The sequence below is a fragment of the Lignipirellula cremea genome (assembly GCF_056501455.1).
Map to the genome: position 1 here is coordinate 6266528 of NZ_CM151415.1, position 40633 is coordinate 6307160.

At 64.0% G+C, this 40633-nt stretch carries 57 protein-coding genes and 1 tRNA gene (1 of these 58 only partly in view); 16 read left to right on the top strand and 42 right to left on the bottom strand.

Going from position 1 to position 40633, the window contains the following annotated elements; translation table 11 throughout:
* The 32 genes from SH602x_RS24685 to SH602x_RS24840 all read right to left on the bottom strand — a co-directional run.
* Positions 1-755 carry the 5' end (the start) of a collagen-like domain-containing protein gene (locus SH602x_RS24685; protein WP_479474796.1) on the bottom strand. 1333 nt of this gene lie to the left of the window's left edge, so only the first 755 of its 2088 coding nucleotides appear in the window; it begins with the start codon at positions 753-755; its stop codon lies off the left edge, out of view.
* Between the two features lie 31 nt (positions 756-786).
* A complete protein-coding gene (locus SH602x_RS24690; protein WP_479474797.1) occupies positions 787-1221 on the bottom strand; it encodes a hypothetical protein in 435 nt (144 codons plus the stop codon).
* 60 nt (positions 1222-1281) lie between these two features.
* Positions 1282-1659, bottom strand: coding sequence for an Acb2/Tad1 domain-containing protein (locus tag SH602x_RS24695; protein ID WP_479474798.1), 378 nt, complete (start codon positions 1657-1659; stop codon positions 1282-1284).
* A 170-nt stretch (positions 1660-1829) separates the two neighbouring features.
* Positions 1830-2786, bottom strand: coding sequence for a zinc metalloprotease (locus tag SH602x_RS24700; RefSeq protein ID WP_479474799.1), 957 nt, complete (start codon positions 2784-2786; stop codon positions 1830-1832).
* A gap of 101 nt (positions 2787-2887) precedes the next feature.
* Complete coding sequence (locus SH602x_RS24705) at positions 2888-3913, bottom strand: hypothetical protein (protein ID WP_479474800.1); 1026 nt, start codon at positions 3911-3913, stop codon at positions 2888-2890.
* 29 nt (positions 3914-3942) lie between these two features.
* Positions 3943-4016 (bottom strand) — tRNA-Met (locus SH602x_RS24710).
* A gap of 8 nt (positions 4017-4024) precedes the next feature.
* Entirely contained in the window at positions 4025-4396 is a 372-nt protein-coding gene (locus SH602x_RS24715; RefSeq protein ID WP_479474801.1) for a hypothetical protein, read from the bottom strand.
* A complete protein-coding gene (locus SH602x_RS24720) occupies positions 4393-4920 on the bottom strand; it encodes a hypothetical protein (protein WP_479474802.1) in 528 nt (175 codons plus the stop codon). Before SH602x_RS24720 ends, SH602x_RS24715 begins: the two co-directional genes overlap by 4 nt.
* On the bottom strand, positions 4917-5285 hold the full coding sequence (locus tag SH602x_RS24725; RefSeq protein WP_479474803.1) for a hypothetical protein: 369 nt from the start codon (positions 5283-5285) through the stop codon (positions 4917-4919). The genes SH602x_RS24720 and SH602x_RS24725 overlap by 4 nt, the downstream gene beginning before the upstream one ends.
* Before the next feature lie 115 nt (positions 5286-5400).
* On the bottom strand, positions 5401-6375 hold the full coding sequence (locus SH602x_RS24730) for a hypothetical protein (protein WP_479474804.1): 975 nt from the start codon (positions 6373-6375) through the stop codon (positions 5401-5403).
* A 113-nt stretch (positions 6376-6488) separates the two neighbouring features.
* Complete coding sequence (locus SH602x_RS24735; protein ID WP_479474805.1) at positions 6489-6857, bottom strand: DUF2190 family protein; 369 nt, start codon at positions 6855-6857, stop codon at positions 6489-6491.
* A gap of 61 nt (positions 6858-6918) precedes the next feature.
* Positions 6919-8295 (bottom strand): signal peptide peptidase SppA, encoded by a 1377-nt coding sequence (gene sppA / locus SH602x_RS24740; protein WP_479474806.1) that lies wholly within the window; start codon positions 8293-8295, stop codon positions 6919-6921.
* On the bottom strand, positions 8292-9977 hold the full coding sequence (locus SH602x_RS24745) for a phage portal protein (RefSeq protein WP_479474807.1): 1686 nt from the start codon (positions 9975-9977) through the stop codon (positions 8292-8294). Before SH602x_RS24745 ends, sppA begins: the two co-directional genes overlap by 4 nt.
* Entirely contained in the window at positions 9977-10249 is a 273-nt protein-coding gene (locus tag SH602x_RS24750; protein WP_479474808.1) for a hypothetical protein, read from the bottom strand. The genes SH602x_RS24745 and SH602x_RS24750 overlap by 1 nt, the downstream gene beginning before the upstream one ends.
* A gap of 163 nt (positions 10250-10412) precedes the next feature.
* Positions 10413-11261 (bottom strand): hypothetical protein, encoded by an 849-nt coding sequence (locus tag SH602x_RS24755; RefSeq protein WP_479474809.1) that lies wholly within the window; start codon positions 11259-11261, stop codon positions 10413-10415.
* Positions 11258-11644 (bottom strand): hypothetical protein, encoded by a 387-nt coding sequence (locus tag SH602x_RS24760; RefSeq protein WP_479474810.1) that lies wholly within the window; start codon positions 11642-11644, stop codon positions 11258-11260. The genes SH602x_RS24755 and SH602x_RS24760 overlap by 4 nt, the downstream gene beginning before the upstream one ends.
* 275 nt (positions 11645-11919) lie before the next feature.
* The gene (locus SH602x_RS24765; RefSeq protein ID WP_479474811.1) at positions 11920-12351 is read right to left on the bottom strand and encodes a hypothetical protein; all 432 of its coding nucleotides are present in this window, start codon (positions 12349-12351) and stop codon (positions 11920-11922) included.
* Positions 12333-14366 (bottom strand): terminase gpA endonuclease subunit, encoded by a 2034-nt coding sequence (locus SH602x_RS24770; RefSeq protein ID WP_479474812.1) that lies wholly within the window; start codon positions 14364-14366, stop codon positions 12333-12335. The genes SH602x_RS24765 and SH602x_RS24770 overlap by 19 nt, the downstream gene beginning before the upstream one ends.
* 38 nt (positions 14367-14404) lie before the next feature.
* Positions 14405-14761 (bottom strand): urease subunit beta, encoded by a 357-nt coding sequence (locus tag SH602x_RS24775; RefSeq protein WP_479474813.1) that lies wholly within the window; start codon positions 14759-14761, stop codon positions 14405-14407.
* 41 nt (positions 14762-14802) lie between these two features.
* Positions 14803-15393: a hypothetical protein gene (locus SH602x_RS24780; RefSeq protein WP_479474814.1), complete on the bottom strand. Its 591-nt coding sequence runs from the start codon at positions 15391-15393 to the stop codon at positions 14803-14805.
* A gap of 352 nt (positions 15394-15745) precedes the next feature.
* Entirely contained in the window at positions 15746-16639 is an 894-nt protein-coding gene (locus tag SH602x_RS24785; protein ID WP_479474815.1) for a hypothetical protein, read from the bottom strand.
* Positions 16640-16681: 42 nt separating this feature from the next.
* A complete protein-coding gene (dnaB, locus tag SH602x_RS24790; RefSeq protein ID WP_479474816.1) occupies positions 16682-18145 on the bottom strand; it encodes a replicative DNA helicase in 1464 nt (487 codons plus the stop codon).
* 31 nt (positions 18146-18176) lie between these two features.
* The gene (locus SH602x_RS24795; protein ID WP_479474817.1) at positions 18177-18332 is read right to left on the bottom strand and encodes a DNA methyltransferase; all 156 of its coding nucleotides are present in this window, start codon (positions 18330-18332) and stop codon (positions 18177-18179) included.
* Positions 18333-18435: 103 nt separating this feature from the next.
* Positions 18436-18870: a hypothetical protein gene (locus tag SH602x_RS24800; protein ID WP_479474818.1), complete on the bottom strand. Its 435-nt coding sequence runs from the start codon at positions 18868-18870 to the stop codon at positions 18436-18438.
* Between the two features lie 25 nt (positions 18871-18895).
* Complete coding sequence (locus tag SH602x_RS24805) at positions 18896-19309, bottom strand: RusA family crossover junction endodeoxyribonuclease (RefSeq protein ID WP_479474819.1); 414 nt, start codon at positions 19307-19309, stop codon at positions 18896-18898.
* Between the two features lie 137 nt (positions 19310-19446).
* Positions 19447-19674 (bottom strand): carbon storage regulator, encoded by a 228-nt coding sequence (locus SH602x_RS24810; RefSeq protein WP_479474820.1) that lies wholly within the window; start codon positions 19672-19674, stop codon positions 19447-19449.
* A gap of 213 nt (positions 19675-19887) precedes the next feature.
* Positions 19888-20130: a hypothetical protein gene (locus SH602x_RS24815; RefSeq protein ID WP_479474821.1), complete on the bottom strand. Its 243-nt coding sequence runs from the start codon at positions 20128-20130 to the stop codon at positions 19888-19890.
* A gap of 22 nt (positions 20131-20152) precedes the next feature.
* Positions 20153-20560: a DUF1937 family protein gene (locus SH602x_RS24820; protein ID WP_479474822.1), complete on the bottom strand. Its 408-nt coding sequence runs from the start codon at positions 20558-20560 to the stop codon at positions 20153-20155.
* A 27-nt stretch (positions 20561-20587) separates the two neighbouring features.
* Positions 20588-20896 carry a hypothetical protein gene (locus SH602x_RS24825; protein WP_479474823.1) on the bottom strand — a complete coding sequence of 103 codons (309 nt, stop codon included), beginning with the start codon at positions 20894-20896 and terminating at the stop codon, positions 20588-20590.
* Complete coding sequence (locus tag SH602x_RS24830; protein WP_479474824.1) at positions 20893-21096, bottom strand: hypothetical protein; 204 nt, start codon at positions 21094-21096, stop codon at positions 20893-20895. Before SH602x_RS24830 ends, SH602x_RS24825 begins: the two co-directional genes overlap by 4 nt.
* Positions 21093-21518, bottom strand: a complete 426-nt coding sequence (locus tag SH602x_RS24835) for a hypothetical protein (RefSeq protein ID WP_479474825.1) — start codon at positions 21516-21518, stop codon at positions 21093-21095. The genes SH602x_RS24830 and SH602x_RS24835 overlap by 4 nt, the downstream gene beginning before the upstream one ends.
* Positions 21519-21607: 89 nt before the next feature.
* Positions 21608-21859, bottom strand: a complete 252-nt coding sequence (locus tag SH602x_RS24840) for a hypothetical protein (protein WP_479474826.1) — start codon at positions 21857-21859, stop codon at positions 21608-21610.
* Between the two features lie 59 nt (positions 21860-21918).
* On the opposite strand from SH602x_RS24840, the gene SH602x_RS24845 reads away from it, so the two are divergent.
* Positions 21919-22338, top strand: a complete 420-nt coding sequence (locus tag SH602x_RS24845) for a hypothetical protein (RefSeq protein ID WP_479474827.1) — start codon at positions 21919-21921, stop codon at positions 22336-22338.
* Positions 22339-22429: 91 nt separating this feature from the next.
* Here SH602x_RS24845 and SH602x_RS24850 read toward each other — a convergent pair whose 3' ends face one another.
* Positions 22430-22726: a hypothetical protein gene (locus tag SH602x_RS24850; protein WP_479474828.1), complete on the bottom strand. Its 297-nt coding sequence runs from the start codon at positions 22724-22726 to the stop codon at positions 22430-22432.
* 131 nt (positions 22727-22857) lie between these two features.
* Between SH602x_RS24850 and SH602x_RS24855 the strand changes: the two genes are divergently transcribed.
* The 12 genes from SH602x_RS24855 to SH602x_RS24910 all read left to right on the top strand — a co-directional run bounded on the left by SH602x_RS24855 (position 22858) and on the right by SH602x_RS24910 (position 31330).
* Positions 22858-23349 carry a hypothetical protein gene (locus SH602x_RS24855; protein WP_479474829.1) on the top strand — a complete coding sequence of 164 codons (492 nt, stop codon included), beginning with the start codon at positions 22858-22860 and terminating at the stop codon, positions 23347-23349.
* 736 nt (positions 23350-24085) lie between these two features.
* Positions 24086-25156, top strand: coding sequence for a PD-(D/E)XK nuclease-like domain-containing protein (locus tag SH602x_RS24860; RefSeq protein WP_479474830.1), 1071 nt, complete (start codon positions 24086-24088; stop codon positions 25154-25156).
* Entirely contained in the window at positions 25153-26103 is a 951-nt protein-coding gene (locus SH602x_RS24865; RefSeq protein ID WP_479474831.1) for an AAA family ATPase, read from the top strand. Before SH602x_RS24860 ends, SH602x_RS24865 begins: the two co-directional genes overlap by 4 nt.
* 326 nt (positions 26104-26429) lie before the next feature.
* Positions 26430-26894 (top strand): hypothetical protein, encoded by a 465-nt coding sequence (locus SH602x_RS24870; protein ID WP_479474832.1) that lies wholly within the window; start codon positions 26430-26432, stop codon positions 26892-26894.
* A 38-nt stretch (positions 26895-26932) separates the two neighbouring features.
* The gene (locus SH602x_RS24875; protein ID WP_479474833.1) at positions 26933-27178 is read left to right on the top strand and encodes a hypothetical protein; all 246 of its coding nucleotides are present in this window, start codon (positions 26933-26935) and stop codon (positions 27176-27178) included.
* Positions 27175-27399, top strand: a complete 225-nt coding sequence (locus SH602x_RS24880; RefSeq protein ID WP_479474834.1) for a hypothetical protein — start codon at positions 27175-27177, stop codon at positions 27397-27399. The genes SH602x_RS24875 and SH602x_RS24880 overlap by 4 nt, the downstream gene beginning before the upstream one ends.
* 14 nt (positions 27400-27413) lie before the next feature.
* Positions 27414-27809, top strand: a complete 396-nt coding sequence (locus tag SH602x_RS24885; protein ID WP_479474835.1) for a hypothetical protein — start codon at positions 27414-27416, stop codon at positions 27807-27809.
* Between the two features lie 51 nt (positions 27810-27860).
* Positions 27861-28544, top strand: a complete 684-nt coding sequence (locus tag SH602x_RS24890) for a hypothetical protein (RefSeq protein ID WP_479474836.1) — start codon at positions 27861-27863, stop codon at positions 28542-28544.
* Between the two features lie 3 nt (positions 28545-28547).
* On the top strand, positions 28548-29510 hold the full coding sequence (locus tag SH602x_RS24895; protein ID WP_479474837.1) for an IS1595 family transposase: 963 nt from the start codon (positions 28548-28550) through the stop codon (positions 29508-29510).
* 13 nt (positions 29511-29523) lie between these two features.
* Positions 29524-29667 carry a hypothetical protein gene (locus tag SH602x_RS24900; RefSeq protein WP_479474838.1) on the top strand — a complete coding sequence of 48 codons (144 nt, stop codon included), beginning with the start codon at positions 29524-29526 and terminating at the stop codon, positions 29665-29667.
* Between the two features lie 259 nt (positions 29668-29926).
* Positions 29927-30163 carry a helix-turn-helix domain-containing protein gene (locus SH602x_RS24905; RefSeq protein WP_479474839.1) on the top strand — a complete coding sequence of 79 codons (237 nt, stop codon included), beginning with the start codon at positions 29927-29929 and terminating at the stop codon, positions 30161-30163.
* Between the two features lie 3 nt (positions 30164-30166).
* Positions 30167-31330 (top strand): tyrosine-type recombinase/integrase, encoded by a 1164-nt coding sequence (locus SH602x_RS24910; RefSeq protein WP_479474840.1) that lies wholly within the window; start codon positions 30167-30169, stop codon positions 31328-31330.
* Here the strand turns inward: SH602x_RS24910 and SH602x_RS24915 are convergent.
* The 7 genes from SH602x_RS24915 to SH602x_RS24945 form a co-directional block, all read right to left on the bottom strand.
* A complete protein-coding gene (locus SH602x_RS24915) occupies positions 31215-31952 on the bottom strand; it encodes a hypothetical protein (protein ID WP_479474841.1) in 738 nt (245 codons plus the stop codon). The genes SH602x_RS24910 and SH602x_RS24915 overlap by 116 nt on opposite strands.
* Positions 31928-32482, bottom strand: a complete 555-nt coding sequence (locus tag SH602x_RS24920) for a ParB N-terminal domain-containing protein (protein ID WP_479474842.1) — start codon at positions 32480-32482, stop codon at positions 31928-31930. Before SH602x_RS24920 ends, SH602x_RS24915 begins: the two co-directional genes overlap by 25 nt.
* 171 nt (positions 32483-32653) lie before the next feature.
* Entirely contained in the window at positions 32654-32932 is a 279-nt protein-coding gene (locus tag SH602x_RS24925; protein ID WP_479474843.1) for a hypothetical protein, read from the bottom strand.
* 189 nt (positions 32933-33121) lie between these two features.
* On the bottom strand, positions 33122-33964 hold the full coding sequence (locus tag SH602x_RS24930) for a hypothetical protein (protein WP_479474844.1): 843 nt from the start codon (positions 33962-33964) through the stop codon (positions 33122-33124).
* A gap of 55 nt (positions 33965-34019) precedes the next feature.
* Entirely contained in the window at positions 34020-34820 is an 801-nt protein-coding gene (locus tag SH602x_RS24935; RefSeq protein ID WP_479474845.1) for a LamG-like jellyroll fold domain-containing protein, read from the bottom strand.
* Between the two features lie 119 nt (positions 34821-34939).
* Positions 34940-35425, bottom strand: coding sequence for a hypothetical protein (locus tag SH602x_RS24940; RefSeq protein ID WP_479474846.1), 486 nt, complete (start codon positions 35423-35425; stop codon positions 34940-34942).
* Positions 35426-35542: 117 nt separating this feature from the next.
* Entirely contained in the window at positions 35543-35875 is a 333-nt protein-coding gene (locus SH602x_RS24945) for a hypothetical protein (protein ID WP_479474847.1), read from the bottom strand.
* A 261-nt stretch (positions 35876-36136) separates the two neighbouring features.
* On the opposite strand from SH602x_RS24945, the gene SH602x_RS24950 reads away from it, so the two are divergent.
* Positions 36137-36982: a transposase gene (locus tag SH602x_RS24950; protein WP_479474298.1), complete on the top strand. Its 846-nt coding sequence runs from the start codon at positions 36137-36139 to the stop codon at positions 36980-36982.
* A 240-nt stretch (positions 36983-37222) separates the two neighbouring features.
* Here the strand turns inward: SH602x_RS24950 and SH602x_RS24955 are convergent, their stop codons facing one another.
* Together SH602x_RS24955 and SH602x_RS24960 are read right to left on the bottom strand one after the other, a co-directional pair.
* Positions 37223-37513, bottom strand: coding sequence for a hypothetical protein (locus tag SH602x_RS24955; RefSeq protein ID WP_479474848.1), 291 nt, complete (start codon positions 37511-37513; stop codon positions 37223-37225).
* On the bottom strand, positions 37510-37953 hold the full coding sequence (locus tag SH602x_RS24960) for a hypothetical protein (RefSeq protein WP_479474849.1): 444 nt from the start codon (positions 37951-37953) through the stop codon (positions 37510-37512). The genes SH602x_RS24955 and SH602x_RS24960 overlap by 4 nt, the downstream gene beginning before the upstream one ends.
* A 246-nt stretch (positions 37954-38199) precedes the next feature.
* Between SH602x_RS24960 and SH602x_RS24965 the strand changes: the two genes are divergently transcribed.
* Both SH602x_RS24965 and SH602x_RS24970 read left to right on the top strand, forming a co-directional pair.
* Complete coding sequence (locus SH602x_RS24965) at positions 38200-39147, top strand: hypothetical protein (RefSeq protein ID WP_479474850.1); 948 nt, start codon at positions 38200-38202, stop codon at positions 39145-39147.
* 191 nt (positions 39148-39338) lie between these two features.
* Positions 39339-40592, top strand: a complete 1254-nt coding sequence (locus tag SH602x_RS24970; protein WP_479474851.1) for a cysteine desulfurase family protein — start codon at positions 39339-39341, stop codon at positions 40590-40592.
* Positions 40593-40633: the final 41 nt, after the last annotated feature.

Sequence of the window (40633 nt, forward strand, 5' to 3'; positions counted from 1 at the left end):
GCTGGCCCCGTATCGCCTACGAGAGACGCCAGCCAGGCAGTCTCGTCGCCCATGAAGCCGTCCGCGACCGCGACCTCGTAAGCCGATAGACCGTCGTCGCCGTCGACTCCGTCCGCTCCTGCCGGACCTTCCGGACCGGTCGGACCCGTGGCGCCGGTCGGACCCTGAGGGCCAGTTGCTCCCGTCGGTCCCGCATCGCCGTCGTCGCCCTTCTCGCCCTGCGGCCCTTGGTCGCCGGTGGCGCCTTGCTCTCCCTGAGGGCCAGCGGGACCGGTCGGACCTGTCGCGCCCGTCGGGCCGGCGGGGCCTGTCGCTCCGGTTTCCCCCTGCTCTCCCTGAGGGCCTTGCGGTCCCGTGGCGCCGGTCGCTCCTGCGGGGCCAGTCGGGCCGGTGTCTCCATCATCGCCCTTGGGACCGGCGGGGCCCGTCTCGCCCTGGATCCCCTGCGGCCCTTGCGGACCGGTCGGACCAGCCGGACCCTGAGGCCCGGGCGGCCCCGGTCGATTCGGTCCGAACTGCGCGAGGATCGCTCGCTCAGAAATCAGCGACGCGTTGATCGACGGAACGGACGCGACGCCCGCGGGGCCAGCGGGGCCGGGATGACCGTTCGGCCACTCGCGAACCTTGTTGTACGCAGGGAGCGTACTGCCGTCCGGTCGGATCAGACACGGCTTCCCCGTCTCGGTCCAGACGAGCTCGCCGCACGGACCGGCGACCAGAGCGAACGACAGCAAGAGGTACGCGAAACGATTCATAGCTCAGGCCTTCTCCAGTTCGCGGCGCTTGTCAGCCGGTTTTGCGTTCGTCGTCGGTATGGCGCTTCGGCGGATGCTCGCTCTCAGGGCCGAACAGGTGGTCGGCGACCCGCACGAGCAGGTTGCCGTGGTGCGTCACCTGCTCGCTGATGTCGTCTACGCGGCGGTCCATCCGCTCCATCAGGCCGGTCTGCTTATTGACGGCTTCAGCGATGACGTCGATGCCGCGGGAAGCTGTCGCGATTCCCTCCGAAGCTGTCTCGAATGCAGCCGTCTGACGCTCTTCGCGGGCGTCCTTCTTGTCCTGGTTGCGGTCCGTGCGCTTCATCAACCAGAGGGCGAAGATGATCATCATTGCGGCTCCTATCGCGACCAAAGCCCCGAGGGCGCCCCATTGGAGGAGCGACGAAAGGGCCTCGCCGATGAAGGAGACGATCTGGCGATAATCTTCGATGTCTTCCTCCACGGCGCTGCTCTCCGTTCAGTTCAGTCGCCCGCCCCGTCGTGGGATGGGCTGGTCAGTTCGTCAGATCGCGTGCGTGCCTTCGACGCCCCGTTCCGTGCGTTCTTTCGTGCGGGAATGCAGCGCTCTCATTGCCTCCTGCACACAGGCCAGAGCCTGAGCGTTCGCGTTGCAGGCGTACGGTCCGGACTGAAACCCCGATAGCCGATCTTCCAGGATCGCGAGCAGGGCCTCGTTGCTGATGCCGTTGACGCCCGCTTCGGCGATCGGCCCGTTCTGGAACCCAATGCAAACAGACTCACGAATGCGAGCGCAATCGGGCGTCTCGTAATTGATCGCGTACACATGGCACGCGTTGCCTTGTCCCGGCTCATCCAGAACACGGATCGTCAAGGCTTCGTTCAGCCCGTTGACCTTGTGGCTGGTCAGTTCTCGCTTCACGGTCATCCCTCTTGAGTTTCAGTTCGTCACGAGCCACGCGGCCAAGCCGAGCGATCCGAGGAGAAACGCGATCAGGATCAGGTCGGCGTCGGTAGTTTCGGTCCGTCGATTTCGTCCAGCGTTTCGTCCATCTCGCGTCGTCGCTCTTCGGGAGTCGGGAGCCGCATGGGTCAGACCAGGTCGACGTCGGTGACGACCCGCTTGATGTCGCTCGCCCTGAGCACGCTGCCGTCCTTCAGTTCGACGCGCACGCGGACGTTCTTCCCGGGCGGGTCGGTCGGATCCGTCGGATCTTCAGGCTTCGGCTCAGGATCGGGCTCAGGCGTCGGGTCGGCCTTCTCGTAGCCCTGGCTGAGCAGGTTCTGGACGTCGCGCGGCGTCATGCCCTTCAGGCTCGGAACGATCGACGGGTTCATCACGTAGTTGCCCGGCGTGTGCGGACAGCCCGCGGCGTGCAGGCACTCGTGGACCTGCACGAGGAAGGCGTAGTGAGCGTTCCAGGTCGACGGGCGGCTGTAGCGCTGCTGCTTCTGAGAGCAGGAGTTATTCGCCAGATGCGACCAGGCGAGCGTCCCGCCTCCCAGCCGCTCGAAATCGACGAACATGCGGGCCGACGCCCGGTCCTCCGTCAGCTTGAAGCCGAGCTTCGCGAAAGACGTGATGTGCGCGAGCGCCTTGGCGAACTGGGCCTTGAACTCGGCGAACGGCAGACCGCCCGAACCGTAGCGGCTTTCGTTGAGGTAGAAGCCGACGTCGTTGAGGCACGAGTCCGGCCACTTCGCGTCCATCTTCACGAGCGTCCCGTCGTCGGCGTACTGCCGATCGGGAACGCCGCAAACGCGGTTCAGGACGCTGTCGAGCGTCACGCGGCCGATCACGCCGTCGACCTTCGCTTCGCGTCCGTACGTCCGCTCGGCGAGCGAATCGAGATCGGGCTTCCAGAACCGCTGGTATTCGGCGACGACCTCCTGTTCGGTCTCGTCGTCGATTCGCCCGCTGCGGATGGCGAGCTCGGCTTCCTCGGGATCGAGCGAGCCGCGGAAACCGAGCCGCACGATCTCCGAGACGGTCGCGTGATGGGCGTTTTCGATCCGCGAGCGGACCATCAGTTCGTCGAGCGTGGGCATTTACCGCATCCGCATGTGGAAGGCGAAGCAAACCATCGTCACCGCCGCGCCGACGACTACGCCGACGAGAACTGCAACTTGAAGGGCGAGTCCGTGGTCCATTACCGCCTCCACCCGAAGATGCCGCGGCCCGTCGAGTAGGACCGCGAGGGAGTCGGGCAAACGCCGCCGGGACAGCCGCCCGAACGCATCACTGCGGGCTGCGTGTAGACGCTCACGGGCGAACTGACGACGGCCCGCGATACTGGCACCCGGCCTTCGTGCGCGTCGTCGTGCAGCGTCAGGATCTGGTCGAGCGACAGCGATTCGAGCGGTTCGTGCTGCCGAGCCGTCGCAGCGTGCGTCTGCCGAAGATGGGCGATCGCTTCGGCCTTGGAGGGACGCCAGACGTTCGATGCAGAGGCGACCGACCAGTGGCCCGGCTTGACGTCCACGATGGCGGGAGCGGGCTTCGCGACGACCGGCACGGCGGCCGGCTTGGCGGTCCCCTCGACCACGGCCGGCGCGGCGACAGAGACGGCGGTCGATCGCTTCTCCAAGGCCTCCAGCCGATCGAGCATGTTGCCGAGGATCTTCGTGATCTTCTCGATGTCGTCGCTGGGAGCGGGAGCAGACGCCCCCGGCAGAGGAACCCAAGGGCCCAGGTCGTCGTCCGGATCGGTCGGCGGAATGGGCTTCGGCGCGGGAGGCGTCGGCGGTTCGGGAGCAGGCGGCGGATTCGGCCCCTGCTTCGCCGTGACGCGGATCTTGTGATGGATCGTCTTCGGGATCGGGAAGCCGTCGACCAGGGCGAACACGGACGCGGAGACGACGATCTCCCGTTCGCCCGCACAGCGTGCCGAGAACGTGCATTTCCGCCCGACGACGTCGACGACCAGCTTGCCGTCAGCGACGCGTTCCTTGCCGACCGGATGCACGCCGAAATCGGTCTCGTCCAGCGGGGCGAAGTCGACGTTCGCCTTGACGTTCTCCCCTTCCGGGAACATGACCGTCAGCTCGACGTAGTCCCCTTCGAGGACTTCGGTCGGGCCGTCGACCTTAAAATCGAGAGCCTGACCGTAGATGGCCGAGCACGAGACGAGACCGACGGCGAAGAACGCGGCGTAAACGAGGGCGACTCGGATCATGGGTTTTCGACCTGAGGGAAGAGTTGAAATTGCCGCGACGGGATTCGAACCCGCGACCTTCGGGTTATGAGCCCGACGAGCTACCCGGCTGCTCTACGCGGCGAGTAGGGTTCAGCCTCCGCGGCGCCGCTTCAGGATCTGCGCGACGATTTCGAAGATCGCGAGAATCGCCGGGATGTATTCGACGAACTTCTCCGGCGAGACTTCCGCCGCTTCAGCCGCCCGCATGAGCATCGGGTCGGACGCGTCCATGGCGAACGCGAGGCCGGATCCGTAACGAGCGACGATGTCGGTCGCGAACCAGTCCCACAGGACCGGACTTTTCGACAGGGCGACCAGGAAGCGGGCCGCGACGTCGTCGATCTCCGTGAACGGCGTCAGCTTCGCCAGGCCTTCGGCGGTCTGGCCGAACTCGCCCGCGCGAAGGCGGATCCATTCGAGGTCGATCGAGATGACGGGCTGAATCGTCAGGGCAGTGCTCACGTGTTCGGAACTCCGTATTGAAAGCTGTAGACCGCAGTCCAGTGGTCCTGGTCCCCGCGGTCCTCAAGCGGCGTGCGGGCGTAACTTTCCTGCTGCGTGATGTTCGACCAGGGCGTCAGGTACGACCCGGTCCCGTTGTTCTGGGAGATCCACGAGACCGTGGCGCTGACGAACGACACGAAGTCGAGCTTCGACGCGTTCGGCTGGTCGGGATCGTCCGTATCGCGGGCGATGTCGGTGAACAGGACGTAGAGCGAACCGACGCCGACCATGCCGACGCCGGGCCCCTGGCTGACCTGCTGAAAGCCGTCTTCGCCTTCGACGATCACGGCGAACGGGCGCCGCTTGTCCATCGTGTTGTCGTACGCCTCGTCGCCATCGCCGACGAGCGCTTCGTCCAAGTAGATGTGCTTCGTCGGATCGTTCGGCTCTTCCTCGCTCAGTTCGCAGCGTTCGGCGAACGCCGGAGCCGCGGCCAGTTGAGCCATCAGGGCCGTAATCGCGGTGTGCAGAGAGCCGGTCATTCGCGGGCCCCCTGTCGTTCCTGACGCTTACGCTTGAAGACGAGCGTCCAGCGATCGGCACGCACGTTCTGCTGTTGGCCCGAATACGAGAAGGGCCGTTCGTCGTCGTCGTACCAGAGCTTCGTCTCGGTCCGTGCCGCTTCGGCGATGCCGGTCGTCGCGTCGCGGTCGCATCCGACGAAGAGCGTTTCGTTCTTCCCGTCGGCCATCATGCCCTGATTCGCGAACTCGCCGTCCAAGCGGCAGACGGCCTGGATCGTGCGGGGTTCGCTGTCGCCGACTGCCTGCACCGAAACGGCTTCCGCATGGACGGCATGCAGCGCCGTCATGGGTCCGCGGAACAGGCTGTCGAAGACGGACGGCATCGGGCGCACGACGAAGGGGACTTATGAGACGCAAGCCCGGCGGTCCTTGCCGGCTGGTTCCTGTCGGGTCGGGTCGGACCAAACCGGGCTTGCGAAGGGACTAGGGCATCACGAATCAGGTCGTGATGTTCTTCAGGAGGTCGCCGGCGCCCGCGAACAGCAGCTTCTCGCCAACTTCATGACGGACGCGAATGACGCTGCCGCGGACGTGCGCTTCGCGGTACTCTTCGACCACGCCGCCCAGTACCGAACCGTCGCCGGCCCAGTGGAACGTGCGACCGAGGGCCGGTTCACGAAGGTCGGTCGACGTGGCGACGCGGGCGACCATCGCGTACTCGTCGGACCAGAGCTTGCCGATCGTCGCGGTGTCGCCCTTTCCGCCGGTGTTGCGAACGCCGTCGCCGACGAAGATGTAGTCCAGGTCGAACACGCTCGCGAGCATCTGCTCGTTGATGTCCGTCGCCTTCGTCGCGTCGCCTGCGCCGGCGCTCTGAATCGCCGCCTGGACCTGAGCCGACAGCCGCAAGTTGCGGAAAACGTGCCGGTTGATGATCAGGGCGTTCGGCCAGAGGCCCGTGCGAGCCCACACTCGCCGCACCGCCGCTTCGACGTCCGTGATGGGCGTCGCGTTCGCGGAGTCGTCCCATTCGTTCGTGATGGACGTCGCGGTGAAGTTGGTCTCGTTGAAGAGCATGTCGGCGACTCGCTTCTCGTGATTCCGGAGAATCACGTCGCGAGCACGCTCCGCCGAGATCGTCTCGAAGTCGAAGAAGTCGGCGTAGATCTCCGCTTCCTTGTCGTCGATGACCTCTTCAGCTCCATCTTCGTAGGTCTCGAAGTTGTCGCTCGTGAACTTCCAGTCGGACCGGCTGTAGCCGGCCTTCGGAGCCCGCCGGGTTTCCCGGTTTTCGAGCAGGTACGACAGCTCGACCTTCGGGAAGCGTCCGAACGGCTTGCCGGCGTTGAACACCGGAAGCACTTTCAGGCCGATGAACCCCGCTCGATCCATCGCGAGATCGAACGGCATGAGAGTGGCCGCCAGATCCTGGCGGGCGATTTCCATCGCGGTAGAGTTGGCCGGACCGGGCATGCCCCTTTTCGCTTTCCAGGAACCAGCTGGAAGGTTTCGTTATTCGGACTCGCTGCACTCGAAAGCCGCCAGCTCCCCACTTCCGGCGACGCGGTTGATTCTTCAGGCGGCGGTCAGCTTCCGAGCGCCGATTCGTCCACCAGGACCTCGACGATCGATCCGTCTCCGGCCGCGGCATTCAGGGCCTGACCGATCGGAATCGCCGACGTGGACGTAGACGAAATCTTTCCGGACGCGGCGCCGTAGACGCGAGCGGAAGTCGTGATCGCCGCGGCGGCGACCATCTCGATCGTCCCTTCCTTGGTGCGGAGCATGACGGCGACGTACTGCCCTTCGTCGGCGTCGTTCTCCGCAACGCCGACCCAGCGTTCATTCACCCCCGCGAGGGTAATGACTCCGCTGCTGAGCTTGACCCGGCGGTTTGCGGTGACGCCGCCGGAGCCGACAAGAAACGTTCGCGAACGGGCGTCGATGCGCGCCATGATCTAGATCCTCTGGTCAGTGGTCGGGATGTATGAACTCGCCAGCCGATTAGGCTTGCGGTTAGCGGTGTCGATCGCGGCTCTTCGGCGGAATCGCCGACGTGGCGTCCATGAACGCCTGACGAAGTTCGGGCTGTTCCTTGGCGACCGCCTTCGCGGCTTCCCACTGAGGCATGCCCGCCGTGACCTTCGCGGCGACGGCGGCGTTCCACGCCTCGACGGCGTTGCCGCTCTGCTCCGGCTGCGGATTGCCGCTGTCGGCCAGGGCGGGAACTCCGGGACGCGTCGACTTCGCGGCCTTCGCTTCGGCGAGCTGCTTTTCGAGGTCGGCGTTCTTCGCAGTCAGCGTCTCGCATTCCTTCTGCGAAGCCGAAAGCTGCGAATGCAGGTCGTTCATGTAGGCGGTCTGCGCCTGCGCGAGCGTCATGCCCGCGTCCTGGCACTTCTCGCGAAAGCTGGAGTCCGCGTGCGGGAACGTCTGCTTCAGTTCCTGGAAGGTGGCGGCGACAGGGCCGGTTTCGACTGACATGGCGGATTTGCTCCTGCCGACGGAAGTGGTGGAAACGAGTTTCGAGAGTTGGGCGAGCGTCTGCGGCAGCGACTGGACGCCGTCGATCAGGTTTAGTTCGAGAGCCTTCCGCGAGAGGTGAGCCCGCCCGTCGGCCAATTCGCGGACATCAGCGATCGGCAGTCCCCGACCCTTGGAGACGCCTTTCAGGAAATATTCGTTGATCGCTTCGATGTAAGCCTGGAACTGTTCCGCCTGCTCCTCGGTGATCTCAGTCCCCGGAAGGCCCATGGCCTTGAACTTGCCGGCCTTGAAGACCTTCAGTTCCACGCCAGCCCGCTCAAGAGCCTTGGAAATATCGGGAACGGCCATGTAGGTGCCGATGCCGCCGACTCTCGCCATTTCGCTGGCGAACACCTTTTCCGATTGGGCGCCGTTCCAGTACGCGGCAGACGCCATCACGTTATTCGCGTGCGTCCAGGTCGGCTTCGCGCGACGCGCTGTCGTGATCGCCTCCGACAGTTCGTAGTTACCAAAGGCCATGCCGCCGGGCGAGTCGATGGAGACCAGGATGCCCCGGATTTCGGAGTCGGCGGTCGCACGAGCCAGTTGTCGCTGTGCTTCCGAGGTCGATGCGACGCCCCATCGCAGATCGCCGTTGATCGCGAGCGTTCCGTGCAGCTTCACGATCGCGACGCCTTGCGACGTCACGTCCATAGCGGCATGAACTGGAGCGCCGCCGAACCCGAAGAACGACTGAGGGTCGTGGCTTCGATCGTCGGCAAGTCCGCGGGCCCATTCGGCGATGACGCGACGGGCGTGCTCTTCGTCCATGAGCAACAGGCCGTCCCTGTCGAACGACAGAACGCCGGAAGCGCTCGCGTCGATCGCAGCCAGGTGCGTCGCCAGATCAATAGCGTCTTCGGTCACGCTGCGGCCTCCTGCGGCTTGCGAGAAGTCGAAGCGGCCGTCGCGGGTTCAGGTCCGCCGAGAGCGATCGAGGCCTTGACGCTGTCCGGCGTCGGGAGCGAGATAAACGTCTCCCAGGTGATCCCGGTTTCCTTCACGATCTCCGCGAACTCGGCATCGTTCCGCAGTTCGTTCCACGCCCGAAGAGCGTGCCGAATGATCGTGTCGTTGTCCTGAATAATCTCGACCGCGACCTTCTCCCACACTTGCCCGCGCATGGCGTGGATGCGACGCCAGCTATTCAGGCCGTTGCGGGCCTGCAGGATGTCGCCGGCGGCGTCTTCGGTCGGCTGAATGTATCGCCAGCCCGGGGCGTTCCACTCGTGATTGAGGAACTTCTTCCGCCCGAGACGCTGATAGGCCGCGCGCAGGGCCGCGTTGCCCGGTTCGCTGAGGAATTGCTTCAGCTTGAAAATGTAGACCGGCTTGTGAAACCGATTGACGAGCCCCTTCTGCATGCGGCCGTACGAGCCGCGGGCCATGTCGAGAGCGCCGCGGTAACCGCTGAAGTTGGTCGCCGTCGAATCGAGCATCAGCACGATCAGCGGCAGGTTCAGGTTGATCGCGACGAACGTCAGCAGCATGTTCGAATGCTGGAAAAAGCTCTCGTTCGGAACGTCCGGCGAGAACCCGATCAGCTTTTCGCCCGGGCGACCGACGATCTCGGCGCCGGGGGCGAACTCCTCCATGATGCGACCGTCGCGGTCAGTCGTGCGGGCGCCGTATCGCGTGTCGGCGAGAGGTCCGCTGCCCGACATCGGCGAGCCGTTCGGGTTGAACTTGTTCTCCGGCAGCTCGCGGAGAATCGCGATGCACGAGACGATCTTCGCCTGCACTAGCTTGGCGAAGCGGAGGTCGTCCCCCATGTCGATGATGTCGGCGATCGGCGCGAGAGCCGAGATGCCGCGGGTCTGGCTGATGCGAGCCTTCGCCACGCTGTAGACGTGGAACGCCTGAAGGTCGCCGTCGTCATCCCGAGCGACGTACCGGGTCGCCTTGTTCATGTCCCGAAACAAGGCGTTCGGGTCGATGTCGTCGTTAGTGACCCAGTAGTGCGTCCGCTTGCGGAACTGATCGATTTCGACGCCGTGAACGATGGCCCGTCTAGGCTTGCCCGTCGCCGGATCGGTTTTCACCGCGTTCAGCGGAGTCCGCATGCGGTGGGCTTCGAAGCCCTGCAGCGACCCCTCTTCCGTGCCGACATAGAGGATGTCGCCCTCGTAGAGCGGCTGAACGAACGCCGCCCGGGCCATGTCGCCGAACGTCCGCTCGCCCTGAATGTCCGCGCGATTCGGGTCGTTCGCCCACTCCTCCCACATCGCGAAGAGATCGGCATCGACTCCCAGGTCGCCCGTCTTCGGCTCGACCTGAAAGTTCTCGGCCTGGATCTGATCGGCGACGCGGGCGAGACCTTGGCCGACGGCAGGATCGTTCCGCTCGAAATCGCGAGAGGTTTCGACGATCCGCAGGAAGTCGGATTCGTTGCGGTAGTGGTAGTCGGCCCCGGATCCCTGTGCCGCCATGCCAGTTCGCGTCCGCCGATAGACCGACGGACGAGCGGCATCCCACGAGGCACGAACGTCGGCCAGGGCGTCGATCAGATCGGAGTTCACGCCGCCGCGACGATTGCGGGTTGCTACCATCAGCGTCCGAAGCTCCCCGGCACGAGGTACTTTACGGACGGGGCGGCGTTCGGATTGGCGGTTCCGTTGACGACGAGCCAGGCGTTCGCCTCGTTGAGCGCCGCCCGGATGCCGTCCAGGTCCCACTCTGCCGATTCGCTCTCGCGTGAGGCCCGCTTGGGCATCATCACGAGAAGGAACTTCGCGGCCTTGACGAATCGCGCAGCGAGAGCGGCGTCGGCGGATGCCGCATAGTCGAGCGTATCCAGATACTCCTTCTGGACCTCACCCAACGCGCTGTCGCTCGTGATCGCCAATTCGGTTCGCCTGCGTGCGCGTTTCAGCCAGGGCAAGCGATGCCCTACGCACGCATCATTCCGAACCGTTTACACGTAGTCTATCGACGCGTCTTCAATGTCTCGAAAGTCCTTTGACATAGCGGCCATGCAGGACTTTTCACGGGTTCGGCGCGGGATTTGCGCCGGCGGGAACAACCATCCCGAGGTAAGGCTGGACAACTTCGTAATCGCCATCGGTGATCGTGATCGGCCCGACGATGTCTCCCAGCAGGACGCCGTTCATGTAGGCTCGCCCGTTTTCGATGCGGTCAATGCGACCGCCGCTAGCGACGAAGCGAACGCGTTCGGGGTCGATGGGATGTTCATTCACGACGATCCCTTCGCCGTCCAGCAACGCTTGAATGTTCACCTTCGGGCCGTCGGACAGGAACAACTTGGCGTTGCCGGCGATGATCTTCGCCAGTTCTTCGTCGGTGTAAAGCGGCGGCTCCTCCACGCCGTACGCCGCGCGAATCCGATCGAGCCCCTTCTCCATCGCCTGAAGAAAGCCGCCGACGCCGTTCTCGCCGTGCTCTTTCAGCACGTCCTCCGTCTGGTCGGTCAGGACGTTCAGGTATTCGACGGCAAGGCGCTGGCCGCGGATGGTCGATTCGGGGACGCGGCCAAGTATCGCGTCCCGCTCTTGTTCGGCTACCTGCACCGGATCGAGAGCGCCGCAGAGCGCTTCATGGATATGCCGCAGCGGACGCCCGCTGTCGATGATGTCGCGGCATTCTTGGGGCTGTTCTTCCAGGCAGAGGCCGCAGAAAGGCCGCGGCGCGCGAGGCAAGCCGTCAGGCCCCGCATCGACAGAGACGATAGTTGCTCCCGGCAGCGGAATGCCAGCGGCAGTCAGGCTAGATCCGCAGCGTGCGCAGCCTTCCATGCAGTCGGCTTCCAGGCGAGCGCACTGCGCGTTGCGAATATTCCGGACTGCCGACTCGATCCAGTTACTGCCCGTGCTCATGCCTTCACCGCCTTCGCATGCGGATTGATCGCGTCGCGAACAAACTCCACGAACCGCCCGATCCGAACGGCCTCGTCGTCGATCACGAGCGACTTGACGCTCCCGCCTTCCGCCAAGGCTTCGGCGCGTTCGACGACGGACTTCGCCATATCCCAGCCCCGCAGCTCAAATTCGACACCGAACGGCTTGCTGTCGGGATCGTCGACCCCAAATCCCAGCATCACCCGGCTGGTCGTGCTAGCGCCGAGGCCCTTCGGCTCCGTCACGTACGTTTGGACGTACATCCGGCCTTTGTCGAATCGCTCCCCGAGCATGTACCCGACCGCATGCCTCAGGCGATCGCTGATCTGCTTGCTGGTGTAGTCCGTGTTCGTTGTGATCATATCCCCCGCCCCCGCGATTGAGTCCCGACACGCCGATTCTACCTACGCCGACGGACGATCGTCGGGACGGATGTGAACGGATTCCGGATCCAAGAATCGCCCGTCTGTCTCGATAACCTCGCCGTCGATCAGTAGGCGGAGGAATCGTTCACGGTCCATGGCGTCCCTTGCCTTTTGAATCCGATCGTCGATGCAGTCGATCGCCTCCTGAAGCGATTCCGGGCCGGCCCGCCGGAGTTCGCCGATCGTCATTTCTTCGATTGGTCGCTTCTCCGTCATGCTCCCGCCCTTTCGTCGACCTCTTCCGTCAGCCGCTCCATCATCCACCGCAGCGTATCGGCGCTGCTGCCGACGTGGTCGCCGTTCGCGAGCCGAGCGTTCGAACGGTTCAGCGCCAGATAAAGCCGACGGTACGTGTCCGAATCCTCCTGGCTGAGCTTCACCTTGATGTTCAGCGACGAGCCCGGCCAGACGCCCGCGAACTGATGCCCGCTCGCGCGGAGTTCGGCGACCGCTTCCGGCGTGTACGTCGCCGCGACGACGACCAGTTCGGACATGGTCGCGATCGGCATCTCCCGCACCGACGCTTCCCGCGGCGCGATCGCCGGGAAATGCTCGTCCGCCGCTTCTCCCGGCAGCGTTCCGCGTTCCATCGTAGCGCCGCCCTGCTGCTTCTTCACCATCGTGATCATCTCCGTGGGATCCAAGGTCGCCCGCCGGGTAGCTTCATCCCGGGCTGGGAAGGTTGAGGGGCAGGCGCCGCGTCGGGTCGAACAATTCCGCCCGGGCGCCAGCCGCAGAAGTGGCCCGCCGCGAAGGCGAGCATCGTCGAATCGAGCCAGTGGTTCTGCTTCCGGATCTGCTTCCAGACCAGGACCATGCCGCGGTCCTTCACGAAGTCCTCGACCTGCTTTTCCGCAGTCAGGTGCTTCACGTAGGTTCGATGTTCGTTCACGCCCGCCTTGTGCAGTAGGAAGCTGCCCCGAGCCTCGACCGCCGTCGACTGTCCGGACTCCCGGTCGATCTCGCGTCGCGGGGTTTCAAGGCAGCGGTGAACTTCGCTTTTCCAGTGATCGACGTTGATGATCGCTTCGTACAGCCGCGACACGTCGTTCTGTTGGAGATGGTATTGCTCTCCCTGAAAGACGGTCGCCTTCCCGGTCGTCGTTTTCCGCCCGTAATGCTGGAGCCCGTACTGAGACGTTCCGCGACCGTGGCACGCTCTCGCGATCGGCGCATGCGACCGGCAGAAGTCCTCGACCGTCTCAGTCCAGTGCTGGGCGTCAATCCAGATCGATGCCGGGTGAAACGTCTTGCCCGTCTTGAGGTTCGTCCAGCCTACGCCGATCGACTTGTCCCAGAGTTCCGCGAACCCGACCGCGAGAGCCCGTTCGACGCCGAAGCTCTTGGTAGGCAACTCGACTTGTCCGTATTCGATCTCGTACGGCCGCAGGTCCGACCAGCCGACCAGAGTCCAATACAGCCGGTACTTCTGGACGTCGCAGCCGAGCGTCAGAAATTCGACGTCGTCGGGAACTTGCCCCTCGCCGAAGTCGCTCTGCCGGCGAATCACTTCGTCGATCACGAGCGGCGTTAGATCTTGCTTCGGCGGTATGTATGGCTTGACCCACACGAACTGCGTCAGCTCGCGTTCGGCGCTCTCTTCGTCTTCCGCGCGGTCTCGCTTCCAGCATCCTTCCGCGATCGAGTCCTGAGACCAGAACAGATTATGGAAGGCCGACGCCCGGAACCCGAGTGTACGCGTCCGCGGGGGATCTCCGGTCGCTGAGCCGTCGCTGCCGATCGTCTGCTGACCGTGGACGAGGGCCGACCGCTCGACCATCTTCCGTCGTTCCGGGTCGGTGAGCGCCTCACCGCAGGACGGGCAGCAGAACCGCCCCTTCTCGCCAGCCTCGATCGCGTCCGCAGCGTCCTCGAATCCGACGAAGTGCTCGCGTTCAGGGGCGACCCATTCCCCGCAGTGAACGCACGGCGACAGGATTCGCGACGCTGATCCCTTCGTGTATTCCTGCCAGATGCGGCCTGTATCGATCGATGTCGTGCATTCGAGATAGATCCGCTTCCGGTCGTCGAACGCCTTTGTGCGGTTCTCCAGTTGCCGCAATGGGTCAGACTCTCGGCTCGTCCCGCTCGCCTCGTCCATCTTGTCGGCTTCCGTCACGACGACAACGCGAGAAGTGAATGCCGACCGCTTCTCGTCGCCGCCCTGGCCCGACATGAACTTCAGCGTGACACCGTTGCCGAACCGAACAGACTCCAGCTTGCCGCCCCCGCGAGACCCGGCGCCCCGCGTCGGCAGCAGGTCCCGATACCGCGAGCGCTCAATGACGGGAAGGATCTCCTCTTGCCACTTGTCGCCCGCGACGTCCATGGTCGGCACGCCGACGATCACGGTCTCCTTGACCTCGAATAAGTGCCAGAGCAGCGGAATGACGAAGCCGGCAAGCGTCTTACCGAATTGAACGGGCGCCGTGAACGCGAAGCGATTGAACCGACCGGAATCGATCGCGTCGAACCAGAGCCCGGAAACCGGTTGACGCGAGACGCGAAAGGGAAGGTTCTCGAACGGACCCTCCGGTAGCACGATCTCCTTTTCCGCGAATTGGCGAAGCGTTCGTAGTCGCGGCGCCCGTGCCTGGCGAAAGAACCGGTCAATCTCCTGCCGGAGAGCGTCGGGCCTAACGAGCGGGACAGAGGCCATGGCAGCGCCGGCGGCAAGAAATGATCGGCGGGAGAGCGTCATGGGTAGTCGTACCAGTTGCGCCCCGGAAGAACGACGTCGGCATCCCGTTCGTCGGCCTCCAGTTGCTGAACGCGGTCGCGAGCGGCCCTCCCCTGTTCGCATTCCTCGAAGAAGCTGGCATAGAGCCCTTCGAGTTCAGCCTTTTGCTTGGCAACCTCCGATTCCAGTTGCGCGATGCGGTCCCGTAAGTCCGGCGAAGGACCATCAGGGATAAAGCCGCCGGTCAGGTCGTCATTGAAGTCCCGCCGAAAGCCGAAGATGAACCGCCTCCCGTCGTTCCGCCAGACCGTCGCTTCGCCGTCGGCATTGATGCCGTACCAGAGATGGTCGTACTCTCGCCACGGGCATCGCACGACTGCTTCCCGTCCGTCTCGCTGCCTCCATCGCCCGATTCTCATGCCGCCTCCGATTCGCCGAATGAGGATGCAATCTCTCGCTGAAGCCCGTCGAACGCCTTCTCCGCAAGGTCCGCCGCGTCGGGCCCGAACTTACGCTCCAGGTCTTCGATCAGCCGACTGATCACGCCCGCAGACCGGTCCAGCACTTCGCGAATCTCTGCTTTCGGGACAAGGGCCCCCTCCTTCTGCTGAAGCTCCAGATCAAGCAGCTTCGACTTCTTCTCCCGACACCTCGCGAGCCAAAGGTCGCCGTCGCCGTCCTCCGCCTCGTCGCCGAACAACTCGTCGTCAATGTCGCGAGACTGGCGACGGCCCCTCCCGATCAGCGGGACCAGCTTCTGCCCGTGCTTCCCGAACGTGTCGTGGATCCAACGAACGACCGCCGAAAGATCGATCTTCTCGCCGCCGACCGGGATGCCGTACGTCTCAGCCTGCTCATTCAGCGTCCGAGACTGGCGACCGCTCATCTCGATATAGAGCGACTTCGGGATCGAACGAATGATCCCCAGCGCCTGCTCACGAACCTCCGCACGCTTCGCGCGGTTCCGCAGCGTGGTCTGATCGCGACTCCCAGGCGGTTTCGCCACGCTAAAGCCCCTGAGAGACGGACGCGAGAGAAGCCCTAGGACGCACGCAACGCAAATCGCGGCTGATGACGCCCGTTTTCAATCGAAACGCGTCAGGCGATTTTCTAGGGCCACGCAAAATCATCCTTACACGGGTTTCAGATTGTGTATCTGCAAAAACCGTGCTACCCCGGCTACGCCGCACTGCACGAGTTGGCCCCGGAAGGACCCCGATTTTTGTGTGGGTAACTCGCAACATTGTATGTGGATAACTCGTTTGGGTCATGGGGATTCCATGTGCGGTCGTCATGCGTTGGGAAGCTCCTGAGAATCGCCGTAAGTTTTTATGCGGTGTAGTCTTCGGGGAACTGGACTAGCGTGCTGCCGTCGCCAACTGCCGGTCTGCGATGGTCGCCGCTTCGCCCGGGCTGCACTTGTCGCGGGCCATGATGGAGGCGATCAGGTCTTCCCGCTCGCGTTCGATGTCCGGAGGCCTCGGCATCACGTCTCCAGGTATGTCCACTGACCAGCCTTCTCGCACAGGAACTTCCGGCCCGGAGGTAGTCAGGCGGTCGACGAGAGCGCCGCGAGGATTCGCGAACCGACCCCGATGGGAGCGTGCAATCTCGACGATTTCGACCACACGCGAGGGGTCGTAACCTGACTCCACGGCGATCCGGATGGCATGGTTCGCAAGTTTCGCACGGCTCCCGCGGACCGCCGAAACAGCGGGCTTCCATTCATCAGGAAGCGATTCAACGAAGGCCTTGTCCGCCGCCGCCGCCTCTCGCTTGCGCTCCGATGCGGTGGAGGGTAGGGAGGCGGAAGGATGTAATGTCTTGTCTTGTCTTGTAGGTAACGGTTCGCTAACGCTCGGGTAACGCTCGGGTAACGCTCGGGTGTTATCCGAGTCGTCTTTCGCACGCTTCGCCTTGAACTCCCTCTGCCTCCGGGCGTTAGCGAGCCGCTTCTTGGACGACACCGTGTGCCGCTTTTCGAAGCCCGGCATCTTGGCGCCATCCGCGTCGATGATCAGCCAGCCGGCTTCGATCAGGGATTCCGCGAACTTCGGAACGCCGATTCTGGCGTTGATGATCTTCGCGGAGACCTTCGGCATGAAGCCGTCGGTCGTCTGTTCATCGAACCAGCCCCAGAACTTCCAGAGCTTGCCGACGAGCAGATCAGCGTCGATTTCGAGTTCCGCTTGGATCAGCAGAAACTCGGGCTTGTCCTGTAGGTCCAGGTCCATCGGAAACCAACCAGCCATGATCGTCGAATCCTTCCCTACGTCCCTGTTGCCGATCAGTCCTCAGTCCCACATGCTCGCATCGAAGCTTCCGCCGACCGGCTGCTCTTCTTCGTCCCGGCGGTTGTACTCGTCGAACTCCGAATGCCGTTTCTCCGCGAACGTGTCGAACCGCGTGTAACTGGGCGACCAGGCGAGCTTGACTTCGCCGATCGGTCCGTTGCGTTGCTTCGCGACGATGATCTCCGCTTGGCCGGCGACCTCTTCGCGAGCCTTCCCGGGCGGCAGGTAATACTCCTCCCGATGAACGAAGAGCACGACGTCGGCGTCCTGCTCGATCGCTCCCGATTCGCGAAGATGCGCGAGTCGCGGGCGGTTATTGCCCCCCTGCTCCGTCTGCCGGTTGAGCTGCGCGAGACAGAGCACCGGAACCTTCATGTCGCGGGCGAGCCCCTTCAGGCGCCGCGTCATCCGGGCGACTTGCTGCTCGCGCGGAATCTTGTGGTCGTCCGCCTCCATCAGTTGCAGGTAGTCGATCACGATCAGCGACAGCGACCCTTCGCGACGCTTGAGCAGGCGGGCCGCGGCGGAGACGGACGCGACCGTGCGGTAGGGGGCGTCCTCCACGAAGAGCCCGGCGGGAGCGATTCGCCCGAACGCCTCTTGGATCCGTCGGCGATCGTCGTCGTTGAACGTGCCGCGCTGCAGGCGATGGCCGTCGACGCGGGCTTCGCTCGACAGCATCCGCATCCCGATTTCGACCTTCGACATTTCGAGGCTGACGAAGAGCACGACGGGCCGCGAATCGCTTTCGTCGTCTCCGGTCGCGACGTTGGTCGCCACGTTCAGGGCCCAGGCCGATTTACCCATCGACGGACGAGCGGCGAGGATGACCAGTTCGCCCGCGCGAAGCCCGCCGGTCATGGCGTCGAAAGCGCTAAAGCCCGTGCGAACGCAACCGTCGTCGGAGCTCCCGGCCTTGCGATGTTCCGCAGCGTCGATCGATTGGTGCAGGACTTCCTTGATCGTTTCGGCCTTCGCGACCTGGCGCCCTTCCGCGAGAGCGGAGAGCCGGCCTTCCGCGACCGTCAAAATGGCCCGGGCGTGATCCTTCTGGTCGACGACGTCGCGGATCGTTTCGGAAGAGGCTTCGATCAGCGATCGACGCATCGCCTCTTCGACCACGAGGTTGGCGTAATAGACCAGGTGGGAGCAATGCGGGACCGCTCTCGCGAGCCTGGCGAGCTTCGCGTGCCCGCCGATCTCGTCCAGTTGCTTGCGGCGCCGGAGTTCGGAGACGAGCAACGTCAGGTCGATCTTCTTCCCGTCGCCGTACATATCCGCGATGGCGGAATAGATGCGGCGGTGGGACTCGTCGATGAAGTCTGCCGGCTTGAGGAGCGACGCGACTTCGTCGATCGACTCGGGCATGATCATCAGGCTGCCGAGCACCCCCTCTTCGGCGTCCAGATTGGACGGCAGGGGCATGTCGGCGGGGTTCGCGGTCTTCGTTTCAGTTCGTGCCATTTCGATTCCTTCCGGTCGCTTCGTGCGGGTCTCAGGCGGTTTCCATCGCGAGTCGCGGCTGGGCTTTGACGAGCCGCTTCCGGACGAGCTTCGCGTGATCGGGGTTCAGGTCGATGCCGACCCAGCGTCGGCCATGTTCAAACGCGACAGCCGCCGTCGTTCCGCTGCCCATGAACGGGTCGAGCACGACGCACGGCGCGACGCATCCGGCAGAATCGCCAGACCGTCGAGTACGTCGCCGATCAGCAGTCGGCCGCCGGGAAGGGGGATTTCCTGAACGTCGCTCATTCCTAATCTCCCCAGCTACTTCGCGGGCGATCCGCCTGGCTGAACAATTCCTTGCCCTCTTCCATCCGCTTCCGCAGTTCGGCGACGCGGTCGATCGTGCCGACCGGGGCCTCGAGTCGTTCGCCTTCCGAAAGCGGCGCGGGCTCGTAATCCGGTTCGGCGACCTTTTCCGCGGGGACGCCCGGTATACGGCGCAGCCATTCCACGCCGATCGCCTTACAGCGCTTGCGTACTTCCGGCTCCGTCACGCCGATCGCGAGCGCCAGGTCGCCGGTCGTCATGCTCGCGGCGTTCGCTCGCAGGTAGGCGTTCGATTCCTCGACGGTCATCAGCGGCCGCCGGGCGGAGCGCTTCGGGCCTTCGGAACGGACCCGGCGGGTGTTCGTGGGAAGCGCCTGCATCGGGCGGCGGTGGATGGGTGATTGTTCGACGCTCATTGGCGAATCCCTTCGGAGAGGAGAGTTACGCGGTCGCCTTCACTCGTTTCGCCAGGTCCAACGCGACCTTCGCGGCTTCGATGAAATGGGTTCTCAGGTCCGCGATCACGATCACGCAGCGCCCCTTCGGCATGGTCGAGTCGTAGAAGCTCTGCTGCGCCCGCACGAACTTGTCGTCGGCCCAGACGCCCGCATAGGTCAGCGAGTCTTCGAGACACTTCAAACGGTTCGTTAGGTCGCCCCGCACGTCCGCCAGGCGAACGATAATTCCGACCGGGTGTTCGATCGGGCCTTGCGACGGTCGGCCCTGCTCAAGCACGTCCACGAAGACGGATTCGCGGAACGCCTTGATCTGCTTCGGCGTGTAGTGATGGCCGTTGCCGGTTCGCGACTGACGATTACCGGACGGTGGCTGCGGAAGGCGGTAGACGAGACGCATGGATTCCGTTCCGTCGGTGAATGAAATGCGGCCTGCGGGGTCGCGTGCCCCGTCACGGGTAAACCGGCCCCGCCGCGTTTGGGACAGGCCGCACGCCGGCGACCGGGCATGAACCCGATCGCGCGACGGATGATGACTCACGCGGCCCGATCGGGAGCACGAGGGTTCGTGCGTTCGGCCGCGTCTCGCGACTTCGGATGAGGGTTCCGGAGCTTGGCGTTGCGAACCTCCTCCCGGTCCACCGACATCGCGCGGGGCGCGTCGATTCCGACTCGCACCTTCCCGTTGGAAACTCGCACGATGGTGATCGTGATCTCGTCGTTGATGACGATCTTTTCCGACTCGACCCTGGACAAAACGAGCATGACGTAACCCTTCCCTCTGGTTGTGCTGAAACGCCGTTTCTGGCGTGACCTCGGGGGCCGAGCGGAATTGCCCGGCCCCCGGTCACCAATCCGTTTGGCGACTCACGAGAGCCGCCCTCAATCCGCACTCCGGCGTTCCTGCTGTGATCCATCACCCGGGGCAACCGCGCCCCGGCGTCACTTCCAAGTCTCAGTCAGTTCGAACTTCGACATTCAGCCCGGGTCGCACGCACCCGCCGCGAGCTTCGCCTTCGTGATCGCATCCCCGGCATCCGCGATCGGGTCCGCCTCCGAACGAATCGCCCGGAAGTCCTGGATAGCCTTCGCGATGCCGGCTTTCATGCCCGCTTCGACCAGGTCGACGAGCATCGGCGAAGGGTGTTCGTGGCCGAGGTCGGAGAGGATCGCCCGGGCGAAGGCTTCGTAGTTCGGGGAGGCAAGCGGGACGGCGACCACAGCGATTCCGTTCGGTGAAAGATCAGGGAGCGGGAACGAACGTCGCGATGTTCCGCAGGTCGCTCACGGGCATCGTTTCCGGATGGAAGTAGATAACCGCCATGCTTCGCGAACGGGCGTAGTCGATTTCGGCAGCGACCCCGACCGACTTATCCCAGCCTTCGAGCTGCACGACGACGAGCGCGTCGCAGCGGTCGATGAACGCAAGGTCAAGCTCCTGCCATGCCGCCCATGCGTTCGTCATCGCTTCGAGCATCTGGCCGTGGACGGCGATCGGATGGCTGTGGGCAATCGGCGAGAACGGCAGCAGGTAGCCGTCGAGAAGGACGTCGGCGGCGATCTTCGAGACCTGCTCGAAACGCTGCTCGCGAACGTGCTGGTTCGGATGCGAATAGGGCGACGCGAGGTAGACCAGCGGCTTGCGAGACATGCGAGGGCTTTCGATGAACGACGTGATTCAGAAGAGGTTTCCCGGCTTCGGCGCCAGAATCCAGACCGCCGCTTTCGATCCGGTTCGCGTCTCGCGACGTTCGCCGTTCTTGCGGATCAGCCCGGCACGTTCCATTTCTTTGAAGCGGCCTGAGATGGTGTTTTGCGGGCGATCCCAGACTTCCGCGAGCTTGTCGCAGATGACGCCTTCGGGATGCTCCGCGAGGTAAGCGACGATCAGGTCGCGGTCTCGTTGATGGTGGCCGCAACTGTCGCGATAAGCCGCGACGGAAGTCGAGGCGCCGCGGGAGCGTGAGCAGACGTCGGCGGTGGTCATGTCCTGCCGGTCTCCTCTTCGATCGCGTGCATCCGCAAAACGCCGGTGATGAAGTCCGTCGGAGCGTGTCGCCGCATCGCCTCACGCCACTCGCGAAGCCCGTTGGCGAGCATCAATTTCTTGTCAACGCTGGTCAGTCGCGAACGATCGATGTCGCGAAGGGCCTTGCGAAGTTGTTCGCGAAGCTGGTCGCCGTTCACTTCGCCTCCTGCTGCGAGAGATCGCCGGGGGCGGCTTTGCGGGGACGACCGCGACGAGGCTTGCCCATCGCGATCACGTCGGCGATCGACATGCCCCGCTCATGGACGCAGAGGCGAAGCGTCTGAAGCGAGAGCGGCAGTTCTCTCGCCCATTCCGTCAACGCGAGCCGGCGCCCGTCGTGCTCGAACAACTCGGTCGTTCGGCGGTTTCTCCACTGCTCTCCGCGGGGGATGTAGCAGCAGTTCGAGGGACAGTAGTCGCCGTTCACGTCGACACGTTCGAGCGACATTCCTTCGGCCATCGGGCCAAGGTCGGCATAGAACCGGGCGAAGTCGTCGACCCACTCAGGGCAGATCGAAACGCCGCGGGCGCCGTAGATCGCATAGCGGTCGCATGTCGGATCGAGGCATCGCCGCCGCATGTTGCCCCACGCTTTGTAAGCGCGATGACGTTCGGGCGTCTGCCGGACATTTAGGGAACCGCGACGGGCTCGCTTGCGAGGGGAGGCGATCACGATGCAACCTCCGCTTCCCGGTAGAACTTCGCGCGGAGCGTGTCGTTGTCTTCGACCTCGACGGATGCCTTCAGGCCGAACGCCTTGGCAGCGTCGTATAGGTACGACTGAGCGCTCGCGATCCGAGTCGCGTCGCCGAAGTGAACCCCGCGGCGGACCTTCACCCAGCGTCCAGACACCGCGCTTCGCAGCAGCGCCTTGATCGGGTACGTCTGCTTCCGCCCCTGCTTCGCCAGTCCTTCGGCCATGTTGCCGCTCCAATGGAACCTTGAAGATTCTCCCAAAGAGTATCTAGAAGGTTCTTGGAGTGCAAGCCTTTTTCGGACTACGATTCAGCGTGCGGGGAGGCGAGAAGGGAGTTGGTGCATCCACAACTTCCCGATCGCAAAGCAGTTACCCCCGTCGCATGGCACGAAAGAAGAAATCTGAGGGAGGCACGTTCGACAAGGAAGCGAACCCCGCTCGAAACGCCGCCGATGTGCGGCAGTTCGCTGGAGAGTTCGTCGAAAGGGTCGCGAAAATGCAGTTCCGGATGCTCCAGGCGGCATCCCGCATGGACGAACTAGGCCCTGACTTCCGGGTGAAGTTCATCCTGTCGATGGCGCCAAAGCTCCTCGCTGAGCTAGAGGAGCGATTCGACGCGCAGTTCGAAAAGAAGCTCGGGCGTGAAATTAACAAAGCCAAGGCCCAGCGGCTTTTGCGTCAGATTCTCGACGAAGAGGGCTGAATTACTTAGAAAGTTTGTTTGACAGGAATCTTCAAGGTTCCTATGATCGAAGGCGTGGGGGCAATCGGCTCTCACGCCTTTCTGCATTTGGTCACGGCCAAGCGATGACGACCGCGAACGCTTCAACGCCTTCCTCTCTCGCCTTGCGGTCGAACGCCTTCGCCGCGGACTTGGCCTCACGCTTAGGGAGCCGCCTCGCATCGATCGTCCTGCCGGTCGGATCGCGAATCTCTAACGTCGCCCGCTTCCGCTTTCTACGCCTCATCGTCCTGCCCTCGATGACGGTACTAATGCTGATCGCCTGTGCGCTTTCAATCCATTTTGCCGAATGTCCTGTCGCGTTAGGGCCGGCGCTGTCAGCGCTGCCGGGATGTTCGCCTAGTTCCACGGAAAAACTCCGCCACGTCCTACGAGCGCCGCGCGCCCTCGGATCGGTCGGATTTTCAAAGACTTCGCCCGCAACGGCTTAGGTGCATTCGGGCGCCGCTGTTTCACGAACGTCACTTCGGAGGGAATCGCATGAGCACGATCGAAAGCCCCGTCGCGTCGACTGAAGAGCTTCGCCGCATCTCGCTGGACCCGGCCGCGAAGAACCGGCAACTGATCGTCGAACAGGATGACCTGAAGCTCTCGCTCGACACGGCCAACGCGGACCTCCTGAAGCTCGACCGCGAGCATCGGCAGCTTCTCCGCAAGAACCGCGAGCGGAATCCGGAGCCGGACGACGTGCTTCGCGGGCTGGTCGCGATCGACATCGACACGCACGAGCACGAGCGGCCCTACGTCGAGCGCGAAGAGTTCGACCGGCGAATGCGACTCGCGGTGGAGGACCGGCCCGAGCGGAAGAACTACCTCCTGCGGGTCCGGTTCTTCAGGTTCTCGGCGATCCCGGTGAAGGCGAAGGACTGCATCGGCGTCGATCGCGAGTGGACGGCGGAACTGGTGCTGGGCAGCGTGCGGGAGTGCTTCAGCAACACGATCGAAGCCTCATACGCGATCGAAACCTCATGAACCCTTTGCCTCGCCTGTGTTGCGCGCGCACCGATACCGGAGAGCGTTGCGGTTCCGCTGCAACGCACGATCTCCGGTATAGCGCGAAGTGTGCAAAGCACTATCGCTTTCGCCACATGCGAAGCACCGCCAGAAGCCGCGGCAAGTCAGTGCCTGAGATTCGGCAGTTAGAGCTTATGGTGCCGCCGGACATGCGTTGCCCGCACTGCGAGGAGGCTATGTACTGGACCGGCCGCGAGGCGCCCCACCACCGGCAGGTCATAAGCCTTCAGCACTACAACGACGGGACTTTCGGCTTGATCTGCTTCGGATGCAATTCACGCCATGGACACCTCAAGCACCTAAGCGACGAATTTAATCTCTATCCAGGCGGCCGCGGCTGCGTTGCGTGCGGCGACTTCAAGCCGCTCGACGCATTTCATAGGCAGTCAACCAGCCGCGACGGGAGGCAGGTTAGATGCAAGGTGTGCACGGCGAAGATGGATCACGACCGGGCGGTGGCGAATGCGAAGTGGTGGAAGGACCGACTGCTCTGGCTGACGGAGAACGGGCTGCCAACGGATGGGGTTGGCCCGACCGATCCCTTCGCGCTCACTACTTCAGGGGCAGCCGTTCTATATGCGGACGATGGGAGTGTGAGACGCGGCTATACGAAGCAAGCGACGAGCATCGGCTGAACTGTGCTGCGTGCAAACGGGAACTACGAAAGATGCTATCGCGACGAGGGAATTGAACCATGATCGCTGACGACCGAATCTTCGAGGGCATCTACTTCGGGCTTCCCGCTGGCGAATATCACGCCGCGAAAGCGCTCTCGCATTCCGGCATGAAGCGGCTCGCCGAAAGCCCGCTCTCCTACTGGCATTCGCAGCAGCCAGGCGTGTTCGAAGAAGACGGCGACGCTTGCCGCTGGGGCCGCATCGTCCATGCGTTTCTCTTGGAGCCCGACACGTTCGGCGAGCGGTACGCGGTGAAGCCGAAGCCGGGCAACTACGAAGGATGCCTGCGAACGCACGACGACGTCAAGGCGTGGCTGAAGGCGAAGGGCGAGAAGGTCGGCGGGACGAAGCCGGAACTGATCGAGCGGGCCATCGCTGCCGGCTGCGACGTGCCGATCTTCGATCGCGTCCTGGAGGAATGGGAAGCGGCGAACGAAGGCCGTGGCCGCCTGAGCGAAGCCGAACTCGCGAAGCTGAACGAACTGTCGTCCATCATCGAGAACGACCCGAAGGTGAAGGCGACGCTGTCCAACGGCTACCCCGAGGTCTCTTTCTTCGTTCGCGACCCCGAGACGGGCGTGATGCTGAAGGCCCGCATGGATTGGGTGAAGACCCGCGCGACGCTCGACCCGAAGACGCTGACGCCGCGAGGCAACGAACCGTGGAAGTCGTCCGTCAATCGCGAGATTTACTATCGCGGCTACTGGCGTCAGGCCGTGGTCTACACGCGGATTCGCGAACTCTGCCGGCAGCGGTTGCTAGACGACGACATGCCGATTTACGGCGCCGCTCCGCCCGCGAAGTGGTTGTCCGAATTCGCCGAGAGCGAGCACGCTTTCGCGTTCCTGTTCATTCAGGCGGACCAGCCGTTCCACCTGGACCTCGTGTCGCTTCGCCCTGCCGGAAACGTCGTCGGCCCGAACCTGTATTGGTCGCAGGCCGAAGAGTGGATGAAGGACCGGATCGCTCAGTACGCCGAATGCGTCGATCGGTTCGGCGACAGGCCCTGGAGAGACAGAACGGAGGTCCGTTTCCTCCAGGACGACGACATGCCCCAACTCGTTTTCGCTCAGGACTCGCAAGTATGACCTTCCGCAAAGCAGCCCGTCGCCACGTCCCGATGCTGATCGCTCTCGCGGGCGTCAGTGGATCGGGAAAGACTTACTCCGCATTGATGCTCGCCGCTGGACTCACGAAGCCGGGCGGTCGAATCGGATTCATCGACTGCGAAGCGGGCCGCGGCGAAGCCTACGCGGACGATCCGGGCATCATGGCCGCGATCCCGCAAGGCTATGAGTATCTGGAAATGCGGTCGCCCTTCTCGCCTGAGAACTACATCAAACTTCAGGACCAAGCAGAGGGCGCCGGGCTCGACACCATCGTGATCGACAGCGCGACCCACGAATGGGAGGGCATCGGCGGCTGTCACGACATCGCGGAACAGAACAAGAGCAAGAAGACCGGGCAGTTGAACTGGATCATCCCGAAGCGCCAGCATAAGACGTGGATGAACCGCATTCTCGCCAGCCGGGCGCACCTGATCTTCTGCCTCCGGGCTCGCGAGAAGGTGAAGGTTCTGAACGGCGGCAGCACGTTCGAGTCGCAGGGCATCCAGCCGGTGTGCGAGAAGAACTTTATGTTCGAGATGACCCTTTCGGCCATGATCGAAGAGGGCTCGCACCTGGCCCGTCCGATGAAGGTTCCGAAGCCGCTGGAAAGCATCTTCCCGGCCAATGGTTCCCTTATCACCAAGGCGACCGGCGAAGCTCTGCGGGCCTATGCCTCAGGCGGCGCGAAGGTGACGGTATCGACCGAGACGCTGGCCGATCAGGCGCGGAGTCATGCCCAGCAAGGCGTCGAATCCTTCCGGGAGTTCTGGAAGACGCTCGCGCCGGTTCATCGCGAAACGCTGAAGCCGCAGATGGAAGACTTCCAAGAGATAGCGACCACCGCAGACCAGCTTCGCGAGGCTGAAGCCCGCGGCGAATTCAGCGAAGCCGACGTCGAATCCGAGGATGCCTTGACGGGCTTCTGACCATGACACGCCCCGATCTCTCCTTCGTCGAATACGACACTTGTCCCTCGGGAGAGCGACACGTCGCGGTCCTAGTGAGCTATCGGGGCGTTCCGTCGGTAGCGTGTTCTCGATGCGGACGGTGGTTTTCCCACCTTCGTCCTGACCAGGTTCCGAAGGGCGAGCTTCCGGTATTGGAGCCGCCGAAGCGAAAGGCGAAGTGATGTACTACCTCATTCGCGACACGGCTTTCTTGGCCGCGATCTTCTACTTCGCCGGGGTCGCGTTCTGGCGGATCGCAGACGCCTGGCTTCTGTATCAGGATCTCCCTTTCTAAGGAATGCATGATGGAACTGAACGAAGTCGGCACGAAGATGAACGCGGCGCTCGATTACATGGGCGACTTTCTGAAGTGCGTCTGCGCGGGCCGTCGCATATCGAAGCCGCTGACTGGCGGATACACGGCGGACGACCTTGCGTCGATGGACGCCATCATGCAGCCGATGGGCGACTATCTCGACGGCTGCGGAGTGATGGACGAAGAGGACGAAGAACAGGCAGTCGTCGCCGCTGGATTCGACGCCTATCGCGAGTTTACTGGCGATCCATCTCCGCGCGAGCATCGCGTCGATGTCTCCGGCCTGCATCCGATCGAACATTGTTTCGCGGCGCTCGCGAAGCTCCAGGTTCCGTTCGAGTTCACGCCCGCTGAACCGGAAGTCGGAATCCCGGCGTACATCTCGATCCCGAAAGATCAGGTCGAGCGGGTCAAGAAGCTCGAAGCGGAGATGCGAGCGGCTAAAGGCGAGTAGGCGGCTTCTGTATCAGGGCGCTTAGGAGGGGAAGGGCATTGGACACTGAACGACTTTCCGAGATTCGACTGCACGCAGAGAAGGGGCAGTTCTTCGGCGGCGATCTGCCGGAGTTGCTTTGCGAATTCGATCGCGTCCAGCGTGAGAACAAGCGGCTTCGCGGCGTCCTGAACGACATAGCGGGCCGCCTCGGCAGCTTCAGCCGCAAGGCGAAGGACGCGCAGGAACTGGCGTTGCTGTGGGGCAAGGCCGAGCAGGTCGAAGCGGAGTCTGCCACCCCATGACCGACCCCCAAACCGCGTACGAAGTCGGCAAGGTCGCCATCGCGGCGATCGCGTACCGCGGCTTTCAGATCGAATATCGCCCGAAGCCCGTTCCGACGACGGCGTTCGACTGGCTGTACGCGGCGGACGGCTACGACGGGGCGCCTGACAGCGGGGATCGCAGGTGCGGCTTCGCGGGGAGCTTGGAGCAGGCGAAAGCGGCGGTGGATGAACTCTTATAGGAGGCTGGGGTGTAATGGGCGACGAACGCGAGAACTGGACCTTAGAGCAGATCCTGCTTGACGACGATTGGGCCGAGTCGTTCGGCGATCGGTCGAGCGGAAACACCACGAAGGACGTTTCAGCCTACGGCGTCAGCGATGAGCCGTTCAGTAGGACGGACATTGCCGAAGTCGTCGCTGCGATGGTCGAGAACCCCGGCGGAAGCGAAACGTCGGTCGCTGGACTGTTCGTCCTGAAAGACGGCCGCTTCGCAGCGATCGAGGCGTCCTGCGATTACACCGGCTGGGACTGCCAAGCGTCGAACACGATGACAGTCGCCGGATCGCTGATCGATTGCGTCGTCTACGGCCTGACGTGGAGCGGTCGTTCGATCCTGAGAGGGGCCTGCCGGGGCATCCTTTGGCAATGACTTACTTGGAGCATCACGCGAGATACTTTCGCCGAATCGACATTTAGGCGGTTGACGCATCGACGACTCTGTTTACGATTAGGTAGTTGTTGCATCGCCCAAGTAGCTACGGTGTCTGAAATGAAGTTCGCCTATGCCGACCCGCCTTATCTCGGCTGCGGTCAAAAGCTCTACGGCTCGATGCACGCCGACGCCTCGGATTACGACAAGCCCGAGACACACCAGGCGTTGGTCGAGCGGCTTTGCGACGAGTTCCCGGACGGTTGGGCGCTGAGCCTGCACAGCCCGTCGCTGAAGATCATCTTGCCAATGTGCCCGGAAGACGTTCGCGTCATGGCGTGGGTAAAACCGTTCGCGGTTTTCAAGGCGAACGTAACCGTCGCCTACGCATGGGAGCCGGTTATCGTGCGAGGGGGTCGCAAGCGGCCCCGAACCATGCCGACCGTCCGCGATTGGGTTTCCGAGTGCATCACGCTGAAGAAGGGCTGTCCCGGCGCCAAGCCTGAAGGCTTCTCGTTCTGGATCTTCGAGGTGCTGAACATGGAGCCGAACGACGAGTTCGTCGATCTGTTCCCCGGAAGCGGGTCGGTCGGGAAGGCTTGGGAGCGTTTCCGCAACCTTCGTACGCTGCCCTTCGCCGCTGAATCCCTCCCGGAACTGGACGACGACGATCGGGCGGCACTGGATTCTCTTGGCGGCGACTTCATTCAGCGGCTGCTTCAGGAGGGCCGATAGTCCATGACCGACACCCCCTGCACCTTGATAGAAGCCGTCCGGTACTTCTCCGATCTGGACGTTTGCGACGACTACCTGAAGTCGATCCGCTGGCCCAAAGGCGAGCCGGTTTGCCCCGCCTGCGAGTCGAAGCAGATCGGCGAAATCAAGTCGCGTCGGAAGCTCCAATGCAAGGGCTGCCGCAAACAGTTCAGCGTGAAGGTCGGCACGATCTTCGAGGACTCCCCGCTTGGTCTCGACAAATGGTTCGTCGCGGTCTGGTCGGTCGCGAACTGCAAGAACGGAATCAGCAGCCACGAACTGGCGCGGGCGCTGGGGGTCACGCAAAAGACGGCGTGGTTCATGCTCCACCGCATCCGCAAGGCGATGGAGTGCGAGTCGTTCGACAAGTTCGACGGGCCGGCAGAAGCGGACACGGCCTACGTCGGCGGTCGCGCTGAGAACATGCACAAGCACAAGCGGGCGAAGCGAATCAAGGGACGCGGCCCGCTCAATAAGGTCGCGGTTCACGGCGTCCTGCAACGGGCGATCGACGACAAGCCGAGTCAGATTTCCGCAGCCGTCATCGGCAGCGAAACCAGCGACCGGCTGATTACCGACGTTCGCCGGAAGGTCCGCTACGGCGCGGAAGTCTACACCGATCAGGCGAGCGCCTACGGCGACCTGTGCCTGACGCACGTCCACGATGCCGTCGATCACTCCCGCGAGTACGTGCGGGGAGCGGTCCACACGAACGGCGTGGAGAACTTCTGGTCGCTCCTGAAGCGGGGCCTGCACGGAACCTATATCGCCGTCGCCCCGTTCCACCTGAACCGCTACGTCGCGGAACAGGCGTACCGATTCAACAATCGGAAGGTCGGCGACGGGGTTCGCTTCCGCGATCTGGTCGCTCAGACGATCGGCAAGCGGCTGACGTATCGCAAGCTCTGCGGCATCGAGGATGCCGGTTTCATGGGTCTCGAATAAGGACGGTTCGACGATGGCGAAGGCGAAGAAGCCGCAAGGCTGGAAGGCGTTCGACGAGCTAACGAAGAAGCTGGTCAACGTCCCCAAAGAGGAAGTCGAACAGAAGATCGCGAGCGCTCCGAAGCGGAAGGCTCGAAAGAAGAAGCGAAAAAACTGAGTGTCCATTTCAGCCGCTTTCAATCCGCGCGTTCGTGATGCGTCAAGTCAGTCATTGCCCATCCTTTCGGGGCAGTTCGATTCCACGAAAGCCGGCTGGCAGAAGGTCGCGTCTGATTGGTGGGAAGAGAACGGCAACGAAGGCGCCGCGACGTTGCTCCTGAGCAGAGAGTGGAGTGACGAGGAGGCATTGTGATCGCGACCGCAGACATCATCCGGCAGACCTGCGCCGAACTGATCGATTCACAGGAGGAATGACCATGCGAGCGCCGCAAACGGCGATGGAAGAACTGAAAGCGTTTAGCGACATCGGCGGGCTATGCTCCACGAGCGAGGTCTGCCAGATCACCGGTCTGTCGGCTAGCACCGTCGCAGAACTGCTTCGTGAAGGGAAGCTCTCCGGCGTCAAGGGCAAGGCTCGCCATAGCCCGTGGAAGATTCAGCGGGCGAGCGTCTATCGATACTTCAAAGCCGAATTCGTCGAATCAGGAACCTAAATCGTGGCGAAGCGTCGTCGTCAAAAAGGAACTGGAACCCTCCGCAAACGCGGCTCGCGATGGCACGCGGAGATCCAGATCGAAACGACGCAGGGACGCACCGTCGCACGTCAGGCGTTCCGCACGAAGGGCGCCGCAGAGAATTGGCTGAAGACGATCGGGGAGAAGGAAGGCGCCTACCAGTTCGACCCGACGAAGCCGATGGGACCGCTCGTCAAGCGTTGGCTGGACGGCCACTGCAAAACGGTCGAGCCGAATACGCGGCTGTCGCTCGAATACGCCTACAAACTCGCCCTGCCCTATCTCGATTCGCTGACGGTCGCGACTTCGACCCCGATGGAGATCGACCGCTGGATGGGCGAACTGAAGCTCACGCCGGACCAGCGATACCGCGTGTTCAAACTGCTTCGTCAGTTTTTCAAATGGTGCGTCCGCATGGGCGAGGTTCGGACTTCGCCGACTTCCGTCCTCTCGGCTCCGAAGGTCGAGCGGCGACGGGCGGTCGTGCTGACCGAAGACCAGTGCCTGGCGTTTCTCGCGGCGGCGAAGGAGACGGCGAACTACTCCCTCTTCGTCGTGCTGCTCACCTGCGCGATCCGACCCGGCGAAGCGTTCGCCCTGCAATGGGAAGACGTCGACCTGGAAACCGGAACGATCCATATCCGGCAGACGCTTGAGGATCTGTCGCACAGCCTGCGACTGAAGGCGCCGAAGACGAAGGGATCGGAACGCCGCATTCCTCTTCCGGCGATCGCCCGCGAAGCGATCGAGGAGCACGCCGCGAAGGGCGGACGAAAGGGCTTCGTTTGGAAATCGTCACGAGGGCGACCGTTCCGTCGAACGCACTTCAGCGTCCACTACCTGCGCCCCGTCCTGGACGCCGCGAAGCTCCCCCCGATCAGAACGTACGATCTTCGTCATACCGGCATCACGATCATGCTGCTGAAGACGAAGAACCTTCGCCGCGTCTCGTCCGTCGCCGGCCATGCGAACCCCGCCGTAACCCTCCGGCACTACGCCCATTTGGTCGATATGCGGAGCGACGAATTCCTCAACGAAGTCGACGCCGTTTTCCGTCCGACCGAGAATAAAGTACAAGACAGCGTACATCCGGCCCCGTCAGATGACGCCAAGACAGACGCAAGCAGCGACGGGAGCGGTAGTTAGGCGATGAGCGACGAATTGACCGTATATTGTCGTAATGGCACGTCACCGCGACGAAGCGGCGCCGGAGCGAGCCTTCCGCTTCGCTGCGCAGCGCCTTCGCGATCGCGGCCGAGCCGATCCGCGCGACCGTCCGGTCGACGACCGAGGTGAATTCGTCGAACACGACCAGCGGATCGCCGGTCGCGTCGTTCGCTTCCGACGTCTCCGCACGATCCGCGTCCAGCAGCGCCCGGGCCAGATCGCAGCGGAAGCGTTCGCCCTGGGACAGAACGCGATAGGGCTTGATCCAGCTCGGCGGACTGCCGAAGCCGACCGAGGCGAGCATCCGCACGATCTGCCCGAAGGGTCGCTCGCCGAAGCCGTCGATGACCGCCCGATCCTCCGGCCACTCGGCGCCGGTGAAGAGACGCGTCCCGTAGGCCGCCCGTGCGATGGTCGACTTGCCGCTGCCCGAGGGTCCGACGATCGCGCCGATCCGCCAGGGCTCTTCGAGCGCAGGAAGCTCCGCCGTGAAGCGTTCGCCGATGCTCGTTTCCAGCGGCACGTCGAACATGCCGGCGACCTGGCGGACGCGGAACGAATCGACGACAGGAGTCTCTACGACAACGTCGAGACGCGGCATGCGTACCCCTCCCCTCGCAGACGTTCGAAGACTTCGCGCTGCTCCCGTTCGTCCCGGCAGGCGACGATGACGTGATACGTCTCGGGCACGTCGACCTCGGGCGGATCGCTCTCGGACGCGACGCTCTCTGTCTTGTTTCGCAGGTCATCGAGCATGGCCCGGATGGCAGGACTCTCGAACGAGACGTTCGCCGCCAGTTCGGCCAGCCGGTCGTCGTCCCGTCCGGCGAGTCCCGCGAGCGGATCGACGGTCAGCAGCAGCTTGTCCGCCTCCTCCGCGGTCACGTCGAGCACCAGGACCGGAATGTTTCCGTCTCCCAGCGTCTCGGCGCGAAGGTGCCCGTCGATCAAGTGCAGCGCGCCCTCTTCGTCTTCGCGGACGAGCGCGGCGTCGGCGAGCCCGATCTCCGCCAGCGCGCCGCGGAGGACGTCCCGCTGTCGATCGGAATGCGTCCGCCAGTTCTTCGGATGGGGACGCAGAACGCTCGCCGGCACGCGGCGGAGTTCGCGGATTCGGTCGCGGATGTGCATGGGTGGAACCTCAGAGTCTTTACTTGTGTGCCATGGCTGGCTTGTCCAGCCGTGAATGCGGTCGTCCACTCCCGGCCGCGAGACCGCCGCGCGAACGATGTCCCAAGACGACGCCTGTTCCTGCCGTGTCCTGCACGGCTGGACAAGCCAGCCATGGCACACAGGATTTCATCACGTCACGCTTCCCGTCGCGGCGAAGGCTCCCGGCGTAAACCCTGCGGCAGCGACGGCGCCGGGGGAGTCGTCCGTCGCTGATCGCGCGCCGGCGAGAAAGGACCCGACGCGACCATGCAGGACCGCCCTGCCCTCTCCGTCACGAGCGATCGCCCGGGCGTACCGCGGCGAAACGAACAGCACGTGGCGACGATCGAGCAGGTCGATCGAACCGTTCGCCACCGGCAGCGTCGCCGTGAGCGATCGACGCAGGCTTTCAGTCGAGGGAGCGAGCATGGGCATCGAGTTCCGTTTCTTGGAGGGCGGGTCTGACGAGGCTTAGCTGTCATGTGTGCCATGCCCACATCGCGCCAGCAGGGTGGGCATGTAAGGTTCGGCTGGCGCCCGGCATGCCCACCCTTCCTTCGGAGATGTGGGCATGGCACACAGAGTTGTCGAACCTGACGAGCGAATCCGGTTGGACTACTAAGAAATGGAACGCAGCGCTCCTTGCGAAAACGTCGTTCCGTCGTCGGCAAGATCGGCTTCGAGCACCGGGGCTCCGGCGGCGTCGACGATCCGCCGCAGCGTGGCGCTCGCCTGCGAATCGTTCCGCAGCCACATGTAAACCAGCATCAGCGCCTGACGAAGCGTCGGCTCGGGCGGGATGTCGGCGACCGATGCGATCTCCGCCAGCGGTTCGTTCGTCAGCGTCGCCACGCCGGCCAGGATCTCCGCAAGCTTCGTCGACGACGCGTCGATCGCCGCCCGCACGTCGGCCGGAGCATGCGTCGATCGGGACGAAACGTTCGCATCCAGCCTCGGCGCCCCGGCAGCCAGATCGACGGCCGCGCTCTCCGAGCCGACGATCTCCCGCAGATCGACCTGCAACCGGTTCGCTGCCGAAAGGGCCACCGCCTCTCCCGCCAGCGTGGCGACGTCGATTCGCAAGCGATCGTCGCTCGAGAGTTCGACCGTCTGGCCGAGCAACCTGCCGACGTCGACCCGACCCGACGCGTCGAAGAAGGGCTCGATCCGCCGGGCTTCGCTGCGCCCGATCCTGATCGCCGCCTTCGCAGGAACGCCGGCGACGGTCGCCGCTACCGCGAGTTCCCACCACTCGCCCGCGGCGGCATCGACGGGCAGGATCGCCGTCGCGCGGTAAAGGCCCGTCGCGAAGGACGCGACGCTGACGCTGACCGCCGTCGCGACGCCGCCGCGGACCAGCGTTCCGGTCGGCAGCGCATCGGCGGCGATCGCTTCGCCCGACCAGGGATCCTGGGTCGCGAAGAGGAGCGTCGCCGTTTCCCCGGGATAGACCACCGACATGACGAAGCTCCTGACGAACAGAGATCCAGGTAGATCGCGAGAGCGCGAACCGCATTCAGCCGACGATCGACGCGGGCGAGCGAAGGGGCGTGGAACGCTGCGACAACGCCGCGATCGGAGCGAACGCGCGAACGGCAGGGAACGACCAGCCGCAGACGCTCCGCGCACGAACGTCGCCGGGAGGACGGAGGCGCCGGTGCATCTCGCGCACTTGTGCCCGCGGAATCGAACGCGTCCAGACGCCGAACCAGGCGACGTCGCCGTCGAGCCGGTCCTCGAAGCCGAAGTCGTCGCGCCAGCCGACGGTGATCGCCGTGGCGGGGACGTTCCAACTCGCCGGACCGGCGGCGCTCGGCGCGTCGTTGCGGTCGACGAACAGACGCATCGCTCCGCTTTCGTACTCCGCCGTGATCCAGCGCCAGCGACCGGCCGCATACGCGGTCGACGTCGTCAGGACGGTCGACGAGGCGCCGGAATGGACCGTGAAACGAAGCGTTCCGCCCGCGAGCGACGTCAGGCTGAACGAGCGCTGCGTTCCGTCGTCGGCCGCGATCAGCGTCTGCTGCGTCGCCGCGGTTCGCAGTCGAACGAGCAAGCTGACCGAGAACTCGGTCGACGGCCAGGCGAAGTTCGAGTCGTGCGCAAGGCCCTCCGCTCCGCGAAAGGCCCAGACGTCGACGCCCATCTCCGGAGCGCGAACCGTGCGCGGCGGCGTCGCGCCGATCAGCGTCGTCGGCGATGCGATGCCCCCCTGCTGTCGCGTCGACAGGGGAACGTTCGGCAGCGGAGCGCGAAGGGCGTTCTCGCGTCCGCTTCCGATCAGGCGTTCCCGGCGAATGGCGTAAGTCGAGATCAATGGTCAGGCTGCTTAAAGGAGGATCTTGTGTGCCACGGCTGGCTTGCCCAGCCGTGAGCGCGACGTTCCCCGTAAAGCACGGCTGGACAAGCCAGCCGTGGCACACGGAGGCGCAGCGATCAGACGATCCGCCGCAGTTCGGTGGAGATCGGGACGTAACGGACCTGGCTTCCTGCCGCGAGCGTCAGGCCGGTGACGTTCCGCACGACGACCGACCAGTAAGGCGGCAGCACGCCCTGCCAGACGGACGCGAGCGACCAGAGCGGCGAGCGATACGTCAGGCCGCCCGCGTCGGGGCAGTCGAGCCGCCCGACCAGGACGAGGTTCGACGGATCGCGCATCGTCACGGCCCCTTCGACGCCCGACGCGTTGTCGGTGAACAGACTGCCGTCGAGCGAAGCGGCGGCCCACAGGAAGACCGCCTGCTCTCCTACCGGCGTTCCCGTCGGCAGCACGACGGTCAGCTCCAGCAGGACGTCGGCGTATCCTTCGCCGGCGTTGGAGACGAAGTCGCTCTGTCGCCCTGCCGTGCCCGAGGTCGCGAGCGAGGCGAGGTTGATCGAGAGCGTCTGCGGAGCGCCGTACTTCAGTCGCGTCTGGTGCATGAGGAACCTTGAATGCTGTCGGCGATTTCTCGAATCATCTCAGCGGGGGTACGAAAGTCCCCCGAGCCCGTCGGGCGGGATCAGGGAGACCCGCGTCCCGCGCAAGGGCGTAAGTCTTCAGGCGGCGCCGCGGGCGGAAGGGGCGTGCGCTTCGCGCCGACGCTCCGCTTCTTCGAGCGCGGCGGTGCAGAGCGCGATCACCCGCGTCGACTCCCGCACGACGGCGGTCGATTCGCGCTGCGCCTGGCGGCACTCGCCGCAGACGCGTTGCAGGGCCTCCAGGCGTCGACCTTCGACGCGCTCGGCCAGTTCGAGCGAACGCTGCATCTGTTGATCGCGCAGCTCGCGCTCTTCCCGCAGATGCTTAAGAAACCAGAAGACGAGCAGCGCGAGCGCCGAGAGGCTCGGCGTCTGTTCGGCCATCGTCCACAGGGAGCTTTCGTCGATCACGTGCAACCTTTCCAGGGATGAAGCATTTTTTCGTAGTAGTCCGTCTAACGTTCGATGTCAGGCATTCGGCGGGTGCCACTGGCTCCGCCAGTGCCCCGCCCCGAAATCTCGGTCAACCGCGTTGGGCGATCGAAACAGCCACGGCACTGGCGGAGCCAGTGCAACAAATTGCACGGGCCGTTTTGGATTCGTCTTGTCCGTAAATGCAGCGATCTTCCAGACTTACCTTTTCTCGTCGCCAAACGAAGAAAGGGGCAGGTCATGGAAGATCGCTTGTGGGAAATCGTCGTGCAGTTCGTGCCGGAAGACAAGTCGCCTTCGTCGTACGTCTACTCCTCGCGAGAGATCGTCGCGGTGATCCTCTGGGCCGTGCTGCACGACCGACCGATGTGCTGGGCCTGCCAGGCGGAGAACTGGCCGAGCGAACGCCGGCCCGCACGCATCCCCGACCCCAGCACGATCAGCCGGCGCTCGCGAAAGCCTGAACTCCTCGCGGCTCGCGAAGCGACCCAGGCCGCGATCGCCGAGCGTCTGGGCGAGCCGACTCCGACGGCCGCGATCGACGGGCAGCCCTTCCGCGTCAGCGACTACAGCCGCGATCGCGACGCCAAGAACGGACGGGCGTATCGCCGCTTCGGACGAGGCTACAAGCTGCATGCCGTCGTCGACGGGCGGGGCGTCGTGCTGCGACATGAAGTGCGACCTCTCAACGAACAGGAGCGAGTCGCGGCCAAGCGTCTGCTGCCTCCGCTCGCTCCGCGCGTGCGACGCGTCTTCGCCGACGGGAACTACGACAGCGGTCCGATCCACGACTGCCTGAAAGGGACCGGCATGAAGTTCTACTGTCCGCTCATCAAGAACTACGTCAGCCCCGGCGGTCACCCTCGGCGGAAGGTCGTGCATCGAATCATGAACCACCCGCTCGGCGAACGGATCCGCGTCGCCCGCGAACATATCGAGCGACAATTCGGGAGGATGACCAACCTCGGCTTCGGCCTGAAGGGCCTGCCCAACTGGGCGCGAAGGCTGCATCGAGTCGATCGCTGGATCAGCCATAAGATCTTGCTCCATCACGCTTACCTGCTCCTGCGAGCCGAAACCGCGTGATGCAATATGCTGCAGTGGCACCCGAACGCCTTCGATAACCCTGACATCGAACGCTAGACGGTCCAGTAGGTCAGGCATTGCCTGACGGCTACTTCGATCGGGTTCGCTTCTCGTCGCGATATGACTCGGGCATTTAGGTTCCGACCGGCGCTCGGCATGCCCACCCTTCCTTCGGAGATGTGGGCATGGCACACAGAGCCAGCAGACATGACGACTAAGGCCAGATCGACCACCACGCCGCTACGCGACGACCCGCGACTGCCGTTCGACCTGGCATTGAAGACAGGGCGCCTTGTCGATCAGGCCGCCGCAGCCGCTGCACCGGACCGGATGCGTCAACTCGGCGAACTCCCCTGCCGGCGTGCCGTCGACGGCCCAGCGTCGGATCCGCTCCTCGGACGCTTCGTCAATTCGCTCCACGTCGGCAGGCGTGAGCTGGACCAGCTCCGCGATCTCCGCGTAGTCGGACCGGCCCATGCGCATCAGCGCCACGGCGCCCAGTTCGCGCCAGTACTTCGGGGGTCGTCTCATCGATGGCTCGCAGGTCGCGTCAGGGCGGCGAAATCGTCGAAGTACCAGTCGGAGGTCCACCGCACGCGGTAGCTGAGTTCGTAACGATCGTCCCCGTCGGGACCGCTGTTCGCCGCGTCCAGCTCCGCCCGCCATTCCCGCGAGCGTGGCCGGCAGGCGCGTCGACAGCGACCGGGGTGCGACTGGTCGCAGCGTTGAATCGACTTCGTGCCGCAGAGCGCGAGCGGAATCGATGACCGTCGCGACACGACCAGCACGAACGGTTCGTCGAGTCGCAGATCCCGGCGGTCCAGCTCCTGATCCAGCCGCGCGATCGACGTCGCGAGCGGGTCGAACTCTTCGTCGTCGAAGGGACGGGCTGCCGCGGCGAGCGTCTGGACGGACATGCCGTTTTCGCAAGGCATCCGTTCGACCTGGTCCACGGCGAGCGTCGCTCTCATCGTTCGTCTGCCTCGCCCCGGTCGCCGCCCGATACTGATCGCTTGTTCAGTAATACTCTATGAGCCGTCCCCTCGGATCGGCAACACTTTTCCTTCCGGCCTCGCGCGGGCCCTGCTCTGCACGAACTCGACGCATCGATCGGACGGGTCTGCCGCACGATCAGCTCGGCGCTTACGGCGCTAAAGCCTGGAGTCCGGCGCTAAGATGAGGGCCTTGCCCGTCTCTTTCCGCTGCCGATCGAACTGATGAGCGAAGCGTCCGGCTCCCTATCGCGCGCCGCGTCGGCGAACGCTTCGCGGCCGGTCGCTCCAGCGAGCGGAACGCCGTGGGGCTGCGCGCTCGCGACGGCGCTGGCCGTGCTGGCGACGATGCTCTGTTGCAGCGGGATGATCTACGTCACTTCGACGATTAATCACGAAGGCGAAGAGTTCTCGCCCCAGGTTTGGGAACGACGCAGCTACCGCTTCGGCGAGCTGCATCCGTTCGAGTACCAACTCTGGGGCGTCACGCGATCGCCGATCGGACGGACCTCGTTCGAGTCCTACCTGGTGGGTCAGAAACTGGTTCCGCTCCAGGCGCAGGCAAGTCGCTGGGACGTCCTGTGGAGCGAGGAGATCTCGCCCCTGTCGTACAAGGACGCCGCCATCCTGACGCGGGCGATTGACGAGATCGGTCCGACGGGCGGGTTCCAGTGGCACCGCTGGTCGCTCGACCATCCGGAGATGGCGAAGGTTCTCTGGCCCTGCGTCGCGTCTCTGGCGGAAGATTACCTGTACGTCTACGTGCCGGAGATTCTGGACCTCGCCCGGGACGCGGAAGATCCTGCCGCGTTCGAACCGGCGTTGCTCGAAAAGATGCAGGCGATTTACACCGACCTCGCCGAAGACGAACGCAAGAGCGGTCGCACGGCCGTCGCCGATCGGCTGGCCGACCGGGCCGCTCTCTTCGCGAAGCCCGACTGGCGGGAGATTCTGTTCGCCGACGCCGTCGAACCGTCAGCCGCGGTCGTCAAGGAATCCAAAATGGATCCCGAGATCATTAAGCCGCTCGTCGTCGAAACGCCAGCCGACGACGACGACGAAGGGGAGGAGAAGAAATCGGAAGGCGAGAGCGACGAGAAGGATGCCGAGGGGAAGCCAGCGGTTGAAGAATCGGCGACCGAAGAATCGACTGTACCCGCAGCGGGATCCTGACGCGGATAGAGCCTGTGTGCCACGGCTGGCTTGCCCAGCCGTGACCGGGGCGGCTAGTACGACTCCGCCCTTCAGATGGTCGATCGACCGCTCGCAGCGTTCGTTAGACGGGCGCTTGCTTCCTTAGTCCGCACGGCTGGACAAGCCAGCCATGGCACACCGACGACTGTCGTGGAAAGTTCGACTGAAGCGTGAACCCGACCGAACCCGTCTATCTCGATCACGCGGCGACGACGCCCGTCGATCCGCGCGTCGCGGCGAAGATCGCGGAGGCTTACGCGGCCCGCTACGCCAATCCGGCCAGCCAGCATGCCGAGGGTCGGCGCGCGCGGCAGGCGCTCGAAGCTGCGCGAGAAGCCATCGCCCGCGGACTCGGCGCGGAGGTCGATCGCTTCGACGCCGATCGTCTGATCCTCACGAGCGGCGGAACGGAAGCCAATCATCTGGCCGTCTGGGGCTTGGCTCGACGTCGGCGGCAGGAGTTGACGAAGCGAGGCCTGCTGGGAGAGATGCGTTGGCCGAACGTAGCGCTCTCAGAAATCGAGCATCCCAGCGTCGCCGCTCTCGAAGAACGGTTGGTTCGCGACGGGTTCTGCGTTCACCGCGTACCGGTAGGCATGGACGGCGTCGTTCGCTTGAGTGCGCTGGAAGGATATCTAAACGCCGAAACCTGTCTCGTCAGCCTGATGCTCGCCAATAACGAAACCGGCGCGATCCAGCCGGTGCAGGAAGCGGCGAAGCTCTGCGCTGCCCGCGGCGTCTGGCTGCACACCGATGCCGTGCAGGCGGTCGGCAAGATCCCGGTCTCGTTTCGGGATCTCGGCGTGGCGGCGATGACCGTCGCGCCCCACAAGTTCCACGGCCCGCGCGGGATCGGCGGCCTGCTTCTCAAGAGCGGGATCGAGCCGGAGCCTTTGCTCCTGGGCGGGTTTCAGCAGGCGTCGCTGCGTGCCGGCACCGAAGATCCGGCGCTGGCCATCGGATTCGCCGAGGCCTTGCGACTGGTTCATGAGGAAGAAGCCGGTCGCCCCGCCCGGCTGGCTCAGGCGCGCGATGCGTTCGAGCACGTGCTCCGCCAGGAGATTCCGAATCTCGAGATTCACGCGGCGTCCGTTCCCCGGCTGCCGACGACCAGTTGCGTCTCGTTTCTGGGCCTCGATCGGCAGGCCCTGTTCCTGGCCCTCGACTTCGCCGGCATCGCCTGTTCGACCGGATCGGCCTGCGCCAGCGGGTCGAGCGAACCCTCCGCCGTGCTCGCTGCGATGGGGGTGTCGCAGGCGGCGTTGTCGAGCGCGCTCCGCTTCAGCTTCGGCGATGTGCAAAACTCCGCTCTCGCCGAAGCATACGCTCTTCGCATCTCCATACTAGTGAACGACTTGCGACGACGGAACGATTCAGGAAATGCGCCCGGTTTCGGACGCGAACGGAAGCGAAAAACGCTATAATCCGGGCTGTCAGGTTTCTCCTCATTCTGCCCGGATGTTCC

Coding starts and splice junctions, on each gene's coding strand:
- SH602x_RS24700 (WP_479474799.1), bottom strand. CDS start 2,786: ATGCCCACGCTCGACGAACTGATGGTCCGCTCGCGGATCGAAAACGCC.
- SH602x_RS24705 (WP_479474800.1), bottom strand. CDS start 3,913: ATGATCCGAGTCGCCCTCGTTTACGCCGCGTTCTTCGCCGTCGGTCTC.
- SH602x_RS24720 (WP_479474802.1), bottom strand. CDS start 4,920: ATGACCGGCTCTCTGCACACCGCGATTACGGCCCTGATGGCTCAACTG.
- SH602x_RS24725 (WP_479474803.1), bottom strand. CDS start 5,285: ATGCCGTCCGTCTTCGACAGCCTGTTCCGCGGACCCATGACGGCGCTG.
- SH602x_RS24730 (WP_479474804.1), bottom strand. CDS start 6,375: ATGCCCGGTCCGGCCAACTCTACCGCGATGGAAATCGCCCGCCAGGAT.
- SH602x_RS24735 (WP_479474805.1), bottom strand. CDS start 6,857: ATGGCGCGCATCGACGCCCGTTCGCGAACGTTTCTTGTCGGCTCCGGC.
- SH602x_RS24745 (WP_479474807.1), bottom strand. CDS start 9,977: ATGGTAGCAACCCGCAATCGTCGCGGCGGCGTGAACTCCGATCTGATC.
- SH602x_RS24755 (WP_479474809.1), bottom strand. CDS start 11,261: ATGAGCACGGGCAGTAACTGGATCGAGTCGGCAGTCCGGAATATTCGC.
- SH602x_RS24760 (WP_479474810.1), bottom strand. CDS start 11,644: ATGATCACAACGAACACGGACTACACCAGCAAGCAGATCAGCGATCGC.
- SH602x_RS24770 (WP_479474812.1), bottom strand. CDS start 14,366: ATGGCCTCTGTCCCGCTCGTTAGGCCCGACGCTCTCCGGCAGGAGATT.
- SH602x_RS24785 (WP_479474815.1), bottom strand. CDS start 16,639: ATGGCTGGTTGGTTTCCGATGGACCTGGACCTACAGGACAAGCCCGAG.
- dnaB (WP_479474816.1), bottom strand. CDS start 18,145: ATGGCACGAACTGAAACGAAGACCGCGAACCCCGCCGACATGCCCCTG.
- SH602x_RS24800 (WP_479474818.1), bottom strand. CDS start 18,870: ATGAGCGTCGAACAATCACCCATCCACCGCCGCCCGATGCAGGCGCTT.
- SH602x_RS24805 (WP_479474819.1), bottom strand. CDS start 19,309: ATGCGTCTCGTCTACCGCCTTCCGCAGCCACCGTCCGGTAATCGTCAG.
- SH602x_RS24810 (WP_479474820.1), bottom strand. CDS start 19,674: ATGCTCGTTTTGTCCAGGGTCGAGTCGGAAAAGATCGTCATCAACGAC.
- SH602x_RS24820 (WP_479474822.1), bottom strand. CDS start 20,560: ATGTCTCGCAAGCCGCTGGTCTACCTCGCGTCGCCCTATTCGCATCCG.
- SH602x_RS24825 (WP_479474823.1), bottom strand. CDS start 20,896: ATGACCACCGCCGACGTCTGCTCACGCTCCCGCGGCGCCTCGACTTCC.
- SH602x_RS24835 (WP_479474825.1), bottom strand. CDS start 21,518: ATGCGGCGGCGATGCCTCGATCCGACATGCGACCGCTATGCGATCTAC.
- SH602x_RS24840 (WP_479474826.1), bottom strand. CDS start 21,859: ATGGCCGAAGGACTGGCGAAGCAGGGGCGGAAGCAGACGTACCCGATC.
- SH602x_RS24855 (WP_479474829.1), top strand. CDS start 22,858: ATGAGCACGATCGAAAGCCCCGTCGCGTCGACTGAAGAGCTTCGCCGC.
- SH602x_RS24860 (WP_479474830.1), top strand. CDS start 24,086: ATGATCGCTGACGACCGAATCTTCGAGGGCATCTACTTCGGGCTTCCC.
- SH602x_RS24865 (WP_479474831.1), top strand. CDS start 25,153: ATGACCTTCCGCAAAGCAGCCCGTCGCCACGTCCCGATGCTGATCGCT.
- SH602x_RS24870 (WP_479474832.1), top strand. CDS start 26,430: ATGGAACTGAACGAAGTCGGCACGAAGATGAACGCGGCGCTCGATTAC.
- SH602x_RS24880 (WP_479474834.1), top strand. CDS start 27,175: ATGACCGACCCCCAAACCGCGTACGAAGTCGGCAAGGTCGCCATCGCG.
- SH602x_RS24885 (WP_479474835.1), top strand. CDS start 27,414: ATGGGCGACGAACGCGAGAACTGGACCTTAGAGCAGATCCTGCTTGAC.
- SH602x_RS24895 (WP_479474837.1), top strand. CDS start 28,548: ATGACCGACACCCCCTGCACCTTGATAGAAGCCGTCCGGTACTTCTCC.
- SH602x_RS24900 (WP_479474838.1), top strand. CDS start 29,524: ATGGCGAAGGCGAAGAAGCCGCAAGGCTGGAAGGCGTTCGACGAGCTA.
- SH602x_RS24905 (WP_479474839.1), top strand. CDS start 29,927: ATGCGAGCGCCGCAAACGGCGATGGAAGAACTGAAAGCGTTTAGCGAC.
- SH602x_RS24915 (WP_479474841.1), bottom strand. CDS start 31,952: ATGCCGCGTCTCGACGTTGTCGTAGAGACTCCTGTCGTCGATTCGTTC.
- SH602x_RS24920 (WP_479474842.1), bottom strand. CDS start 32,482: ATGCACATCCGCGACCGAATCCGCGAACTCCGCCGCGTGCCGGCGAGC.
- SH602x_RS24925 (WP_479474843.1), bottom strand. CDS start 32,932: ATGCTCGCTCCCTCGACTGAAAGCCTGCGTCGATCGCTCACGGCGACG.
- SH602x_RS24930 (WP_479474844.1), bottom strand. CDS start 33,964: ATGTCGGTGGTCTATCCCGGGGAAACGGCGACGCTCCTCTTCGCGACC.
- SH602x_RS24940 (WP_479474846.1), bottom strand. CDS start 35,425: ATGCACCAGACGCGACTGAAGTACGGCGCTCCGCAGACGCTCTCGATC.
- SH602x_RS24950 (WP_479474298.1), top strand. CDS start 36,137: ATGGAAGATCGCTTGTGGGAAATCGTCGTGCAGTTCGTGCCGGAAGAC.
- SH602x_RS24955 (WP_479474848.1), bottom strand. CDS start 37,513: ATGAGACGACCCCCGAAGTACTGGCGCGAACTGGGCGCCGTGGCGCTG.
- SH602x_RS24960 (WP_479474849.1), bottom strand. CDS start 37,953: ATGAGAGCGACGCTCGCCGTGGACCAGGTCGAACGGATGCCTTGCGAA.
- SH602x_RS24965 (WP_479474850.1), top strand. CDS start 38,200: ATGAGCGAAGCGTCCGGCTCCCTATCGCGCGCCGCGTCGGCGAACGCT.